Origin of the sequence: Nonomuraea sp. NPDC049486 (assembly GCF_040676925.1) — a bacterium.
GTDB lineage: Bacteria > Actinomycetota > Actinomycetes > Streptosporangiales > Streptosporangiaceae > Nonomuraea > Nonomuraea ferruginea.
This window is the reverse complement of sequence record NZ_JBFAPV010000023.1, coordinates 1-55255: the sequence shown is the minus strand read 5'-3', so window position 1 is coordinate 55255 and position 55255 is coordinate 1. Positions and strand designations below refer to the sequence as shown.

54 protein-coding genes (1 of these 54 cut by a window edge) are annotated in these 55255 nt (G+C 71.6%); 23 read left to right on the top strand and 31 right to left on the bottom strand.

Annotated features, from left to right (window positions below):
• Together AB0K05_RS40975 and AB0K05_RS40970 are read left to right on the top strand one after the other, a co-directional pair.
• On the top strand, positions 1-784 hold the 3' portion of the coding sequence (locus AB0K05_RS40975; RefSeq protein ID WP_364236733.1) for a glycosylase. It extends 692 nt beyond the left edge of the window; the window shows 784 of its 1476 coding nt (coding positions 693-1476); its start codon lies off the left edge, out of view; it ends in the stop codon at positions 782-784.
• Positions 681-1115 (top strand): hypothetical protein, encoded by a 435-nt coding sequence (locus tag AB0K05_RS40970; protein ID WP_333485725.1) that lies wholly within the window; start codon positions 681-683, stop codon positions 1113-1115. Before AB0K05_RS40975 ends, AB0K05_RS40970 begins: the two co-directional genes overlap by 104 nt.
• Positions 1116-1237: 122 nt before the next feature.
• Here AB0K05_RS40970 and AB0K05_RS40965 read toward each other — a convergent pair whose 3' ends face one another.
• From AB0K05_RS40965 to AB0K05_RS40950, 4 genes are all read right to left on the bottom strand, one after another.
• Positions 1238-2146 (bottom strand): LysR substrate-binding domain-containing protein, encoded by a 909-nt coding sequence (locus tag AB0K05_RS40965; RefSeq protein ID WP_271278008.1) that lies wholly within the window; start codon positions 2144-2146, stop codon positions 1238-1240.
• Between the two features lie 163 nt (positions 2147-2309).
• Positions 2310-3296: a fatty acid desaturase gene (locus tag AB0K05_RS40960; protein WP_364236730.1), complete on the bottom strand. Its 987-nt coding sequence runs from the start codon at positions 3294-3296 to the stop codon at positions 2310-2312.
• Between the two features lie 15 nt (positions 3297-3311).
• A complete protein-coding gene (locus AB0K05_RS40955) occupies positions 3312-3584 on the bottom strand; it encodes a UBP-type zinc finger domain-containing protein (protein ID WP_271278007.1) in 273 nt (90 codons plus the stop codon).
• 289 nt (positions 3585-3873) lie between these two features.
• Positions 3874-4743 carry an LLM class flavin-dependent oxidoreductase gene (locus tag AB0K05_RS40950; protein WP_219548053.1) on the bottom strand — a complete coding sequence of 290 codons (870 nt, stop codon included), beginning with the start codon at positions 4741-4743 and terminating at the stop codon, positions 3874-3876.
• A gap of 85 nt (positions 4744-4828) precedes the next feature.
• Here AB0K05_RS40950 and AB0K05_RS40945 point away from each other — a divergent pair, with 85 nt between their 5' ends.
• Entirely contained in the window at positions 4829-5317 is a 489-nt protein-coding gene (locus AB0K05_RS40945; RefSeq protein WP_219548055.1) for an SRPBCC domain-containing protein, read from the top strand.
• Here the strand turns inward: AB0K05_RS40945 and AB0K05_RS40940 are convergent.
• From AB0K05_RS40940 to AB0K05_RS40910, 7 genes are all read right to left on the bottom strand, one after another.
• Positions 5302-5673, bottom strand: a complete 372-nt coding sequence (locus AB0K05_RS40940) for a metalloregulator ArsR/SmtB family transcription factor (protein WP_148031019.1) — start codon at positions 5671-5673, stop codon at positions 5302-5304. The two genes, AB0K05_RS40945 and AB0K05_RS40940, sit on opposite strands and share 16 nt — an antisense overlap.
• Positions 5674-5826: 153 nt before the next feature.
• On the bottom strand, positions 5827-7026 hold the full coding sequence (locus AB0K05_RS40935; protein WP_364236725.1) for a cytochrome P450: 1200 nt from the start codon (positions 7024-7026) through the stop codon (positions 5827-5829).
• Positions 7026-8087, bottom strand: a complete 1062-nt coding sequence (locus AB0K05_RS40930) for a methyltransferase (protein WP_364236722.1) — start codon at positions 8085-8087, stop codon at positions 7026-7028. Before AB0K05_RS40930 ends, AB0K05_RS40935 begins: the two co-directional genes overlap by 1 nt.
• Before the next feature lie 40 nt (positions 8088-8127).
• Entirely contained in the window at positions 8128-9123 is a 996-nt protein-coding gene (locus AB0K05_RS40925) for a Rieske (2Fe-2S) protein (protein ID WP_364236719.1), read from the bottom strand.
• Between the two features lie 87 nt (positions 9124-9210).
• Positions 9211-10011: an AraC family transcriptional regulator gene (locus AB0K05_RS40920; RefSeq protein WP_148031015.1), complete on the bottom strand. Its 801-nt coding sequence runs from the start codon at positions 10009-10011 to the stop codon at positions 9211-9213.
• A gap of 106 nt (positions 10012-10117) precedes the next feature.
• Positions 10118-10600 (bottom strand): ester cyclase, encoded by a 483-nt coding sequence (locus AB0K05_RS40915; protein WP_364236715.1) that lies wholly within the window; start codon positions 10598-10600, stop codon positions 10118-10120.
• Positions 10601-10613: 13 nt separating this feature from the next.
• Complete coding sequence (locus AB0K05_RS40910; RefSeq protein WP_219548063.1) at positions 10614-11057, bottom strand: ester cyclase; 444 nt, start codon at positions 11055-11057, stop codon at positions 10614-10616.
• Positions 11058-11217: 160 nt separating this feature from the next.
• Here AB0K05_RS40910 and AB0K05_RS40905 point away from each other — a divergent pair, with 160 nt between their 5' ends.
• A complete protein-coding gene (locus tag AB0K05_RS40905) occupies positions 11218-12222 on the top strand; it encodes a Rieske 2Fe-2S domain-containing protein (RefSeq protein WP_364236711.1) in 1005 nt (334 codons plus the stop codon).
• A 22-nt stretch (positions 12223-12244) separates the two neighbouring features.
• Here the strand turns inward: AB0K05_RS40905 and AB0K05_RS40900 are convergent, their stop codons facing one another.
• The 3 genes from AB0K05_RS40900 to AB0K05_RS40890 all read right to left on the bottom strand — a co-directional run bounded on the left by AB0K05_RS40900 (position 12245) and on the right by AB0K05_RS40890 (position 14916).
• The gene (locus tag AB0K05_RS40900; RefSeq protein WP_271277989.1) at positions 12245-12817 is read right to left on the bottom strand and encodes a DUF5655 domain-containing protein; all 573 of its coding nucleotides are present in this window, start codon (positions 12815-12817) and stop codon (positions 12245-12247) included.
• A 31-nt stretch (positions 12818-12848) separates the two neighbouring features.
• Positions 12849-14441, bottom strand: a complete 1593-nt coding sequence (locus tag AB0K05_RS40895) for an MFS transporter (protein ID WP_345482673.1) — start codon at positions 14439-14441, stop codon at positions 12849-12851.
• A gap of 103 nt (positions 14442-14544) precedes the next feature.
• Complete coding sequence (locus tag AB0K05_RS40890) at positions 14545-14916, bottom strand: VOC family protein (RefSeq protein ID WP_187281106.1); 372 nt, start codon at positions 14914-14916, stop codon at positions 14545-14547.
• A gap of 133 nt (positions 14917-15049) precedes the next feature.
• Here AB0K05_RS40890 and AB0K05_RS40885 point away from each other — a divergent pair, with 133 nt between their 5' ends.
• Positions 15050-16258: an FAD-dependent monooxygenase gene (locus AB0K05_RS40885; RefSeq protein WP_364236706.1), complete on the top strand. Its 1209-nt coding sequence runs from the start codon at positions 15050-15052 to the stop codon at positions 16256-16258.
• Position 16259: 1 nt separating this feature from the next.
• On the opposite strand, the gene AB0K05_RS40880 is transcribed toward AB0K05_RS40885, so the two are convergent.
• The 8 genes from AB0K05_RS40880 to AB0K05_RS40845 form a co-directional block, all read right to left on the bottom strand.
• Positions 16260-16844 (bottom strand): hypothetical protein, encoded by a 585-nt coding sequence (locus AB0K05_RS40880; RefSeq protein WP_364236704.1) that lies wholly within the window; start codon positions 16842-16844, stop codon positions 16260-16262.
• Between the two features lie 27 nt (positions 16845-16871).
• Positions 16872-18311 carry an alpha/beta fold hydrolase gene (locus tag AB0K05_RS40875; protein WP_364236702.1) on the bottom strand — a complete coding sequence of 480 codons (1440 nt, stop codon included), beginning with the start codon at positions 18309-18311 and terminating at the stop codon, positions 16872-16874.
• Positions 18308-19732 (bottom strand): alpha/beta fold hydrolase, encoded by a 1425-nt coding sequence (locus AB0K05_RS40870; protein WP_364236699.1) that lies wholly within the window; start codon positions 19730-19732, stop codon positions 18308-18310. Before AB0K05_RS40870 ends, AB0K05_RS40875 begins: the two co-directional genes overlap by 4 nt.
• Positions 19729-20820: a class I SAM-dependent methyltransferase gene (locus AB0K05_RS40865; RefSeq protein WP_364236696.1), complete on the bottom strand. Its 1092-nt coding sequence runs from the start codon at positions 20818-20820 to the stop codon at positions 19729-19731. The genes AB0K05_RS40870 and AB0K05_RS40865 overlap by 4 nt, the downstream gene beginning before the upstream one ends.
• Positions 20821-20986: 166 nt before the next feature.
• Positions 20987-22246 (bottom strand): cytochrome P450, encoded by a 1260-nt coding sequence (locus AB0K05_RS40860; protein ID WP_148031004.1) that lies wholly within the window; start codon positions 22244-22246, stop codon positions 20987-20989.
• A 51-nt stretch (positions 22247-22297) separates the two neighbouring features.
• Positions 22298-23314, bottom strand: coding sequence for an SRPBCC domain-containing protein (locus AB0K05_RS40855; protein WP_219548081.1), 1017 nt, complete (start codon positions 23312-23314; stop codon positions 22298-22300).
• Positions 23315-23351: 37 nt separating this feature from the next.
• Complete coding sequence (locus AB0K05_RS40850; protein ID WP_148031002.1) at positions 23352-23996, bottom strand: DUF6073 family protein; 645 nt, start codon at positions 23994-23996, stop codon at positions 23352-23354.
• A gap of 43 nt (positions 23997-24039) precedes the next feature.
• A complete protein-coding gene (locus AB0K05_RS40845) occupies positions 24040-25311 on the bottom strand; it encodes a HEAT repeat domain-containing protein (protein ID WP_219548083.1) in 1272 nt (423 codons plus the stop codon).
• Positions 25312-25643: 332 nt separating this feature from the next.
• On the opposite strand from AB0K05_RS40845, the gene AB0K05_RS40840 reads away from it, so the two are divergent.
• The gene (locus AB0K05_RS40840) at positions 25644-26831 is read left to right on the top strand and encodes a KR domain-containing protein (protein WP_364236690.1); all 1188 of its coding nucleotides are present in this window, start codon (positions 25644-25646) and stop codon (positions 26829-26831) included.
• Positions 26828-27643, top strand: coding sequence for a hypothetical protein (locus AB0K05_RS40835; RefSeq protein ID WP_148030999.1), 816 nt, complete (start codon positions 26828-26830; stop codon positions 27641-27643). The genes AB0K05_RS40840 and AB0K05_RS40835 overlap by 4 nt, the downstream gene beginning before the upstream one ends.
• Before the next feature lie 13 nt (positions 27644-27656).
• Here the strand turns inward: AB0K05_RS40835 and AB0K05_RS40830 are convergent, their stop codons facing one another.
• Entirely contained in the window at positions 27657-30038 is a 2382-nt protein-coding gene (locus AB0K05_RS40830; RefSeq protein WP_364236686.1) for an AarF/UbiB family protein, read from the bottom strand.
• A gap of 148 nt (positions 30039-30186) precedes the next feature.
• On the opposite strand from AB0K05_RS40830, the gene AB0K05_RS40825 reads away from it, so the two are divergent.
• The 3 genes from AB0K05_RS40825 to AB0K05_RS40815 all read left to right on the top strand — a co-directional run bounded on the left by AB0K05_RS40825 (position 30187) and on the right by AB0K05_RS40815 (position 32606).
• The gene (locus tag AB0K05_RS40825) at positions 30187-30639 is read left to right on the top strand and encodes an SRPBCC domain-containing protein (protein ID WP_364236683.1); all 453 of its coding nucleotides are present in this window, start codon (positions 30187-30189) and stop codon (positions 30637-30639) included.
• Entirely contained in the window at positions 30636-31835 is a 1200-nt protein-coding gene (locus tag AB0K05_RS40820; RefSeq protein ID WP_364236680.1) for an AarF/UbiB family protein, read from the top strand. The genes AB0K05_RS40825 and AB0K05_RS40820 overlap by 4 nt, the downstream gene beginning before the upstream one ends.
• Positions 31836-31910: 75 nt before the next feature.
• Positions 31911-32606 (top strand): winged helix-turn-helix transcriptional regulator, encoded by a 696-nt coding sequence (locus tag AB0K05_RS40815; protein WP_271278823.1) that lies wholly within the window; start codon positions 31911-31913, stop codon positions 32604-32606.
• Here AB0K05_RS40815 and AB0K05_RS40810 read toward each other — a convergent pair.
• The 4 genes from AB0K05_RS40810 to AB0K05_RS40795 form a co-directional block, all read right to left on the bottom strand.
• Positions 32548-33177, bottom strand: coding sequence for a TetR/AcrR family transcriptional regulator (locus tag AB0K05_RS40810; protein WP_187281103.1), 630 nt, complete (start codon positions 33175-33177; stop codon positions 32548-32550). The genes AB0K05_RS40815 and AB0K05_RS40810 overlap by 59 nt on opposite strands.
• A 52-nt stretch (positions 33178-33229) precedes the next feature.
• Entirely contained in the window at positions 33230-34162 is a 933-nt protein-coding gene (locus AB0K05_RS40805) for a hypothetical protein (RefSeq protein ID WP_148030993.1), read from the bottom strand.
• Positions 34163-34342: 180 nt separating this feature from the next.
• Complete coding sequence (locus AB0K05_RS40800) at positions 34343-34723, bottom strand: VOC family protein (protein ID WP_271278822.1); 381 nt, start codon at positions 34721-34723, stop codon at positions 34343-34345.
• Between the two features lie 19 nt (positions 34724-34742).
• Entirely contained in the window at positions 34743-35954 is a 1212-nt protein-coding gene (locus AB0K05_RS40795) for a cytochrome P450 (protein WP_271278821.1), read from the bottom strand.
• Between the two features lie 128 nt (positions 35955-36082).
• Here AB0K05_RS40795 and AB0K05_RS40790 point away from each other — a divergent pair, with 128 nt between their 5' ends.
• Positions 36083-36706, top strand: a complete 624-nt coding sequence (locus tag AB0K05_RS40790) for a hypothetical protein (protein WP_148030990.1) — start codon at positions 36083-36085, stop codon at positions 36704-36706.
• Complete coding sequence (locus tag AB0K05_RS40785) at positions 36703-37962, top strand: AarF/UbiB family protein (protein WP_271278820.1); 1260 nt, start codon at positions 36703-36705, stop codon at positions 37960-37962. The genes AB0K05_RS40790 and AB0K05_RS40785 overlap by 4 nt, the downstream gene beginning before the upstream one ends.
• A gap of 8 nt (positions 37963-37970) precedes the next feature.
• Here the strand turns inward: AB0K05_RS40785 and AB0K05_RS40780 are convergent, their stop codons facing one another.
• Complete coding sequence (locus AB0K05_RS40780) at positions 37971-38381, bottom strand: SRPBCC domain-containing protein (protein WP_148030988.1); 411 nt, start codon at positions 38379-38381, stop codon at positions 37971-37973.
• A gap of 445 nt (positions 38382-38826) precedes the next feature.
• Here AB0K05_RS40780 and AB0K05_RS40775 point away from each other — a divergent pair, with 445 nt between their 5' ends.
• The 8 genes from AB0K05_RS40775 to AB0K05_RS40740 are packed head-to-tail and all read left to right on the top strand — an operon-like array spanning position 38827 to position 49906.
• Entirely contained in the window at positions 38827-39723 is an 897-nt protein-coding gene (locus AB0K05_RS40775; RefSeq protein WP_271278819.1) for a DUF1702 family protein, read from the top strand.
• A complete protein-coding gene (locus AB0K05_RS40770; protein ID WP_364236672.1) occupies positions 39723-41627 on the top strand; it encodes a VCBS repeat-containing protein in 1905 nt (634 codons plus the stop codon). The genes AB0K05_RS40775 and AB0K05_RS40770 overlap by 1 nt, the downstream gene beginning before the upstream one ends.
• Entirely contained in the window at positions 41624-42544 is a 921-nt protein-coding gene (locus AB0K05_RS40765) for an enediyne biosynthesis protein UnbU (RefSeq protein WP_364236669.1), read from the top strand. Before AB0K05_RS40770 ends, AB0K05_RS40765 begins: the two co-directional genes overlap by 4 nt.
• Positions 42545-42549: 5 nt before the next feature.
• Positions 42550-47757, top strand: a complete 5208-nt coding sequence (locus AB0K05_RS40760) for a type I polyketide synthase (RefSeq protein ID WP_271278817.1) — start codon at positions 42550-42552, stop codon at positions 47755-47757.
• Positions 47754-48194 carry an acyl-CoA thioesterase gene (locus AB0K05_RS40755; protein WP_148030983.1) on the top strand — a complete coding sequence of 147 codons (441 nt, stop codon included), beginning with the start codon at positions 47754-47756 and terminating at the stop codon, positions 48192-48194. The genes AB0K05_RS40760 and AB0K05_RS40755 overlap by 4 nt, the downstream gene beginning before the upstream one ends.
• Positions 48195-48206: 12 nt before the next feature.
• Positions 48207-48818, top strand: coding sequence for an NAD(P)-binding domain-containing protein (locus AB0K05_RS40750; RefSeq protein ID WP_271278816.1), 612 nt, complete (start codon positions 48207-48209; stop codon positions 48816-48818).
• A gap of 45 nt (positions 48819-48863) precedes the next feature.
• On the top strand, positions 48864-49406 hold the full coding sequence (locus AB0K05_RS40745; protein WP_148030981.1) for a hypothetical protein: 543 nt from the start codon (positions 48864-48866) through the stop codon (positions 49404-49406).
• Positions 49403-49906 carry a hypothetical protein gene (locus AB0K05_RS40740; RefSeq protein ID WP_364236664.1) on the top strand — a complete coding sequence of 168 codons (504 nt, stop codon included), beginning with the start codon at positions 49403-49405 and terminating at the stop codon, positions 49904-49906. Before AB0K05_RS40745 ends, AB0K05_RS40740 begins: the two co-directional genes overlap by 4 nt.
• On the opposite strand, the gene AB0K05_RS40735 is transcribed toward AB0K05_RS40740, so the two are convergent.
• Both AB0K05_RS40735 and AB0K05_RS40730 read right to left on the bottom strand, forming a co-directional pair.
• Positions 49862-50884: an LLM class flavin-dependent oxidoreductase gene (locus AB0K05_RS40735; protein ID WP_364236661.1), complete on the bottom strand. Its 1023-nt coding sequence runs from the start codon at positions 50882-50884 to the stop codon at positions 49862-49864. The genes AB0K05_RS40740 and AB0K05_RS40735 overlap by 45 nt on opposite strands.
• A gap of 50 nt (positions 50885-50934) precedes the next feature.
• A complete protein-coding gene (locus AB0K05_RS40730; protein ID WP_364236658.1) occupies positions 50935-51063 on the bottom strand; it encodes a hypothetical protein in 129 nt (42 codons plus the stop codon).
• Between the two features lie 279 nt (positions 51064-51342).
• Between AB0K05_RS40730 and AB0K05_RS40725 the strand changes: the two genes are divergently transcribed.
• Positions 51343-51762, top strand: coding sequence for a helix-turn-helix transcriptional regulator (locus AB0K05_RS40725; protein ID WP_364236656.1), 420 nt, complete (start codon positions 51343-51345; stop codon positions 51760-51762).
• Positions 51763-51974: 212 nt separating this feature from the next.
• Here the strand turns inward: AB0K05_RS40725 and AB0K05_RS40720 are convergent, their stop codons facing one another.
• Entirely contained in the window at positions 51975-53381 is a 1407-nt protein-coding gene (locus tag AB0K05_RS40720; protein ID WP_364236653.1) for an MFS transporter, read from the bottom strand.
• 89 nt (positions 53382-53470) lie between these two features.
• Here AB0K05_RS40720 and AB0K05_RS40715 point away from each other — a divergent pair, with 89 nt between their 5' ends.
• Complete coding sequence (locus AB0K05_RS40715) at positions 53471-54064, top strand: TetR/AcrR family transcriptional regulator (RefSeq protein ID WP_219548116.1); 594 nt, start codon at positions 53471-53473, stop codon at positions 54062-54064.
• Positions 54065-54235: 171 nt separating this feature from the next.
• Positions 54236-55135 (top strand): SDR family NAD(P)-dependent oxidoreductase, encoded by a 900-nt coding sequence (locus tag AB0K05_RS40710; protein ID WP_219548117.1) that lies wholly within the window; start codon positions 54236-54238, stop codon positions 55133-55135.
• Positions 55136-55255 lie beyond the last annotated feature (120 nt).

The window sequence follows — 55255 nt, the reverse complement described above, 5'->3', positions numbered from 1 at the left end:
CACTCGTACCACCACCCAGCGGACCGTGGAGGAGATGCGCCGCGCGACGCGCCCCGACTCCGCCGTGGCTTTCCCCGCCGATCTCCCCCTCCACCGGCGGGTGCTCTGGCCGGGGACCGCGGCCGAGAGCAACGGCATGGAGGACGCCAGGTTCGTCCAGGTCGTCGGCGATGACGGCCGGCCGTCGTATCGCGCGACCTACACCGCGTACGACGGGCGGCACATCCGTTCCCACCTGATCGAAAGCGATGATCTGCGGCATTTCACATTCACCCCCATGCGCGGCCCCGCCGCCGTCAACAAGGGCATGGCGTTGTTCCCGCGATCGGTCGGGGAGCGCAGCCTGGCGCTGTGCCGTTCGGACGGCGAGACCATCGGTCTCACGACCCTCGACGGGCACAACAGATGGCAACGGCCGGTACCTCTGTACGTACCCCGCCGCGGCTGGGAACTGATCCAGGTGGGCAACTGCGGATCCCCCATCGAGACCGGGTTCGGCTGGCTCGTTCTGATGCATGGCGTCGGCCCCATGCGCGACTACGCCATGGGCGCCTTCCTGCTCGACTCCGACGAGCCGCATCGGGTCATCGCCGAGCTCCCCGGCGCGCTTCTCGCCTCCGCCGACGGCGAACGTGACGGCTACGTGCCCAACGTCGTATATTCCTGCGGCGGCCTGCTGCATGACGACGCCGTGTGGCTGGCCTACGGAGCGAGCGACACGCGCATCGGATTCGCTCGCGTGCCGGTCGCCTCTCTCATCGGGGCGATGCGTCCACCGCGCTGACACGTTCGGCCGGTGGCTGAATAGGGGGCGATCGACGCGCCGGCATCCTCAAGCCGATGCCGGCCCGCGGCGAGCCGCAGACGCCCACCACGCCGTCTCGATCACCGACGGCGCGCTGATGGCCGGCCGCGGCTACGACCCGGTCATGGGCGCCCGGCCGCTGCGCCGTACGATCCAGCGCGAGCTGGAAGACTCGGCTCCTCTACGGCGAGCTCCGTCCGGCCGATCGTCAAGGTCTCCGTCGACGGCCTCGGGCTGGTCTTCACCAGCGAGGACGCCCCCAGCGACCTGCGTCAGGACGCGGCGGCGCCCGTGTGAGACTCGCGCCTGAAGCCCCGCCGCGATCATCCCGCTGATCGCCGCACTGACGAAGGCCATCAAGGTCGCGCAAGAACCCTGCCGGCATCAGCAGTCACTTCCGTAGGCGCGCGGGCTCTCTCCGCCGGGCTCAGGTCACATGGCGGGGCTGACCGGTTCGAGCCAGCCGAGCCGCTCGGCCAGGTGCTGGGCGCTGTCGATGACGGTGGCGATGTGCGGGGACGGGTTGTCCTGATGCCACAGCAGTGACCAGGGGTAGTGCGTGGTGGGTTCCGTCAGGGGCCGCCAGGTGGTGCCCGGCCGGTTGGAGGTGCGGAACGAGGAGGGGACGCAGTGCAGGCAGCGGTGCTGCAGGACGAGGTCGGCGGCGGCGCGGCTGCTCTGCACGGTGCCCTCGTAGATGGTGGGCGCGAACCCGGCCGAGCGGCACAGCGTGATGACGAACCGGTTGAGCTCAGGGGTCTGTGATTCCTCGCCGACCAGCAGGGGTTCGTCGGCGAGGGCGGCGACGGGGACACCGTCGAGCTCGGCGAAGCGATGGCCGTCGGGCACCAGCACGCCGAGCGGGTCGAGCCTGATCAGCTTGGAGGTCACCTCGGCCGGGACCTGCGAGGCGTGTCCGATGCCGATGTCGAGACGGCCGTCGGACAGTTGTCGGTACTGCTCGGGGGTGCCGGCCTCGACCTGGTGGATCGTGAGGTCGGGATGGGTGTGCTGGAGCTCGCGCAGGACCTGCGGCATGGTGTCGTAGCCGGCGTCGATGATGCCGGCGCGCAGCGTGGGCGCCGGCGTGACGGCGTTGCGCGCGGCGTGCCCGGCCCGGCCCACGTGATCGAGGATCTGGCGCGCCTCGACGAGGAAGGCCGCGCCCGCCGGGGTCAGGTCGACGTGGTGGGTGCTGCGGTCCAGGAGGCGCACGCCGAGCTCGCGTTCCAGCCGCTGGATCTGCTGGCTCAGCGCGGACTGCACGATGTGCTCGCGCGCGGCGGCCCGGCCGAAATGCAGCTCTTCGGCCAGTGTCACGAAATAGCGCAGCTGACGCATCTCCACGCCGGCCACCCCTTCCGTCCGGACGGCGCCCATGCGGGGCCGTCTCTCCCACTCTAGGCTCCACGTGATGGTGCGGAACCCTGTGAGGAGTGCCGGAGCGATCGAGGGATGCCCGTGACCGGTGGCGAAGCCGACGCGCCCTTAGGACATTCATCGATCATCGGCCGTGTGACGGCCGGCCGACGCGACGGCGTTCAGTGCGCTCGTGATCGGGCCAGTGCACGTTGCTCGCCCAGCCGAGCCGCTCGAACAGGCCGATCACGGTGGCGGAGGGGTCGATCTGGCCACGATCGAGGCCGTGGCGGGCGCAGCTTGGCTCGCTGTGGTGGCCGTTGTGCCAGCTTTCGCCGAAGGACAGCAGCGCCAGCGGCCACAGGTTGGAGGAGCGGTCGTGGCGGCGGGTCTTGAAGGGCCTGGCGCCGATGACGTGGCACAGGGAGTTGACGCTCCAGGTGACGTGCTGGAGCAGCGCGACGCGGATGAGGCCGGCCCACAGGAAAGCGGTCAGGGCACCGTACAGGGTGCCGGTGATCGCCCATCCCGCCAGGAACGGCAGCGCCAGCGACAGCGCGCACAGCGCGGGAAAGGCGCGGGCCACCCGTCGCATGGCCAGATCGGCCAGCAGGTCCGGGGCGTACCGCTCGGCCGGGGTCCGGTCCTCGGCGAACAGCCAGCCCAGGTGGGCGTGGGCAAGCCCCCGAAGCTGCCCGCGCAGGCCCGAGCCGTACCGGTAAGGGGAGTGCGGGTCCCCCGGCCGGTCGGTGAAGGCGTGATGGCGGCGATGCACCGCCACCCAGTCGATCACGTTCCCCTGAAAGCCCATCGACCCGGCGACCGCCAGCACCACCCGCAGCCGCGGCGAGGCGATGAAGGAGGCATGGGTGAGCAACCGATGGAACCCGACCGTTACGCCTAGGCCGGTCAGCATGTACAGGACCGCGGCCAGCAGCAGATCGGTGAGCGTGACCCCCTGCCCCCATGCCAGGAAGATCGCGACGGCCAGCGCGACGAACGGCAGGACCACGATCGCCGCCGTGAGGCCGATATGTACCCACCCGGCCGGAACATGCTCTTTCGCCTCGGGGAACGGCGAGGTGCCGTCGTAGTCCTGACGGCATCCCGCCGCCTGCTCGGAAATCGTCATGATCTCTCGTCTCGTTCATACGTTTCGGCGGTGCACGTAGCACCAACGCCAGGTCGAGCTCGGTTCCAGGGCGGCGACGACCGGGTGGTCGGTCTCCTGGTAGTGGGCCTTGGCGTGGCCGCCCCGCGAGTCGTCGGAACAGGCGACCCATCCGCAGCTCAGGCACACCAGCAACCATGTCCAGGACTGTCCGAGTGCCAGGCACGCCCGGCACTCGGGTGGACCGTGCTCCACGACCGGACACCGATCGATGTGCTCGCAGCGCGGGATCTGGCCGTTCAGGCCCATGCGGCCGGGCGTGCTCGTTTCTCGTGCGTCCAGGGTCATGACGACCCCCTCACGATGACAGCGACGCAAGCTGCGCCGTCTGGTCTGTGACCAGTCAACGCGGTCGGCGAACCGATGGAAACGCGCAATCCCAGCTAGCCTCATCAGCTACGGCGATAGCGAGTCCCGGCCCGGTCAGCGTCCGATCTTGGAGACGGCGCCCGAACGCCGGGTCTGCCGCGCTACCCCTTGGCACGTACGAAACACGGATATCCGGCGATGTCCACCGCCGCCCGCCGCCGCCCGGCCGTCAGGTGAGAGCCGCGCCGTAGCGGTCGACGAGACCGGCCAGCCGGGCGACCTGTCCGGCCTCGGGCGACCAGCAGTAGAGGATGACCTCGTCCGCCCCGAGTTCCTCGAAGCCGCGCAGCGCCGTGCGGATCTGGTCCTCCGTGGTGAGCATGCCCTCGACCATCCAGTGGGAGGCCCCCACGATCGCGTAGCACTCGCTGATCGCCGCCTTGGCCGTGGCCACGGTCTCCGCCGAGCCGAAGGCCACGTTGAGCTGGCCGACGTTGCGCGGGCGCCCGGCCCGACCGGCCTGGGACCACTCCTTGTCCACGGCGCGGAAGAGGTCGCCGGCCCACGGCGGAGGAGCGGCGCACAGCAGCCCGTGGCCGAACCGGGCCACCCTGGCCAGCGCGGCCGGCGCGAACGCGCCGAAAAGGATCTCCGGGCCTCCGGGGGTCAGCGGCGCGGGCCCCACCGGCCCGAGCCCGCCCGCCGTGCGCTCGCCGGCCCACAACTGGCGCATCTCGGACAGCTGGTCGTCGAGCCGTCGTCCTCGCCCCTTGAGCGGCATTCCGGCCGCGGCGAAGTCATCGGTCCGGCTGCCGACCCCCATTCCCAGCGTGAACCTGCCCTGTGCGAGCCGATCGAGGGTGGCCACCTGCTTGGCCAGCAGGGCGGTGTCACGCAGCGGGCCGATCAGCACTTCGGTCTGGACGCGGATGCGGCGGGTGACGGCGGCGATGGCCGCCAGCATCACCAGCGGCTCGGGGTTGCGCCAGATGAAGCGGTCGAGCAGTCCCAGCGTGCTGAACGGTCCCGCGTCCGCCTGCCGGGCCCAGTCGAGCAGGAGGTCCGGTTCGTCACCCGGCAACCCTATTCCGATCTTCATCGGTGTCTCCTTCGCAAGTGCGCCTTCTTATCTGCGGCGATAGACTCGCTCTGGTTCTTCAGTCGCTGATCGAGAGCTGACACACATGACGGACGACCCCCGCGCGATCAGGCTGGACGAGTTCGTGCCCTACCCTCCCGACCGCGTGTGGCGGGCGTTCGTGGAGCCCCGGCTGGTGACGAAATGGCTGGGGCCGGAGGATTTCCAGCCGGTCGTCGGCCACCGGTTCACCATCGTGACGCAGGCCGTGCCGACGACGAAGTTCGACGGCGTGATCCACTGCCAGGTGCTGGCCATCGAGCCCGAGCGGATGCTGCGCATCAGCTGGGACGACCACGGCCCGAGCGGAGCGCGGTGCACGGCGACCTGGCGGCTGGTCGCCGAGGGCCACGGCACCCGCCTGTTCTTCGACCACGAGGGCTTCGACCCGGACGACGAGCTGCAGCAGCGAGCGCGCCGGATCATGGGCGGCGGCTGGCGCTCGTGGTTGTTCAGCCGGTTGGAGACGGTCCTCGCCGGCGACACCGCCGGGCAGGACGCGACCGGCGAAGGGCTCCCCTACCGCCCCCGCTGATCGGCCTCCTCCTCCACCACCGTGTCGCGCAGGAGCCTCAGCCGGTCCTGCCAGTAGACCTCGTACGGGTGCAGCCAGTTGGAGATCTCCTCCAGAGGCGCCCGGCACAGCGAGTAGTGGCGTTCCCTGCCCACTCTCCGCTCGGTCACCAGGCCGGCGTCGCGCAGCACCTTCAGGTGCTCCGACACACTCGGGCGGGCCATGTCGAAGTGCGCCGCGAGGTTGTTGACCGAATGCGGCCCGGCGAGCAGGAGCTGGAGTATGCGGCGCCTGACCGGGTTGGCCAGCGCCGGGAACACGTCGTCGAGCAGGGTGGGGACGCCGTCTGGCGTCGTCGTCTTCCCGCTCCGCGGCATGATGAGCAACCCTTGATCGCACTGTCGCCGGCGGCCCGGTATGCGCCGACCCGCCTACATTATCAGTAGGCGCTATCCTACCTGTCAATGCGGCCGGCGGGAGCGAGGACACGACGGGCGCGCCGGGCCAGGCGAATCCTCCCGCCGGACCGCTCACCACGTCACCGGGAGCGCCTCGGGCCCTCGCACCAGCCGGTCGGCTTTCCAGACGATCTCCTCGGGCTCGACGGCGAGCCGCAGGCCCGGGACCCTGCGCAGCAGACCGCCGACGGCCGCCTCGATCTCCATCTTCGCCAGCGCCGCGCCCATGCACCGGTGCGGGCCGAACCCGAACGTCAGGTGCGGCTCCCGCTCGGCCTCGGCGTCGATCTCGTCCGGCTCGGTGAAGACCTCCGGGTCCCGGTTGGCCGCCGACAGCTGGGTGTACACGGCCTCGCCCTTGGCGATGAGGGTTCCGCCGACGACGACGTCCTCGGTGGCGACGCGGGCGAATCCGCCAGGGCTCTCCAGCGGGACGAAGCGCAGCAGCTCCTCGACGAGGCGGGGCAGCGGCGGACCATCGCCCCGCGCCAGCTCGGCGTAGAGGCCGTCGCGGAGCATGACGAACATCATGTCGGCGATCTCGTTGACGGTCGTCTCGTGACCGACCACGAGCAGGGTGACGCCGAACGTGATCAGCTCCTCCTCGCTCATCACCGCCTCGACGTCCCGCGCCCGTACCATGACGCTGAACAGGTCGGCCGCCGGCGCGACGCGGCGCTGCCCGACCAGCCACCGCAGGTATTCGGTGAGGCTCAGGAACGCCGCCTGGATCTCGTCCGGGGTGAACGCCGTGACCGACATGACGATGTCCGACCAGTCGCGGAACTTCTCCCGGTCGGCGAAAGGAACGCCCAGGATCTCGCAGATCACCGAAACGGGCAGCGGCAGCGCGAGATCCCGCACGAGGTCCGCGGGCGGCCCCTGCCCGGTCATCCGGTCGAGCAGGCCGTCGACCTGCTCGTCGATCCACGGCCGCAGCTTCTCCACCCTGCGGGGGGTGAACGCGCGGGCGGCCACCTGGCGGACCCGCGTGTGGTCGGGCGGGTCCATGCTCATGATCATGCCGGGGTTCTGGACGATGTGCGGCTGCAGCCGGGGCAGGTCCATCGTCAGGGTGACCGCACGGCTGAACCTCGGGTCGGAGAGCACGAACTTGGTGTCCTCGTACCCGGTGACCAGCCACGCGTCCCCGCCGAAGGGCATGCGGACGCGGGCGACGCGCTCGGATTCCTGCAGCTTGCGGTACTTCCCGTCCAGCTCCAGCCCGGTGGTGGGGCCGAGCGGGAATCGGTGCACGGTGCGCTCGTCCATCACGCGCTCCCGGCGGGCGTCGTCCCGGCCGGGGCCAGTTCCAGGATGGCCAGGCCGAAGGAGGTCGGGTGCGAGCCGGTGATGGTCAGCCCGGCCCGCGCGGCGAGCTCGTCGTACTGCGGGCGGCTGCGTTCCTTTCCTCCGCAGAACAGCAGCATCATCATGTCCAGCCGGGCCAGGCTCCGCTGGTCGCCCGCGCCGCCGACGACCGTCTCGACGACCAGGAGGCGGCCGGTGGGCCCGAGGGCTTCGGCGCCGCGCCGCAGCACCCGCACCACCTGGTCGTCGGGCCAGTTGTGCAGCACGTTCATCAGGACATAGGTGTCGGCGCCTGCGGGCCACGGGCCGAAGAAGTCCCCCTCGGCGAAGGCGATGCGGCCGGCGACCGGCGAGCCGGCCAGGTGGGCCCGTGCCGTGGCGACGCCCGCCGGCGTGTCGAACACCGTTCCGCGGGCTTGCGGGGAGATCTTCAGGATGGCCTGCAGCAGCAGCCCATGGCCGCCGCCCACGTCCACCACGTCTCCGCGGGTCCGCCAGTCGACGGCCGCGATGACGCTGTCCAGGGATATGCGGGTCTTGTGGGCCATCGCCTGCTCGAACGACGCCGCCAGCGGCGGGTGCTGGGCGAGGTCCGCCCAGACGTCCCGGCCGAAGATCCGCTCGTACACCGGCTCGCCGGTCCTGATCGCCTCCATCATGAGGGTGGGCGTCTGGTCGAGCCGGCACATCGCGCTGTCCATGCGCCACCAGTCGCGCATGCTGACGGGGCTGTCCTCCGTCATCAGCTCCGACAGCCGCGTCGGGCGGTACAGCTCGGAAGCCGCGTCGTACTCGAAGACACCCAGGGACGCGAGGTAGCGCAGCAGGCGGCGCACCGCTTCCTGATCCACCCTCTCGCCCGCGGCCTCGAGTCCTTTGAGTATCGCGTCAGCAGGGGCGCCGCCGGGCGCGACCAGGTCGGCCAGGCGCAGCGTCGCCGCCACGCGGACGGCCCAGGGCGCGACCGTGTCGGTCAGGGCCAGCATGGTGCCGAACGCGTCGTCGGCCTGGATGTCGGGCATGGCATCGGACACCTTTACTCCGTTCGGGAGCGCGCGGCGGTCAGTTGAGGAACTCGCGTGCCGGATTGGCACGGGGATAGGTGCGCATGTAGTCCAGGAACATCGCCAGGGTCTTGTCACGGGCGGTGAGCAGGCCGGGCTGGAAGTGGATGGTGTCGAAGATGTCGGAGTCATCGGAGTAGAACTGCATCTGCGCCTTGAACACCCGCTGCAGCGCTTCTTCCGCGGCTTCCTCAGTCTCCGACCCGTCCTTGCGGATCCCGTACACGAAGAACGAGTCCGTCCGGCCGGGAGCGGGCAGGCTGGGCGAGGTCATCCAGAAGTACCAGCGCCCGTTGAGCAACCCTGTCTGCAGGAACAGGTTGGGGCCGTGGATGTCGATCCGGACGTCGTACGCGGTGCCGTCGGGCAGCGAGCCCACGAGGTCGTAGCCGTGGCTGTGCTCGGTGCGCCGCACGGTGTCGGCGGGCGGCACCTTCAGGTCGAAGCCGTGCGGCAGGGACAGGTGCTGCAGGTCGAGGGTGTGGGCCGAGACCATCCAGGGCTCCATGGCCAGGTGCCCGAAGCGTCCGCGCCGGGCCCGGATCTCCTCCTCGGGGCAGGGCAGCCCGGGGATCCGGAAGATCGGGTCGGTGCCGTTGAAGGCCCACACGACGCCGAACCTCTCCTCGGTGGGGAACCTGAACAGCCGCGCGCCCTCGGGCACCGCGTCGCCGCTGCCGGTCCGGCGGCACACCCCCTGCTCGTCGTAGGTCCAGCCGTGGAAGCGGCATCTCAGCAGCCCGCCGGCGGCCGTCCCCACGCTGAGGTCGGCCCCGAGGTGCATGCAGTACGCGGACAGCACCGACGGCCGCCCTGACCGGTCGCGGAACGCCACCACGCGCCCGCCCAGGAACTCCGCGCCGACGACCGCGCCCGGCGTCAGATCCTCGGCCATGCAGATGGGATACCAGCTCTGTGTGTAGAGTCCGTCGTCGCCTTCGTGGGGAAGGTGCGGGCTCGTCGGCCGGGGCACCGGGGCGTCGAGACTGGTCACGGTCACCTCCGCTGGGGGAATAACGCGGTGGCCCAAACGCTAGGTCAGGCCGGTCGCCGGTACTTCTTCGAGCCTGCGCAACGGCCGTCAGGTGCCGACCGTCGAGTCCAGCAGGCTTTCCTGCGCCGCCAGCAGCGGGGAGACGAAGACGATGGGGGGATCGCTCGGCCGGCGCGGGCGCAGGTCGATGACGATGCTGCTCTGGGTCACGTGCCCGCCTCTGACCTGTATGTGCCCGTACGAGCCGACCAGGCAGAGGCCGGGCACGTCGCTGGTCATCAGGTCCTCGACGTCGACGTCCGGCGGGAAGCTCATCGCCAGGGCCATGTAGGAGCCGTCGGGTCCGACCGCCAGATCGGCCTCGCTGGTGCCCCGCGCCATGGCGCAGGCCGCCGGCCAGCCCTGGGGGATGCCGGACTCGAAGAGCCCGATCAGCGCGAAGTCGCCCGGCCGCAGGTTGTTGAGCCGCACCCGGAGCGTCCGGGCCGGCTCCGGCTCCGGTGGCGGGGGCGCCGCGGCGTCGAGCACCGCTTCCCAGGACTGGTCGGCCATCTCGCTGATCAGCCGCCGGAACTTGCGCGGGGACACCCCGACGTGCCGCGCGAACTGGTGGGAGAACGTGCCGAGGCTCGTGTACCCCACCTGCATGCAGATCGTGGTGATGTCCAGGTTCGTGACGGCGAGCAGCCGTTTCGCCTCGGCGATCCGCAGCGCCGCCAGGAACCGCGCGGGGGTGGTGGCGGTGATGCCGCGGAACACGCGCAGGAAGTGGAACGGGCTGAAGCACGCGGTCTGCGCCAGGTCGTCGAGCGAGTGGGTGCGTGACAGGTCACGCCGGATCTTGCTGAGGACCTGTTCGACGGCCCGGAGCCGATGATCGTCTGACATGCCGGGCTTGTCCGTTGCGCTGCTTCCGCGGATCCGCACGCTTACCTCCAGCTCCCAGTAGCATCCGCTGACGGGGTCGGGGTTGTCCACGCCGCCCGGCCGTCGTTCAGGCCGGCCTGGAGGGCTCCGGCCACATCGACGCCCAGCCGCCCTGGGCGCCGTGCGTCTCCCGCAGCAGATCCGGGATCTTGGCGACGTCGAAGACCCCCCAGTGCTCCACGATCTGCCCGCCGTCGAAGCGGAACGTGTTCGATCCGCCGATCGCGAAGGACCGGCCCGTGGCCGGGATGCCCATGAACTCGCCGGTGTGCGCGAAATGCAGCTCGATGGCCTGGGACAGGAACTCCCCCTCGCACACCGAGACCAAGACCTCCACCTTGGTCGTGGTCAGGGCGTCGGCGGCCTGGCCGAACCGGTGCGCGACGCCGTCGCGGCCGGGCGGATCCCACGGAGGCGCGAAGTGGTCCACGAACTCCGGGGCCAGCACCTCCTCTATCGCCGACAGATCCCTGGAGAAGAGGACGGCCCCGCGGAAACGCCGGACGACCTCTTCCCGTTCGGCCTTGACTGTCGCCAGTTCGTCGTTCACACGCCCTCCCAGGTCATGCGGTCGCCTCCAGCAGCTCGCCGTCGATGAGCCCGAGTTGCTCCAGGAGATGGACGGTGTCGGCGACCCCCCAGTGCTCGACCACCTTGCCGCCGACGATGCGCAGCTGGCCCATCAGGGCGCAGCGGACGGACCGGCCGGTGGGTTCGATGTTCAGATAAGGGCCGGAATGGGTGGCCGAGACCGTGAGCCGGGTGCTGACGAGGTCACGCTCGGCGATCATCTCCTCGACGTGGATGTGGATGTCCGGGAACGCGGCGATGAAACGCTGCATCTCGCCGCCCACCTCACTGGCGGGCATGGCCCCGTCCCGCCCGTGGTGCACCATGTCGGGCGACCAGTACTGCATCATCTGCGAGACGTCGCGGACGTTCCACGCGTCGACGAGCTTCCCCACGACGGCCTTGTTCGCGGCGAGCTGGTCCGTATCGACGTGCACGGTTCCTCCCAGTCGGATGACACCTCCTTAGGCAAACACATCGACGTATGCCGGGTTTCTTCGAGATTGTCGTTCTGACGGGCTCGATTGACCCCGCCGTCAGGCGGCGGTGAGACTGAACGCGATTCAGCTCCCCCCGCCAGGAAGGTCGGAACCCGTCATGACGATCACGGACGACGTACGACACCGGCCCCGCTCCGAGCCGATCCCCTCCGAGGGCGAGGACGGGTTGTTCACCCAGACCTGGCACCCGGTGTGCCTGAGCGACGCCCTGCCCGAGACCGGGGGCATCGTGGGCGCCGACCTGCTGGGCGGCAGGGTGGTGGCCGTGCGCTGGCCCTCCGGTGAGGTGGCGGTGTTCAGCTCCTACTGCGTCCACCTGGGCGCCGACCTCGCGGTGGGCAGCCTTGAGAGCGACGCCATCCGCTGCGCCTTCCACGGCTGGCGGTACGGGATGGACGGGCGGTGCGTCTCCGCCGGCGGCACCCCGGTCGATCCGCGGGCGCGGCTGTTCCGCTTCCCCACGGTCGAGGCCCACGGCATCGTGTGGGCGTTCAACGGGTCCGCGCCGCTGTTCGAGCTGCCCCGTGCGGACCCGCCCGTGCCCGGGGCGCGCGTCGCGACCCGGGCCATGGCCTTCGACCAGCAGCTCGCGGTGGATCCGTGGGTGGTCGCGGCCCAGACCATGGATCTGCAGCACTTCGCGCTCCCGCACGAGGGGAAGTTCGTCGAGGACCCCAACGAGTCGGTCACCTGGGACGAGTTCTCCGTCGGCTACCGCTACCACGCGCTGATGCCGGGCGGCGAGGAGTACCGCGTGTGGGCGTCTATCCACGGCAGCAACATCTTCTGGCAGCAGGGCACGCTCGACGGCCGCTGGTTCTACTGGATCACCGGCATGGCGGCGCCCCGGGCGCGGACGACCGCCTCGTTCTTCAGCTGGGGCACCCACGTGCTGCCCGGCGAGCCCGAGGAGAAGGCCGAGGAGTTCCTCACGAAGGCGCAGGCCTTCATGTTCAACCTGCTGGCGGAGGACGCGCCGGTGCTGATGACGATTCACTACACGCCCGGGTTGCTGACCCGCGGCGACGCCGCGCTCGCCGACTTCTTCGCGTACCTGCGCAGGTATCCGCGGGCCAACCCGGCTCGGCACTATCTGCGGTGACCCGGCGTGCCGGGGCCGGGAATCAGGCGTTCTGCTCGTACGCCTGCCGCAACAGCGCCCTGACCTCGTCGTCGACCTGTTCGACGGCGGTCAGGCCGAGCTTGTGGGTGGACTGGCCCGGCGCCGTGGCCTGCTTGAGCCGCTGGTCCGCCGGCGGGTCGGTGAAGCGCAGGCCGAGATCCATCCGGCTGGCGGTGGCCGGCTGGATGGCGGCGAACTGCCGCTTGCGGTTCACCGCGACGAAGCCGGCGCGCACCTCCAGGGTCACGTCACCGCCGAGCCCGGTGGCCGCTTCCACCAGCGCTTCGTAGATCGGCTTCAGCGCCTGCCTGGATCCGTCGTACTGCGCGGCGAGATGATCGTCGGCGGTGGGCTCGGACCAGCCGGCTTCCTTGGCCGCGGCTGTGGCGACCGCCTCCTGCTGCGGTTTGGTCAGCCCGTGCTCGGACTTCAGCCACTGCCGCACGGCGCGCTGGTCGAGCGGGTCGAGTCCGGACTCGCCTACCGAGGCGACCCACTCCTCAAGCGACTTGCCGGTCTTGTCGGGTAGAGAGGCCGCCACGCGGACCAGCATCTCCGCTCCTGAGAGCGCCATGGCCAGGTTTCCTTTCACTGGATTGCGGAAGTCAGCCCCAGGCTCCGCCCGGGTCCTGCTCGGGCGCCCGCACGCGGCTCGCGACCACGGCGGCCACCACCATCAGGACGGCGCCCACGATCAGCGCGGTGTTCAGGCCGCTGGTGAAGCTCTGCCCCACCGCCATCTCGATCCGGGCGCCGACCTCGGGTGTCACCCCGCCGACCTGCGGCAGAACGCCCTGGGCCGCCACCGAGGTCTGCTCCACCGCCTTGCCGGCGGCGTCCTGCGGGACCCCGGCCGCCGTGAGGCGCCCGGGAAGGTCGGCGGCGACGCGCAGGCTGATGACGGTGCCGATGATGGCCGTGCCGAGAACCGCGCCCAGCATGAGCGCGGTCTGCTGCATGCCCGACGCCGTCCCCGCGAGGTTGGCGGGGCTGTGCCCGAGGATCACCCCGACGGCCACCGGCACGATCGCGCCGATCCCGACGCCCATCAGCCCCAGCGACGGGCCGAGCAGCGCGTACGAGGAATCGGCCTGCAGCAGCGCGATCCCCACCGAGCCGAGGGCGACCAGGACGGCGCCGAGCATCATCGGCACGCGCGGGCCCCGGTCGCTGCTCAGCTTGCCGCCGACCGCGGCGCCGACGCCGAACAGGACCGTCTGCGGGAGCAGCAGCAATCCGGCGGTCAACGGCGCGTGGCCCTGCACCTGTTCCAGGTAGAGGCCGAAGTAGAAGTAGCTGCCGAAGGCGACGAAGGCGGCCATCGCGATGACCACGACGGCGGCCGAGAGCGACGTGGAGTGGAACAGGCGCAACGGCAGCACCGCGTTCGCCGAGGTCTGCTGCCGCCACAGGAACAGCCCGCCGAACAGCGCGAAGGCCACGAAGAGCAGCCCGGTGAACAGGTCGAGGCCGTCCACGGGGATGCGGACGATCCCCCACACCAGCGCCAGCAGCGCACCCGACAGCAGGATCACGCCCGGGATGTCGATCGGTGCGACGAGCCGCCGCTCGCGCCCCTTGTCGATCAGCAGCAGGCCGGCGATCACCACGACCACGCAGATCGGCACATTGAGGAAGAAGATCCCCCGCCAGCCGAACTGACCGACCACCAGGCCCCCGACGAAGGGGCCCGCCGCCATGGCCAGCGCGCCGAACCCGGCCCAGATCCCGATGGCGGTCTTCATGCGATCGTACGGGAACAGGTTCCGGATGATCGCCAGGGAGTTGGGCGCGAGCACCGCGCCGAACAGGCCCTGCGCGACGCGGGCGGCGATGAGCACTTCCACGGAGCCGGCGAGTCCGGCCGCGACGGAGCTGGCGGCGAAGCCGACCATGCCGACGAGGAAGGTGTTGCGGTGGCCGAACCGGTCACCGATCTTCCCGGCCGTGATCAGGAAGACGACCACCGCGAACATGTAGCCGTTGCTGACCCATTGGAGCTGGGTGAGCCGGGTGCCGAGTTCGACGGCGATCATCGGGTTCCCGATCGCCATCACGGTGGAGTCCAGCGCCTCCATCATGGCTCCGAGAGAGACCAGCACCAGGGTGATCCACATCCGGGTCGAGACGGTGCCTGCGGGCGCGTGGTCGTCCGCATCGGATGGTGACCACGTTTCGTCGCGGGGTGGTTGCGTCATGGTTTCTCCCACCTCAGTACGCCCTTCGGGCGAGGCGCGTACCGGGCGCTAGACGATGGGCGGGCCACCACGCGGGCCGGGCCGCGCGGTGGTGACGGTCGGGTCAGGCGCCGCCGCCGTCGGTGATGATGAACGTGTTGCCGTCAGGGTCGGTGATCGTCGCCTGCTTGCCCCAGGGCGTCGGGGTGGGGTCGTCGATGGAGAGACCGGCCCCGCGGAGGGCGGCCACGGCCTCGTCGGTGTTCTTGGTCTCGAGCATGGCGTTCTGGACCTGCGGCGTGTTCGGGATCCAGTTGCACAGCACCAGCGTGGTCTGCCCGCCCTTGGGCGCCACCTCGATCCAGCGCAGGTTGTCGCCCATCGGCATGGGCTGCTCGGTGCGGACCTCGAAGCCGAGTTTGTCGACGTAGAAGGCCTTGGCGGCGTCCTGGTCGGTGACGGGAACGGTGAGTTTCTGAAGATGCGTGATTTCCATGCGGCAATCGTAGGTAGGGAAGATCCTACCCGTCAAGGGTCGGCTGCTTCCTACGCGTCGGCGTCGCGCGCCCGGTACGAGGGGCCGCAATGTGGGAGAAAAGTCGCGCCCTCCTGTCGGGCATGCTCGGAGGATGGACGCGACGAGACGAGGCCGGATCCTCGTGGCGGGCGGCGGCATCGCCGGGCTGGCCCTGGGCATCGCGCTGCGCCACCGCGGGCTGGACGCGGTCGTCCTGGAGCGTTCGGCCGAACCCGAGCGGGCCGGCGGCGGGCTGGTGCTGGCCCCCAACGCCGTCAAGGCGCTGGCCGCGATCGCGCCCGATCTCGCCCGTCGCGTCCGGGAGGCGGGCCACCCCGCGGGCGCCCGCGGTTCGGCCCCGCACCGCAGCGCGTTCCTCGACCATCGCGGGCGGGTGCTCGGGTGGGTGTCGTTCGACGGGTACGAGGACCGCTGGGGCATGCCCTCGGTCACCGTCCTGCGCGCCGACCTGCACCGGCTGCTCCGCGACGAGGCTCAGGCGGCCGGGGCGGAACTCATCGAGGGCCGCGCCGCCACCCGTTACCTCCACGGTGACTCGGGCGTCGGACTGGTCACCGGCACCGAGGAGGTCCTGAGCGGGGACGTCCTCGTCGGCGCGGACGGCATCCACTCGGCCGTCCGCGCCCAGTTGCTGGGCGACGGCCCACCGCGCTACCGGGGGTTCACCGCGGTGAGAGGCATCGGGCCGGCGCCCGCCGCGTACCCGGACGGCTTCATCGCCTACGGGCGGGGCCTGGTCCTGTTCACCGCGGCCATCGGCGGCGGCGAACTCTACTGGGTCGCGTCCATGACCGCCCCGCGCGGCGTCATGCCGTCCCTGCCGGTCGCCGAGGCCCTGTCCCGGGTGCACGAGCGCGTCGGCGGCTGGCACCCGGACCTGCGGAAGGTGACGACCTCGGCGGACCCGGCCGGGTGTGTGGCGCACGACGTCTTCGACCGCCCGCCACCGCGCACGTGGGCCCGGGGCCGCGTCGTGCTCGCCGGTGACGCCGCGCATCCCATGGTCTACACCCTCGGTCAGGGTGCCGGGATGGCCCTGGAGGACGCCGTCGTGCTGGCCGGCGTGCTGGCCGGCGGCGTCTCGACGACCGCGGCGGTCGAGGCGGCGCTGCGTCGCTACGCGGCGGAACGAGGGCCGCGGGTGCGCAAGGTCGTGCGCCAGTCGCGGATGCTGGGCCGCGTCGCGCACGTGCGATCGCCGCTGCTGGCCGTCATCCGCGACGCGATGCTGAGGGCGATGACCCGGGGAGGCGATGCCGGCGGGCAGAGCTCCGACCTGTTCGGGTGGGCGCCCCCGTGACCTATCGCCGCCGGTCCGCCAGGTAGGCCGCGCCGCGCGGAGAGATCCGGTAGCCGGTGCCCAGGCTGACGGTGAGCCCGAGGTTCTTGAGCTTCCGCACGTCCAGCTTGAACTGGGCGGCATCGCGGCCCAGCTCTTCGGCCAGGTCGCCGGCCCGTACGGCGGGCCGGCGGCTGATGATCTCCAGGGTCACCGCCGTCCACGGGCCGTTCTTGCTCGCCCGGTCCAGCCGGGCCAGCCTGGCCTCGACGTCCTCCAGGTCCGCCGCGGTGAGCTCGCCGGAGGCGGCGAGCTCGTCACGGGGATCCGGCTCGTCGACGAACCGGATGCGGAGCCGGTACACGGGGTCACCGGGGCGCCCGCGAAGGTCGCCGACCACGGCGGCGGCGGACGGGTAGCCGGCCGCCGCCGCGTCGGCGTCCGTGATCTGCTCGGGGGTCACGACGTCGACCGCGTCGACCGCCACCTGCCCCAGCGCGGTGCGGTACACGTTGCCCGCGGTCGCCTGCCGCTGCCGCCAGCGGCGGAACAGGACGGTGATGGCGCCGCGCCGGATGCCGTCGTGCCGTTCCTTCTCGATCAGCATGAGAGGAAGGCTACTTCCCGGCGCCGGTCAGCCCCGGCCGGACGCAGCCGGTTCCAGGAGCCGGTCCGGGTTGGGGCAGACGTGGTCGGGGCCCGGCGTGCTCCCCGTCAGCAGGAAGTCGCAGACCAGCTCGTTCAGTCCGGTGTTGCCGTAGAACGGGAAGACCCGGTGGTGCGCCGTGTCCGCCACGGTCACGAAAGTCGAGCGCTCCCCCAGCACCTCGTGCATCCGCCGGGCGGCCGCCCAGGGAGTGGACATGTCCTCGTCGGCCGCCACCAGCAGGTAGCTGCCGCCGCCGGACTCCGTGCCGAGCCGGGTGGCGGGCTCCGCCGGCGGGACGGGCCAGAACGCCGGCGCCTTGATCCCGTTGAGCGCCGCGCCGGTCCAGGGGAACTCCCCGGCCGCCTTCAGCATGTCCTGCTCGTAGAGCGCCGGGCTGCGGGGCCAGAGCGCGTCGCCGGCCAGGATCGCCAGCTGGGCGACCGTGCCGCTCTCCTCCTTCGGCTCGCCGAACATCCGGGCGAGGAACTCCATGCTGCTCGCGTCCAGGTCCGCCTGGGTGAGCAGGTGGCGGAGGATGTCGGCGAGGACGGGATAGGCCTTCTCGCTGTTGAGTATCCCGACGGGGATCAGCCTGGCCAGGGTGCGGTCGAGGGGGAACCCCATCAGCGTGACGGGCTCCCCCCGGTCCACCGCGGCGAGGACGGAGTCGTAGGCGGCCCGGACCTCGGGGCCGGCGGTGCCGAGCCGGTAGGTGGCGTGCTGGGTGGCGGCCCACCTGCACCACCGGTTCAGCGCCCGTTCGCCGTTCGCCGGGAAGTCGGTGAACAGCCCGCGCCACACCCAGTCGGGGCTGCAGATCGCGTCCAGCACCGCGCGGTTCAGGTGCGCGCCGAACATCTCGCCGTAGACGGCGCCGAGATAGGTCCCGTACGAGTACCCCAGGTAGTCGATCCGGTCCGCGCCCAGCACACCGCGGATGACGTCCATGTCACGGCAGATGTTGCGGGAGTTGGCGTGGGCGAGCAGGTCGAGCGTCCCGGCCGAGCACTTGGCGGCCACCGTGGCCTGGTAGCGCATCTCGGCGTCGAAGGACTCGGGCTGGTGGAAGACCCAGAAGCGTTCCTCGGGTTCGAGGTCGCAGAAGACGGGGGTGCTGGCGCCCATGAACCGGTGGTCGAACCCCACGACGTCGAACGCCTCGGTCAGCCGTTCGGGGAGGCTGCCGAGCAGCGCCGCCAGGAGGGCCAGGCCGCTGTTGCCCAGGTCGTCGCCCGGGCCGACGAGAAGCACCCCCTGGCGGCGGCCCGTCGCACTGTGCCTGGCGATGCCGATCTCGATGTCGCGTTCCCCCGGCCGCCGGTAGTCGAGGGGCACCCGCAGCACCGCCCGGCGGGCGCCGCCCAGCGCGGGGTCCGGCTCGCCCCATGCGACCTGCTGCCGGTAATAGGACGCCGGCTGGTTCATCGACGGGCCTCCCCATCCTCGTAGGAGTCGTCGCCCACGACGACGTCGGCCTCCGGCAGCCGCCCGGTCATCAGGAACTCCTGTGCCACCGCGTCCACCCGGGGGTCGCCGGCGAAGGGGAAGATCCGGTGTTCGATCACGTCCCGCAGCATGACCAGCCGGGACCGGTCGCCCAGCAGGCCGCGCAGCCGTCTCGCCCCGGCGTCGGAGGTGAACATGTCACGCTCCGCCTGGATCAGGAGCACGCCACCCGTCTCGCGGGGGCCGAACACGGTCGGCGGCTCCAGCGGCTGGACCGGCCAGAAGGCGCCGGCCTTGACGCCGAGCAGCGCCCGGTCCATGAACCCGGACGCGTCCTGAACGGCCGCCTCGTACTCCTCCAGCGCCCGCGGCCAGGCCGCGTCCCCGCACAGGATCGCCAGTTGCGCGGCGGCGGTGCTCGCGTCGCGGGGCACCGCGAACATCGAGCCGATGAGCTGCTGGGTGCCCGGCTGGAGTGGCGCGCCGGACCTCGCCGACCGGATGACGTCCTCCAGGGCCGGATGTGAGCGCCGCGAGCTGAGCAGCATCATGGTCAGCACCCGCAGGAACTGCTCGTCCAGCGGCACAGGCACCCCAGGCAGCGTGACCCCCGCCGCCCCCGCCTTGCGGAGGACCTCGTCGAAGGCGTCGCGCACCTGCTGCGGGGTGTCACCGAGGGGACCCTGCGGGCGCGCGGTCGCCGCGCACCAGTGCCGCAGCGTGGCCTCGCAGTTGCGCGCGAAGTTCGTGAACAGGCCCTGCCACACCCAGTCGGGGCTGAGGACGCTGTCGAGGATCACCCGGTCGGCGCGGTCGCCGAACAGCTCGCAGTAGACGGCGGCGACGTAGGAGCCGTAGTTGTGCCCGAGCAGGCAGACGCGCTCCTCGCCGAGGGCACGCCGGACGACGTCGATATCCCGGGCGATGGCGCGGGTGGTGATGTGCGGCAGCACGTCGACGGAGTGGCCGGCGGCCTTGGCGGCGAGCTCGGCCTGGAACCGGACCTCTTCGGCGAACGACTCCGACTCGTGGAACACCCAGAAGATCTCGCGCTGGTCCAGCCCCCACCGCAGCGGCGCGCTCTCGCCGCTGAAGCGGTGGTCGAACCCGATCACGTCGAAGACGGCGGCGACGGACGGCGCCAGCGCCGCCCTCACCTGCGTGGCCATCGCGATGCCGGAGCTGCCCGGGTCGTCGGGGGTGACGACCAGGACGCCCCGCCGGGCTCCGGGCCCGGCGGCGGGGTAGCGGACCAGGGCCAGGTCGATCGCCGGCCCATCCGGGTCGCGGTGGTCGACGGGTACGGGCACACGGGCCCGCTGTGAGCCGTCGCCCGCCTCGGACCAGCGGATCGGCGCGGGCGGTGCGGGGACGTCGCCGGCCGTACGGGCTCCGCTCATGACGCCTTCCTGATCTCGTAGAGGACGTTGAAGGGGGTGGGGGCGGCGATCCGCCGGGGAGCCGTCAGGCCGGCGTCGGCGCACAGGCGGGTGAGCACCGGCTGCGGGAGCCCCAGCATGCCCGCCACCACCGGCCCCGTCCGGGAGAGCGGCACCGAGTACAGGGTGCTGGTGCCGTAGAGGAAGGCGGCGACGTCCCCCACGTTCTCGTGCGGGTCGGTCGAGCAGTCCGTCTCCAGCAGCAGGAAGACGCCGGTCTCCGTCAGCGCGCGGGCCACGTCGCGCAGGACGTCGCCGGGGTCGGCCGCGAGGTGGAGCGAGTCGAAGGCCATGATCAGCTCGTACGGTCCGGACAGGCCGTCCGCGAACCCCGTCACCCGGGTGAGCGTCACCCGGTCCGCGACGCCGTACTCGGCGATCTCGCCGCGGGCCCGCTCGACGTTGAGTTCGTGCCGGTCGACCCCCGTGCAGCGCGAGGCCGGGAAGCGCCGGGCGAGCAGGGCGAGCGCGGTGCCCGACCCGCAGGCCAAGTGGGCGACCTCGGCGCCGGCCGCCAGTTTCTCCTCCAGGCCGGGGACGAGCGGCAGCCACTGGTCGAGCAGCATCGCTTCGAGCCACTTGGCGCTCATCCGCCAGGTGGCCTGGTACATCGCCGGCGGATAGTCGCCCGGCGTCAGCCCCTCGCCGCTGCGGAAGCAGCCCGCCACCCGCTCGACCATCGCGGCCAGAGGAGGGACCAGGCGGGCGATCCCGCCAACGTAGAAGGGAGAGCCGGGGTCGGCCAGGAGCGCCGTGTACGCGGGCGGGAGGCGGAACTCCTCGCCGGAGCGGTCCAGCTCCAGATAGCCGGCCGCGGCCAGCGTACGCGCCCATTCGCGCACGTAACGGGCGTCGGCGCCGGCCTGCTTCGCGATGTCGTCCGCGCTGTGGCCTTCGCCGTCGGCCAGCGCCGCGAACAGGCCCAGCTGGTCCCCGACGGCGCACGACAGCACCACCATGGCGCGGCTCAGATCCGTCATGAACCGCGCGCCGGCCGCCATGGCCTCTTCGATGTCGGATGTACGGTCGAAAACGCCGGGATCGCCCATGTGCGCCACCTGTCGTCGTTTCCTGTCCAGTTCCGTCAGCGTAGGCATCGGCTCAGCCGGGCGGCTTCTTCCAGATTGCGGCCGCGGGCCGAGGCGATGAACGGGCGGAAAGGGAAACCGGCACGCCGGGATCGGCGTGCCGGTTCGGGCCCGGACCGTCGGGAGGCTAGGCGGTCTCGCGCCGGGTGAACCAGACCGGCAGCTCGGCGAGGCCGCGGAGCACACCGGTCTCGCGGTACTCCAGCTTCTCGACCGGGCAGGCGAGGGTGATGTCGGAGAACTCGTTCAGCAACGACGTGAACGCGATCTCGGTCTCCAGCCGGGACAGCGGCGCCCCGATGCAGTAGTGGATGCCGTAGCCGAACCCCAGGTGGTTGCGGTCGCCGCGGCTCACGTCGAGCCGCTCGCCGTCCTCGAACCTGCTCTCGTCGCGGTTGGCCGCGGCGTTGGCGACCGTCACCAGCCCGCCGGCCGGGATCGTGACGTCGCCGATCGTGACGGGCTCGGTGGCCACGCGCAGCATCGCGCGCTCCACGGGGCCGTCGTAGCGGGCCAGCTCCTCGACCGCCGACGTCATCAGGGACGGGTCCCGGCGCAGTCGCTCGATCTCGCCCGGGTGCTGCAGCAACGCCAGCATGCCGTTGCCGATCAGGTTCACGGTGGTCTTGTAGCCCGCGATCAGGAGCAGGCCCGCCGTGGACACGACCTCCTTCTCGCTGAACGTGTTGCCCGAGTCCGACGCCACGACCAGCGCGCTGAGCAGGTCGGGCTGCTCCTCCTCGCGCCCCGAGCCGGGCTTGAGCTCGGCGCGCTTGCGGGCGACCAGGTCGACGAAGTAGTCGCGCAGCAGCCGGTTGGCCTCGTACGGGCGGATCCGCTCGCCCGTGACGTAGGTGGGGGTGAGGGCCGCGAGCACCCAGTTGGTGAAGCTCACGGCGTCCTGGTACGGCACGCCCAGCAGCGTGCAGATGACCTTGATCGGCATCGGCGCCGCGAACTCGCGCATGAAGTCGACCTGCTTGGAGGTGTCGATCCCGGCGAGCAGCTCATCGGTGATCTGCTGGATGCCCGGGCGGAGCCGCTCCACCCGCTCGGCGGTGAACGCCTTGTTGGCCAGCTGGCGGAGCCGGGTGTGCTCGGGCGGGTCGGCGTTGAGCATGTGCGGCTCGGAGTCCTCTTCGCCCTCGTCGTAGAGTTCCGTCTGCCGCATGACCTCCCACATGTTCCGGGGATCGCGGGAGAGCCGCCGGTCCGCGAGCGCGGCCCGCGCCTCCTCGTACCGGGTGATCACCCAGTGCTCGATGCCGCGCGGCTCCTTGACGAGCTGGACGGGTCCCTCCTCCCGCATGCTCGCGTAGATCGGGAAGGGGTTGTTGCGAAGATGCGGCTGGTACAGCGGGTGAACCTCGTCCTCGGCGTGTCCCATGTCGCCGGTCCTTCCGTTGTGTGTTCGTGCGATGACTTGCGCGGGCTCACGTCATCCGGGGATGCCGTCCGGCATGTCCGGTGGCGCGGACGCGCGCCGGATGAGAGTGCCGAGACGGTCGAAGGCCGAAGCCCAGAACCGCGTGAGCAGGGTGCGGTCGTGCGGGGCGGTCTCCGTCGAGCCGAACATCTCCCAGCCGTAGTGGAAGACCTGCAGCAGGCTGCCGCCCAGGTGCGCCGGCTCGATCCACAGATGGCCGGAGAGGTGATCCGGCCATCCGCCGCGGTCGAGCCTGAAGTTCAGGCTCGGCAGGTAGGACGGGAACCGCTGCCCGGCCTCCAGGTGCTCGGTGACCGTCAGCACGCAGCTTCCGCTGGCGTCGCCGATCACGAACGCCATCGGGTCGTCGACGTTCAGCGAGCCGGAGGTGCGTCCCGTCCAGTACTGCAGCGCCGGGACGGCGGTGAGCGCCGCCCACGCCTCGTAGGCCGGCAGGGGCAGCTCGGTCTGGACGTACGGCCCCATGCGCCGCCAGGTCCAGCGCACGTCCCGTCCGGTCTGCACGTGGTCGGAGAGCTGGTCGAGGATGCCCGGCCAGCCGGTGCCGTTCCAGCTCCGCCAGTCCGACGGCCCGTTCGAGCTGATCTCCGTGACGGTCACGGTGGTGGCCGCGCCCATGGCGGTGAGCTGCCACGTCACGCGGGTGGCCGGGCCCACGCCGACCCAGCGCCAGCGATAGCTCAGCGTGGCCGTGTGACCGTCCGGGCCGGGCGGCCGCACCTCGTCGGTGTGGCACCAGAAGAACTCGCCGTCGCGGAAGTCGAGCATGCTCCGCTCGCCCTCGCGCGCCCAGGACTCACCCGTGCGCGCCAGCCAGAGCCCGATCCGCCCGGGATCGGCCAGCGCCGTCCACACCGCGTCCAGGTCTGCCGGTACGGTCACCGTCGTGATCAGCCTTTCCCACCGGTCGTGGGCGACCGGCTGGGCCGTCGCGCGGAAGGGAGGGAAGGGTGACGGCTCGGTCAGCGGAACGGTGAGCTCGTCGGGCAGTGGTGAGACAGTGGTCATGGCGTCCTCGGCTCGTTCAGAGGTGCTGGGAAACCGGTCAGGCGATCTTCTCCGGGGCCAGGTAGCCGCCCATGTTGAAGCGCAGGCTGGTCAGGTAGCCGACCGGCTCGGCGTCGGGGTTCTTGAGGTCGTGCAGCGGCAGCATCCGGTAGATCTGGCCCTTGCCCGGGGCGCCCGCCGGCGGGATCGAGCGGACGTCGTCGATCGTCAGGATGACGGGTTCCTTGTTGAACAGCGTCTTGCCCAGCTTGGGGATGTCGAACAGGCATCCGACGGCCATCCGGCACGCCTTGGCCGAAGGGCCCTCTCCCGCGTAGGGATCGAAGGGGTTGCGGATCTGGCCGGCGGACAGGCAGGTCGGGTTGAGGGTGACGGTGATGGTCCCCAGTTCCTCCGACGTGCCGGTCATCTTCATCTCGATGAGGTTGGTGTACACCTCGGCGTCGGCCCACTCGTTCTCCGTGGGCTCGGACCGGACCACCCGTACGTAACCGTCGAACTCGACGTCGAACTCGCCGACTCCAGGGATGGCGAAGGTGTCCCAGGAGTGGATGCCGAGGTTGTCGATGCCGGCCTCGGGCGTGGCCCAGCGGACGACCTGCGTGCCCTCGTACAGGTTGGGCACCCCGTCCGTCTGGACCGGCCGGCCGTAGACGGTGGTCTTCTCGGGATTGGTGATCATGGCTTTTCCTTTCAGGGGGTGTGTGATCGGCCTGTGGCCGGGATCAGAGGCCCACGGCGCGGTAGTCGCAGCAGGTGCGCCCGGGCTCGTCGGCGATGCCGTCCTGGTTGCTGTCGATCTCGCCGTCGACGGTGCTGTAGACGTCCCTGGAGTTGAGGTCGATGCGGCCGTCGCCGTCCCAGTCGTTCAGCTTCCCCTTGAAGGTGCCGAGGATGAACACGTTGGTCAGGTCCCTGACCTCGGGGTCGTGCATGGTCGACAGGATGCCGTTGCCCGGCTGCAGGATCTCCTCGAGTGACTTGCCGGCGACGCTCTCGACGTTCGTGTAGCCCCAGCCCTGGAACCGGCCCCGGACGTACCTGATGGCGTCCTCGCCGCGGACCTTCAGCGTGGGGTCGAGGTGCCAGGTGCCGTAGCGGGCGAAGCCGATGCGGGTGTCGTGGGTGCCCTGCGAGGGGTCGTCCGCGCGGCCGGACTTGAAGAACGTCCGCGGGACCTGCGACTCGAAGAAGAAGTTGCCGCGGTCGCGCCTGCTGCGCTCGGTGAAGCCGCGGAACAGGTAGTTGTCCATGTGCGGTGAGCCGTCGACGTGCAGGCCGCTGATGGTCTTGGCCATCAGCAGCTGCTTCTCGCGGGTCGCGACGTTCGGGCACGCGTGCGCCTGGCCGTAGACGCGCGCCAGGCCGAGCGGGCCCAGCGAGACCTTGCCCCAGTGCTGGTTGGTGCCGTCGAGGCGGACGTAGAGGTCGCAGTGGATGAGCAGGTAGATCGTCTCGTCGAAGGTCCTGCCCTCGGTGAAGACGCCGCCGCGGCCGTCGAACGCGGGGTCGCCGGTGGTGAGCTCGCTGGCGAACAGCTTCGACCACTCGGCGATCTCCGGGTCGGAGTCCTTCGCGAAGCGGCGCAGCGCGGCGATGGCGTGCGGGCCGCCGAGCTTCTCCATGGCCCAGAGGGTGTCCCAGCGGACCTCGCGGTTCTTGTCGTGCCGGATGACCTCGGCGAGCAGCTCGAACGCGTCGGGCAGGTCCCGGTCGGCGTACTCGAAGACGGCCTGCTCGCGCATGACCGGGTCGGGGTGGTGCAGCGCGTCGTGCTGGAGCTCCTCGTCGGTCCGGTTGTCGACCCGGACGGCGGCCCTGTTCAGGGCGTAGCCGAAATCGCTGCACCAGGCGGCCGGGTCGCCGGCCACGAAGCGCGGGTCCATGCTGAGCGTGGTGCGGTAGGCGAAGTTGAGCGCGTCCCGCTGCTCGTCGCGGAGCGACTCGAGCGGCGGAGCCTCGACCGGAAGCGATGACTCAGGACCGGGGTTACCCACTGATTCCGGGGACTTATTGCATAGATCGATTGCCATCTGTTGCCTCCGAAGGGCGAAGTTGTGGCTACAGCAGTCACGCTAGGAGGGAGCGGATGACAAAACTTCTCCCACGTTGCCTACCGAGGCCGGGCACGGTGTTCGCGCCTGGCAGGAGAAAAAGTGATCGGATACTGTCGGCGTGACCTCAGAAAGCCGATCAGCCGGTCGAGGTGATCCATGGAAGGGTCGCGATGGGCAATCTGATCGCACCGAACACGGATTTGACGTTCGTCCCCGGCCCCTGCCCGCCACGGCCGTGCGCGCTCCCGGAAACGCGGCATTCCGGATCACGTGTGCACGCGGACGACGACGGGATCCTCGTCGAACTCGGCGCTCGCTGGCGCCCGGGTGACGCCGCTCTGCTCCTCGGCGGGATCAGGCGAGCCGCGGAGCGCGGCCTGCCGCTCACGCTCGCCCACCGCGGCGCCGGCGGCGGCGGCCTGCTCCGGGCGGCGTCGCGCGAGTGGCCGCACCTGCGTCACCGCGAGATCGTGCGCGACGGCCGGGAGTCCTTCCGTACGCGTCCGCCACGGTGGATGCGGTACCGCCTGCCCGCGCCCACCGGTCGCGGCGGCGAGCCCGCCGGGGTGGCGATCAGCGGCGGGCTCGGCGGGATCGGCCTGGCCCTGGCCGCGCGGCTGGCCGCCGCGGGGCACCCGCTGTGGCTGCTCGACCGGCGCCCGGCGGGCGGCCTGCCGGCGGCCGACCGGCGGCGGCTCGCCGCCACGATCGCGCGCACCAGCGTGGTCGTCGATCAGGCGGACGTCACCGCGGCCGTTCCCGCGGCCCCCTTCCCGATCACGCACCTGGTGCACGCCGCGGGGGAGCTGGATCTGGCGCCGCTGGCCGACCTGTCCGCCGACGACCTGGAACGGCTGGCGGGCGGCAAGGCCACGGCCCTGCGCACCCTGGTGGAGGCCCTGGTGCCCGCCGGGCTGCGGTCGGTGGTGGCGTTCGGCTCGACCGAGTCCCGCCACCCGCACCGGCTGTTCGGCGGGTACGCGCTGGCCAACGAGCTGCTGCGGCGGGAGGCGGCGCGGCTGCGGGAGGAACGTCCGGAGGTGCGCGTCGTCACGGCCGAGTGGTCGCTCTGGTCGGCGGTGGGGATGGGGGCGGCCAGCGCCGGGATGGCGGGCCGGGCGGGGTTCGCGGTCGTGCCGCCGGAGTGGGGCGTCCAGGTCACCGAGAGACTCCTGGACCGGCGGCGGCCGATGCCCGGCGAGATCGTGCTCGGCGGGCCCCAGCCCACGCCCGAGCGTCCGGTGGCGGCGATCTCCGGGATCGGCGGCAGCTCCCTCGTGGTGGACGACGCGTCGGTGCGGCGCCTGGTGAGGCTCTGCCTCCCGGGCGGGACCGCGCGGCATCGGGAGGTCGGTCCGCGGGATCGGATCGTCCGTGCCCAGGTCGCGGACGACACCGTCTACACCTGGGGTTCCGGCCACCGTGACTGGAACACCCGCGCGCCGGGGAGGCAGAGGTGAACGGTTCGGTCGTCGAGCACTCCGTCCGGCTGCCGTGCGACGCCGCGGCCGCGTGGCGGATGATCGTGGACGCCCGGCGCGCCCAGGCCTGGTGGGGGCGGCTGGAGGCGGACATCACCCACGTCGCCCAGGAGCTGACCGTCGCGACGGGCACGTCCTCGGTGTACCGCCTCTGGGTCGAGACGATCCTCCCGGAGCGGGTCCTCGCGTTCACCAGCGCCTATCTCGGGGTCAGCCCCGTCACCGCCGTCCGGTTCGACGTCCTCGGGTCCGGGCCGGTGCTGCTGCGCGTCAGTGAGACGCTGGAGTCGGCGGACCCGGCGACCGTCCACCAGGCCAGGCGGCTGTGGCAGCACCGGCTCGATCGCCTGGCGGCGTCGCTGCCGGGCGCTCCCCCGGCCCCCGGCGAGACGGACGACGGACTCGCCGACATCACCGAGCGCAGGACGCTCGACAGGCCGGGCTGGCGCCCGCTGCACCGGGCCGTCCTGAGCGAGTGGCTGCCGCTCTCCGGTCCCGCGTGGCCGCCGCGCTGGTTCTACGTGATCGACTCCGAGGGGCCCCGGCCATTTCCCGTCGTCCGCTGGCGCACGCACTTCGACGACCTGGTCGCGCTCGGGATCGAAGCCGTGCCCGGGTGCCCGCCCACCGAGGCCGAGGTGGCTGTCACGGCCACCGCGACCGCGCTGGAGCTGCGGGTGCGGCACACGGGATGGGCGGCGCTGGACCTGGACGCCGAGACGCGGGAGGTGCTGCGGGACCGGTTCCTGGCCACCTGGCGGCACACCCTCCAGCGGGCGGTCCACGCCTGAGCCCGCCCCGGGCTCACCGGACTCCGGTGGCCGCGGGGATCTGCAGGCCGGGCCACCAGCGCCGGAGCGTCCCCTCCACGATCATCAGGGACATCAGGGGGAACGCGAAGTCGGCCGGCGGGTGGACGCCGTAGCTGTTCTGGTGCTCGAAGACGCGGGGGCCGAAGTCGGTCATGTCGAACCGCCCTCCCGGCTCCGTCGTCGCCCGTACGAGCCCGGCGATCTCGCGGGCGAACGCGCGCCTGCGCGCCGGGGTGTGCCCGGCGGGCGGTCCCGTGGGGAAGGCCGAGTCGTACATGATCTCCCCGCACCGCTGCCCGTTGCGGAGCGCCAGGTTGATGAAGAAGTCCCGGAGTGCGTCCCGGACCCTCCCCGGCATCTCCACGCAGTAGCCGGCGTCCAGGATCACGACGGTGCCGTCCGGCCGGATGTAGATGTTGCCCGGATGGAGGTCGCAGTGGACGAAGCCGTCCTTGAAGATCATCGAGCCGACGGCTTCGAGCACCCGCGACGCGACGCGGTCGCGCCCGGCCAGGTCGGCGGCCGGAACGTCGTCGGCGAGTCCCGGGACGAGGTCGGTCACCAGGGCCACGGGGCAGGTGTAGTCCTCGTGCACCCGCGGCACGATGATCTCCTCGTACCGGGCCAGGTTCGCGGCGAGCCGGCGCAGGTGGCCGGCCTCGCGGAAGAAGTCGATCTGGCCGTAGAGCGCCCGGGACATGTAGCCGACGAGGTCGGCCATGGGCGCGCCGCCCGCCGCGGGCAGCTTCTCGGCCACCCGGGTGAGCGCGGTCAGCAGGGTGAGGTCGGTCGACATCGACTCCGCGACGCCCTCCCGCTGCAGCTTGACGGCCAGCAGGCGGCCGTCCGGGTCGATGGCCTCGTACACGCAGGCGATGCTGCCGCTGCCGACGCAGCGATCCGTCACGTTGAGCCGGCTCAGCCGCGGCTCCTGACGCGTGGCGAGGGCCAGTTGACGGCCGAACTCCGCGGCGCCCATCGGGGTGACGTCGTCGTGCAGGGCGGCCAGCTGCTCGGTGACGTGGGCGGGGAACAGGTCGGCGCGGCTGGCCAGCATCTGCCCGAACTTGACGTAGGTGGGGCCCATGCGTTCGACATGCCGTACGAGCCGCCTGGTGCCGCGCGTCTGCGCCCGTGTCCTGCCGCGGAGCAGCCGGTCGACCAGCCACGCCGACACCACGTGCGGCGCCGCGGCGCCCACCCGGCCGGTCAGCCGCACCGCGCGGCCGGCCAGGCGGAGCCCGCGCACGCGCGGCAGGTGGTCCGGGCCGGCCGCGCTCTCCCGCGCGGGCTCGCCCGGTCCGGCATCGCCGGGCGCCCGGTCGGCCGTCCTGCCGAACGCGTGCGCCGCCACCATCGGGTGCACGGCGGGCAGCGTCGTGACCGGCGACAGCCCGGCCTCGGCGGCGGCGGCGACCAGGGTCTCGGGCGTCAGCCCCAGGGTGCCCAGCGGCCGGCCGCCCCGCGCGGCGGTGGCCGGGACGCAGTACAGCACGCTGGTCGCCAGCAGCATCGCCGCCGCCGGTCCGGTCAGCGGCGGAGATTCCACGACCAGCAGGGTGCCGCCGGGGCGCAGGGCGGAGGCCGCGGCGCGCAGCATGCCGGACAGGTCGCTCACGTCGTGGAGCACGCTAAGGGCGAGTATCAGGTCGTATCCGCCGCTCAGCGCCGTCGTGGCGTCCAGGTGGCACAGCGAGACGCGTCCGGTCAGGCCGCGCGCCGCCAGCCGGGCGTTGCCCGCGCTGGTCAGCCGTTCGTCGAGGTCGAAGCCCTGCGCCGTGATCCGGGGGAAGGCCGTCGCCAGGGTCTCCAGCGTCTCACCGGACGCGCAGCCGATCTCCGCCACCCTGCCGCCGGCCCGCAGGGTGTCGGTGAGCCCGGGGACGGCGGGCAACCAGATGTCCGGAAGGATGACCCCGGTCCACTGGGCGCTCATCCGCTGCATCGCCTCGGCGAGCTCCTGCGGATAGCTCGTGTCGTCGAGGGCTCCCCCGGTGTGGTATGCCTCGGCGATCGCGGGGACGCACCGGGTCAGCGCGCCGAACAACGCCACCCCCGGCTGCACGTCCATCGTCCCGCCGATGAACGGCCGGACCTCGGGCGACCACGCGTAGCCCGCCTCGTCGTGGGAGACCAGCCCGGCGGCGGCCAGGCCGCGCAGCCACTCCTCGGCGAGGCGCGCGTCGCCGCCGGTGGCCCGGGCGAGCCCGGCCGCCTGAGCGGGGCCGGCGGCCAGCGCGGCGCTCAGCCCGGTCCGCGAGCCGAATTCCAGCATCGTGGCGACCATCGCGGTGGCCACGACGGCCATCGGCCGCGGCAGCTCCGGCCCGTCGCCGATCTCGTGTCGGGTCGTCCCGGCAATTCTCTCACCCATGGAAAGACACCCTTTTGGCACGACAGCAAATGTACGAATTATAGTCAGGCCTTTCCGGGGCGGCTTCTTCGAAATTGCGGTGTGCTTTCCTGCGGAATTCGGCGACCGGCCCGTTCCGCCGATGATTTACGCGTGCTAACGTGACGCCATGTCCGTGGACAGAGATTCGTCCGCCGTTTCCATCCACCGGCATTTCGACTGCGCTTTCCCCGAGTTATGGCTGTCGGTGACCGCGCCCGAGTCGATCTCCGCCTGGTTCACGCCGTGCGCCCGGGGCTCCGACGGACGCTACCGGCTGCGGTTCACGGAGGACTCCGGCGAGTCCTATGTCAAACACGCGACGGTGCTCCGCTACCGGCGCGGGGAGGACGCGGGCGAGTATCGGTTCCTGCTGGAGGACCCGGGTCATCACGACAGCGTGGTGGAGGTGAGCGTCAGCGGGGCGCCGGGCGGCGCGGTCCTGACGCTGCGGCACCTCGATCCTCCCGCGGAGCTGGCCGACGGGTACGCCCGCGGCTGGGCCGACTACCTGGACTCCCTGGAGCGGCACCTGGCGGCCTCCCGCCAGGACGCGATCCGGCGTCCGGAGGGCGGGAGATGAGCTCCGCGGCCCGGTCGGCCGTGCGGATCGCGCAGGTCGCCGTCGTGGTGTGCGCCACGGCGGCGTCGCTGGCCTGGGCCGTGGTGCGGCACGGCCGGCGGGAGGGGACGCTCAGGAGGGCGGGCGCCGTGGTGAGCGCGGCCCTGTGGCGGCTGGGCCCGGCGTTCATCAAGGTCGGGCAGATGCTGTCGAGCCGCAGGGACATCCTCCCCGCCGCGTTCTGCGAGGAGCTGGAGGAGGGCCTGGCGCGCGGGCGGGCCGGCGCCGGCGGGGCGGACGTGGAGATCGGATCCGTGGCCACCGTGGAGCGGCGCCTGGTGAACGGCGCCGACGTGGCGGTGAAGACGGTCCACCCCACGGCCGCCGAACAGCTGCGGATCGATCTCGGCCTCATCACCGCCATGGCCCGGGTCGCGGGCGTCCTGCTCCGGCGCTCGGGGCCCACGCTGGAACGGGTCGTGCACGAGATGTGCGAGTCGGTCCGCGGGCAGACCGACCTGGTGGCGGAGGCGGCCACCCTCAGCCGGCTCGAAGACCTCGAACTCGTCCTGCCGGTGGTCTTCCCCCGGGTGCTCCCCGGGCAGAGCGGGCCGGACGTGCTGACGATGACGTGGATACCGGGGCAGGCCGGCGGCCGGCGGTTCCGCGATCCCCGGCGCACCGCCAAGCGGCTCGTCCTGACGGTGTACGAGATGCTCTTCATCACCGGCGTCGTCCACTGCGATCTGCACCCGGGCAACTGGTGGGAGCTGCCCGACGGCCGGCTGGCGATCGTCGACGCCGGGTTCACCTACGAGCTGGACGAGGAGATGCGGACGCATTTCACCGAGTTCTTCCTCGGGATGTCCAGCGGGAACGCCGAGATCTGCGCCACGCACGCGCTGGCCGCCGCGGCCCGTCCGGTGCCGCCCGAGGCCGAGAAGGCGTTCCGCCGCGACATGGAGGGCCTCATCGGCTCCGTCACGGGGCTGACGGCGGGGGCCTTCTCCCTGGCGGGGTTCGCCGCCCGCTTCTTCGCCGTCCAGCGGCGGCACCAGGCGTTCTCACGGGCCGAGTTCATCTTTCCTCTCATGGCCCTCCTGGCCATAGAAGGGCAGGTCAAGCAGCTGGATCCGGGAATCAACTTCCAATCTCTGGCGGGCCCCGTCGTGTTGCGCTCCATCGTCGCGCGGGCCCGCGCCGAGCGCGTCCGCTGAGCCCTGCCACGCGCTCACCTCGCCGGCGACGGCTTCCCGAGGCATCGCCGGAGCATCGCTATACACTTTCTTAGTATGGTGAACGAGTCGGTGGCCCGCGCCGGCGAACGCAGACGTTACGGGCAATACTGCGGTCTGGCCGCTTGCCTCGACGTGATCGGCGAGCGATGGACCCTGCTGATCATCCGAGAGCTCCTCGTCGGCCCTCAGCGATACAACGAGCTGCTTCACAATCTTCCAGGCATCGGCACCAACCTCCTCGCCGAGCGGCTCCGCTGGCTGACCCGCCAGGGCGTCGTCCGGCAGCATCCGCGGCTGAGCGGCAGGGGGCACACCTACGAGCTGACGGCCTTCGGTGAGGAGCTCCGCGAGCCGGTGCTCGGCCTGGCCCGGTGGGGGCTGAACGTCCCCCACTCCTTCAGCGCGGAAGACGAGGTGCGGCCGCAGTGGGGGGTCCTGGCCGTCGAGGCGCTGATCAGGAAGGACCAGATCCCCGACGTCGACGAGTCCTACGAGTTCCTCGTCGACGACCAGGTGTTCCACATCGCGGTGCGGGGCCGGCAGATCTCGGTCGTCCAGCAGGGCGCCGAGGACGCGGTCCTGCGGGTCTCGACCGACGCCAAGACGTTCGTGGACATCGGTTCCGGCCGGCTCTCGCCCTTCGAGGCCGTGGTGACCAGACGGCTGAGCCTGGAGGGCGACCAGGAAGCCCTCACCCGCTGTTCCCGTCTGCTGGGGCTGCTTCCCGGCCCCCGCCCGACCGCGATCTGAGCGTCTCCAGGTACGCGTCTATGTCCGCGGCCAGCGGGGGAAGGTCGACCGCCGGATTCGGCGACCGGGCGAGCAGCATGCCGCCTTCGCAGATCAGCGAGAAGACGAGCTGCGCGCGAGCGGCCACCGTCTCCGGCGCTCCCCCGCCGGCCAGGCGCAGACCGGCCAGCAGGACCCGCAGGGTGTGGCCGTGCTCCAGCTCCCGCACGGCCTCCCAGCCCATCAACGACGGGGCGTCGAGCAGCACGATCTGCCGGAAACCCGGATCCAGGCAGTGCTCCAGGAAGGTGCGGACGCCGTTGTGCAGGGCTTCCCACGGGTCGTCCTCCTCGGCGGCGGCGTACTCCAGTCTTGCCGCGATCTTCTGCTGCTCGCGGATGAAGACGGCGCGGAACAGCTCGATCTTGCTACCGAAATGGTGGTAGACGGCGCCCTTGGTGACCCCCGCCGCCGCGGAGATCGTGTCGATCGAGGTCGCGGCATAGCCGTTGCCGCCGAACAGCTCGTGCGCGGCGCCGACCAGCCGGGCCGTCGTCACGTCCGAGCGCTCGGCCTGCGTTCGCCTGGCCATGCTTCTCCTCATCAGCTCCGGTTACCGGCCCGCCCGTCGTCCGGGCGGCCCGTCACCAGGGGATCACCGGGTACCAGGGGATGAGCTCGCGTCTGGCCAGCAGCCGTACGTCCCAGTACAGGAAGGTGAAGACCCCGACGACGATGAAGGCCGCTCCCGTGATGAGGGCGAGCCGGCCGGGCCGGGCGGCGAACCAGCCCTGCACCCGGCCGCCCATGACCACCGCGAGCAGGACGAAGAGCACCGTGAGGATCACGATGTTCCCCACGGACTGCAGCATGAACGCCAGCGCCCCGTAGAGCGGGTTGTGGCTCTCGGCGGCGTCCCGGAACAGCTGCCGGAACAGTCCGTACGGCCGTCCGATGAGGAAGCCGCCGATGAGCGCTCCCATGACCACCATGGGCGCGTTGGGGAAGCGCCGGGTGAGCCGGGCGAGCGGGTCGCGCACGATGCCGAGCGCGGCCAGCCCGAGCCAGACGAACGCCAGCCCGATCACGCCGAACGCCACCATCGACTGGACGCTCCTGGCCGACAGCTCCCCCGGGAGGGTGGGGGCGGTCGAGAACTGCGGCATGGCGGTCCCGACGATCCCGACCACGGCTCCGTACACGCCGGAGACCGTGAGCATGCCCACGGTCAGCCACGCGAGGGGCTTGAAGACGGCCCCCACGCGGTCGGACAGCGAGCGCGGCTGTCCGACGATCGGGCAGAGCGCGCCGAGGACGGCGATGTTGCAGGCGGTGAAGGTGCCGCCCAGCCCGGTGGCGAAGGCGAAGACGATGCCGGGCAGGATGCCGTCGAGGACCGTGGCCTCCGGCTCCTGGCCGAGCACGGTGCCGGCGACGTTCTCCCCGATGACCGAGTCGACGAACTCCGCTGACCAGACGACGGTGAGCAGGAATCCGATCAGCGAGCTGATCAGGACGGCCCGCCAGGGATGGCGGATCCCGGCCCGCTCGGCGGGGCGCTGTTCGGTGAGTGCCATGTGGGTCTCCTCTTCGTACCGGCGCGACCGGCGCGCCGGTCGGATCATGGACGTTCGAGGTGCTGGACACGGCTGCGCCGCAGGTGCTGCCTGCTGCCGCGCGGCGCGGCGAAACCCCGGGACCCGCATGGGCAGCGGCCGATCACGGTTCCCGGGAGGTGGAGCGGTGTGCGGCAGGGCTCAGCGGCCGGCCCAGAGGCCCACGTGGTTGCCTTCCGGGTCGCGGAAGACAGCGCAGTGGCCGTGGTTCCCGCCGATGTCCATCTTCGGCCGGTCCACCTTGCCGCCGGCCTTCAGGACGGCGTCGAGCGTGCCGTCGATGTCGTCCACGAGCAGGTAGACGACGGTGGACTCGCCGGTGGGCGGGGTCCGGCGCGCCGACTGGGCGAGCCCTCCGACGGGCGGGCCGCCCGCCCCGGTGACGATCATGGAGTACGCGCCCAGAGGGAACTCGGGGATCTCCTCGTAGGTCCAGCCGAACACTTCCGTGTAGAACGTACGCATTCGTCCTATGTCGTTGACGTGGATCTCGAACCAGGCGACCGCGTCTGACAGGGACACGTGACTCCTCCTCGGCTGGCTAGGGTGTGGCGGCGAACGTGATCGGCAGGCTGACCACCCCGCGGAACATCGTGCTGCGCCGGTAGACGAGCTCACCGGTGGGAACGGCCTGCCGCAGCTCGGCCAGACCGGCGAGCTGCCCCAGTGCCGCCTTCAGCTCCATGCGGGCGAGCAGGGCCCCGAGGCAGAAGCGCATGCCGGCGCCGAAGGACATGGGCGGTCGCTCCGAGCGGCGGATGTCGAACCTGTCCGGATCCGTGAACTGCGCCGGGTCGCGGTTCGCCGCCCCCGCGAGGGCGACGACGAAGGCGCCCTCGGGCAGCTTCGTGCCGGAGAGGTCGAGGTCCGCCGAGATCTGCCGGCTGTTGGACTGGACCGACGAGTCGTAGCGCAGGCACTCCTCGACGGCGCCCGCCAGCCGGTCCGGTTCGGCGCGCAGCAGTTCCAGCTGCCGAGGATGGCGCAGGAAGGCGAGGACGCCGTTGCCTATCTGGTTGGTCACGGTGTCGTGGCCGGCGAAGACCAGCGCCACGGCCGTGCCGATCAGGGCGTTGGTGGTGATGGGCCGCTGCCCGCCGGTGGCCTCGATCATGGCGCTGATGAGGTCGTCCCCCGGGCTCCTGCGCCGTTCGGCGATCAGCTCGGTGAGGTACTCGGCGAACTGTCCCATGGCGGCCTGGCCCCGGGCGATCTCCTCCGGACTGGCCAGGAGGTCCAGTGTGGGGGCGATGTCGACCGACCAGGCGCGCAGCGCGTCACGGTCGCGGGCCGGCATGCCGAGCAGCGTGGAGATCGTGGCGAGCGCGAGCGGGTAGGCGAAGTCGTCGACCAGGTCCATCTCGCCCCGCCTCCGCAGCGGCCGGAGCAGGTCGCGTGCGGTCTGCTCGATCTCCGCGCCCATCCTCCGGATCAGCCGGGGAGTGAACGCCGGGCCGATCAGGGAGCGGAGCCGCTCGTGGTCGGGGTCGTCCTGGAAGAAGATCGTGTGGCGCAGCACCTCGCTGAGCGGACCGGGGCCGACCAGCGAGGCCCAGAAGTCGCGGATGCCGGCCCGGCCGAACCGGGCCTCGCCCAGGACGGTGCGGACGTCGTCGTACCGGGTGACGTACCAGATGCCGTTCGCGCCGCGATGGACCGGATCGTGGCGCAGCAGCCAGGCGTAGTAGGGGTACGGATCGCGCAGGACCGCGGGGTCCACGGGATCGAACCCGGCGCCGATGGGGACCGTCATCCGGACCGCCCTCCCTCCGTAGCTTTAAACAGCTATACCAAATGTCCCGATATAGGTCTAGATCTGACCATTGTTCGAGGTGAATAGCTATGGTTTATTGAAGTGAAGCCGAAAGCGAGGTGGCGAGAATGTCCGTCGACGCCCGGCCGGCCCGGTTCGATCGTGCCGACCCGCTGATCATCCCGGGCAGCACGCATCACGTGGGGCTGGCCATACGAGGCGAGCTGAAGCTCTTCTTCGCCGACGGGGAGACCCTCGACTGCGACGACGTGCAGGGCATGAGCGCGGTCCGAAGCTCGGACACGGTCACCACGACCCCGGACGGGCGGCCGACCGTCGAGGTGACCAGGCTCATGACCCACTTCCACTCCAACGTGACCGGGCTGCTGATCCAGCAGAACCCCAGCCGGCTCAACCTGGGCCGGCTGACCGGGATCGCGCCAGGTGGGCCGGAGCGGCTGCTGCCCGCCGACGTCACCTTCGACCAGTACCTGATCCTCGCGCTGCGCGGCCGACTCCACATCAACATCGACCCGCTGGTGATGGAGGCCAAGGAGATCACCGTGTTCCCGCCGATCGGCACCACGTTCCTGTCGCAGGGGGCCACGCTCTTCTACGACGTGGCGGACCTGCCCGGCGGGATCGCCCAGCGGGAGCCGGGGAACGCGACCCCCAGCCTGGCGCTGGCCTCCCAGAGCGTCTGCGGCAGCCACCTCACCCACTACATCGACATGCCTTCCGCGGATGGATGAGGGCGCCGCCACGTGACCTGCTGCCGCTGGTCGTCCGGGCGGCGCGGATCGGCGGGATCCTGGGGCTGGCCCTCCTGCGGGCGGTCACCGACGTGCGCGGGCTTTTGTCCGGGGTCCCGCCGGCGGCGATCGCCGGGGATCGGCTGGCCTGGGCCTGCGAGCGTCTCGGGCCGGCGTTCGTCAAGATCGGCCAACTGCTGAGCACCAGGGTCGACGTGATCCCTCCGGCGGCGTGCCGGGCGCTGGCCCGGCTACGGGACCGCCTCACCCCGCTCCCGGTCGCGGAGGCGGCTCCGGCCCTGCCCGCCGGTCTCGCCGGGCGCCTCGCGGAGCCGCTCACACCGGTCGCGGCCGGCGCGGTGGCGTGCGTCTACCGCGCCAGGCTGGAGGACGGCCGGCGGATCGCCGTCAAGGTGCGCAGGCCGGGCGTCGACCGGGTGATCGCCCGCGATCTGGCCCTGTTCGGGCTCGGCGCCCGGCTGCTCCAGCGGCTGCCGGGGCTGCGGGGCGCGCCGTTCGCGGCCGTGGTCGACCAGCTGGGCGACGCGCTGACGGGGCAGCTCGACTTCCTCGCCGAGGCGGCGGCGTTGCGCAGGCTCCGGGCCGACCTCCGGCACCATCGGGCCGTCCGGGTGCCGGAGGTGCTGACCGAGTTCTGCCGCCGGGACGTGCTGGTGATGGAGTACATGCCGGGCCTCGACCGGTCCGGCCGGGGACCGGGCAGGCGGGTGGCCGTGGTGAACGCGCTGCGGGCGATCTACCACATGCTGTTCATCGACGGGTTCGTCCACTGCGACCTGCATCCGGGCAATCTGCACCCGATGCCGGACGGCTCGGTGGTGATCGTCGACGCGGGGTTCCATCGGCAGCTGGCCGACTCGGACCGGCTCGCGTTCGCGGCGTTCTTCTACCGCATGAGCCGGGGGGAAGGGGCGGAGTGCGCCTCGATCGTCCTGTCCACGGTGCTCGGCGGCGCCGCCGGCCACGACGCCTCGGGGTTCCGCGCCGACATGGAGGAGCTGGTGCGCAGCAGCACCGGCGCGCGGATCGCGGAGTTCGATCTGGTGGGTTTCGCCGTACGGCTCTTCGCCATCCAGCGCAGGCACGGCTATTACGCCGATCCGCACTTCGTGTTCCCGCTCCTGTCGCTGATCGTCATGGAGGGGACGTTGCGCGAAGCGTGTCCGGAGGTGGATTTCCAGATGGAGGCGCTGCCCTTCGTGCTGCGCGGGCTCATGCGGCCGGGCGGGGCGTAGGGGGTCGCTCACCCCTCCGCCGCGGCGACCTCCGCGAGCCGGGGCAGAACCGTGCCCTGCCAGCCCTTGCCCATCCGCTCGAACGCCGCGCGGTCGCGCTTGTCGTCGAGGTCGAAGCCCGAATGTTCGAGAAGCAGGCGGGTGCCCTTGCCCTCGACGACCAGACGCCAGGTGAGGGTCCAGGTGGTGTTGAAGGTGTAGACGAGCCGCTCGTACGGCTCCGCCTCCAGCACCTCGCACGGCACCGAGCCCCAGCCGGGCATCTGCAGGTGGAACCGGTGGCCGACGACCGCGCTGACGTCGCCGGGCGCCCACCAGCGGGCCAGCAGTTCGGGTTTGGTCAGCGCGTCCCACACCTTGGCAGGCGGCGCGGGGATGAACTGGTCGACCGAGATGGACGCGTGGCGGGTGTCGGGCACGGTGCTCCTTGTGCATCGGAGAGCGACCCACCAGATCCTAGGACATCGAAGACACCCTCACCATCAGTGACACAGCTTGAACAGGATGTGCCTCTGTCTCATCAGTGACAATCGCCGAGCCCTTTCGTCGTGCGGCTCTGAACCTGGAGACAGTTGAGCCACTTCGCCCTACTCGGAAACGTGGGCAATTGACTATGACTGGTCGCATTACGGACAGCCGATTATCAAAGTCAACTACGCTCCTATCCGCCGGACCTGGCGCCCGACATGCCAGGTCATCTACCGACATCAGCATTTATAGTTCAAGATTCACATGCCAACCGTACGTGAATTCATGAATCTTCAATTGTCTGGATTTTGGCGTATCTGCCGACCCTTGACCCTTCGCTTGAAAATTGCTTAGTGTCTCCCCCGGAAGGTCATCCAGATCAGACGGGGGACAGCCATGGCGCTCACCCGGCTATTTCGCCTGCCCGAACGCAGACTGACGGGGTTCGTACCAAACTCCAGCCCGGCGAAAAGGCAACTCCTGGAGATTGTCGCCGCCTTTGGAGAAGGGTATAACCGGGCGCTCGACAAAGTTCCCGATGTCACCGATTTACCGCGTCATCTGCACGGATTCGCGATCGAGGGCGCGGCCATGAGCTGCACTCTGCTGGACACGATCACTTTCAGGGGAAACCGCCTGCGCGCCCTCATGGAGAACACCGGAGGCCGGTACACCCACCTGATCCATGTCGGCGCCGGTTGGGCTCTGGCACGCCTGCGCCGCACCCGGTGGCCGGGCCTGGGCGACGAGATGCTCCGCTGGCTGGCCTGGGACGGCTGGGGGTTTCACCAGGCGTACTTCATGCCCCGCAAGGTCTTCCACAACCACTGGATCGAGGTGGGGGCGCGCGGCGCCACCCGCCCGATCAGAGACCAGGGAACGGGCCGTGCCCTATGGTTCTACACCGGCTCCGACCCCGAGCTGATCGCCCGGCTCATCGGCACGTATCCGCCGCACCGCAGGAGCGATCTGTGGGCGGGCATCGGCCTGGCCGCCGCCTACACCGGCGTGTCCGGCGGGACGGACGACCTGCTCGCCGTCGGCGCGGGCCACCGGGAGCATCTGGCCCAGGGCGCCGCCTTCGCGGCCAAGGCGCACGTGCTCAGCGGGCACGTCCCGCCCGGGTCGGCGAAAGCCGTCGAGACGCTGACCGGGGTCACACCCGACGTGGCCGCCGGGTGGACGGATCAGGCTCTCGCCCGGACACCCCGGCCCGGCTCCCCCGCGGACTACGAACTCTGGCGCGCCGGGATCCGGAAGACCTTCCACCAACACACCGAGGGTGTCCTGTGATGATCAATTGGTCGGCCCACGCGGTCAAGATCGGCGCCTTCCTCACGATGCTCGCCACAGGCTGGGCTGCCGCGCTGCCCGGCGACCTCCCCGCCGAGGTGGAGCGGGCCGCCGCCGCGTTCTCCTTCGCCCGGCAGCCGCTCAACGCCGCCGACGGCGGTCGCGGCGTGCGCGAGGTCGCCCCCGCCTACCAGGACATCCGGCACTGGATCTCCTCGGTCGGGGCCGCGGTCGCGCTCTCCGACCTGGACGGCAACTCCCGCTCCGACGACGTGTGCCTGGTCGATCCGAGAACCGACACCGTCACGCTCCAGCCGGCTCCCCAGACGCAGGACCGGTATCCGCCGATCTCCCTGGTCCCTTCGGGCCTGCCCTACGACCCGACGATGGCGCCGATGGGCTGCGTGCCCGCGGACTACGACGACGACGGGGCCACCGACGTCCTGGTCTACTACTGGGGCCGCTCCCCCGTGCTGTTCCTGCGCGGCGACGGGCCGCTCACCGGCCCGGCCGCGTTCACCCCGCGGGAACTGGTCCAGCCCTTCCAGGTGTGGAACACCAACGCCCTGTCGCTGGCCGACGTGGACGGCGACGGCCGCACGGACCTGATCGTCGGCAACTACTTCCCCGACGGCGCGCGCGTCCTGGACCCGGCCGCCCGCTCCGGGCCCGAGCTGCGGATGCAGGCGTCCATGTCGAACGCCACCAACGGCGGCTCGAACCGTGTCCTGCTGTCGCGCGGCGGCGGGACGTACGCCGAGGCCGCCGGCGCCTTCGAGCAGGAGGTGGCGGACGGCTGGACCCTGGCGATCGGCGCCCAGGACCTCGACGGCGACGGGCTGCCGGAGCTCTACATCGCCAACGACTTCGCCCCCGACCACCTGCTGCGCAACCGGTCCCGTCCCGGCGAGGTCTCCTTCGAGGTCACGCGAGGACCCCGCCACGTCACCACCCCGAAGTCCAAGGTGCTGGGCCAGGACTCCTTCAAGGGCATGGGCGTCGCCTTCGCGGACCTGAACGGCGACGAGTTCTCCGACATCCTGGTCAGCAACATCACCCAGGAGTACGGCCTGCTGGAGAGCAACTTCGCGTGGGTCAGCGGCCGGGGACGCGTCTTCGACGACGCGGGCACCGCCTTCTACACCGACGAGAGCGAGGCGCTCGGGCTGTCGCGCAGCGGCTGGGGCTGGGACATCAAGGCCGGCGACTTCGACGGTGACGGCGTCAACGAGATCCTCCAGGCCACCGGATTCCTGCGCGGCACGGTCAACCGCTGGGCGGATCTGCAGGAACTCGCCATGACCAACGACGACCTCCTGGCGAACCCCGCCATGTGGCCCGATTTCCATCCGGACGCCGACATCTCCGGGGACAACGTCAACCCCTTCTTCGTCCGCCTCCCCGGCGGGCGCTACGCCGACGTCAGCCAGGCCGTCGGCGTGGCGGATCCGGGCGCGTCGCGCGGCATCGCCACGGCGGACGTCGACCATGACGGCCGGCTGGACTTCGCCGTCGCCAACCAATGGCGGCAGAGCCACTTCTATCGCAACACCGGACCGGGACGCCCGCCCTTCCTGGGACTTCAGCTGATGCGCCCGGCGGGCGGCTGCTCCAGCAACGCCGAAGCCCTCTCCCCCGCCATCGGCGCGACCGTCCGGCTGGCTTCGGGCGCCCAGGGCACGCGCACCGGCCAGGTCTACCCCGCGAACGGACACGCCGGCGTCGCCGCCGCGGAGCTGATGTTCGCGCTCCGCGCGGGCACCACGTCCGTGCCGGTCGAGGTGAGCTGGCGCGACACCTGCGGCCGGGCCCGTACCGCCGCCGTCGACCTCGCGCCCGGCTGGCATCGCCTCCGCCTCGGCGACGACCGCTCGATCACCCCTGTCACGGAGGGAACACCATGACCTCTGCCCAGCGCGATCCGAGAACGGCGGCGCTTCGCAGATTCGCCCTGTCCATCACCGTGTTCAACCTCCTCGGGCACCTCTGGCTCGGCTTCGAGCAGGCGTACATCACCCCGATCGTGGCCGTGGCGTTCGCCTACGCGCTCGACCTCGCGCTGGAGACCGCGGAGGCGAGCGCCGAGAAGCGGACGCCCAAGTACCGGAAAGAAGGCCTGCTGGACTTCCTCCTGCCCGCCCACATCTCCGGTCTGGCCTGCGCCATGCTGCTGTACGTCAACGACCGGCTCTGGCCGGTGCTGTTCGCCGTGGCCGTCGCCATCGGCGGCAAGTACATCGTCCGGGTGCGCGTCGCCGGGAAGAAGCGGCACATACTCAACCCGTCGAACGCCGGCATCGCGATCACCCTGCTGGTGTTCCCCTGGGTCGGCATCGCGCCGCCGTACCACTTCACCGAGTGGGTCAGCGGTCCGATCGACTGGATCATCCCCGCCTTCATCCTCGTCGCCGGGACCATGCTCAACGCCAAGCTCACGGGGAAGATGCCGCTCATCCTGGGCTGGGCCGGGGCGTTCCTCGCCCAGGCCGTGATCCGCACGTGGGTCGACGGCACGGCGACGACGAGCGCGCTGGTGGTCATGACGGGCGTCGCCTTCATCCTGTTCACCAACTACATGATCACCGATCCCGGGACGACACCGGTCAAGCCGCGTAACCAGGTCGTCTTCGGAGCGTCCACGGCGGTCGTCTACGGCCTGCTCGTGCACTTCCACATCGTGTACGGCCTGTTCTTCGCGCTGGTCATCGTGTGCGTCGCCCGGGGCGTGCTGCTCGCGGCGCTGTCCGCCCGCGAGGCGCGCCTCCAGCAGAGCGCCGTGCCGGTCCCCGCCACCTCGGTGGCCGTCCCCAGTTCCAGGTGACCGCCATGACAGACGTCGCCATCGTCGGCATGGGCTGCCGCTATCCCGACGCGACCGGCCCGGACCGCCTGTGGGAGCTGGTCATGGCCCGCAGGCGGGCGTTCCGGCCCATCCCCGCGACCCGGCTGAACCTCGCCGACTACGACACCGGCGACCCCGACTCGACCTATGTCCGGTACGCGGCGCTCCTGGAGGGCTGGTCGTTCGACCGGGCCCGGCACCGCATCCCGGGAACCACCTACCGTGTCACCGATCCGGCGCACTGGCTGGCCCTGGACGTGGCCGCCGACACCCTCGCGGCGGCGGGCTTCGCCGACGCGTCCGGACTCGACCGCGACAGGGTCGGCGTGGTCCTGGGCAACACGCTGACCGGCGAGTTCACCAGGGCAACCGCCATGCGGCTGCGATGGCCGTACGTGCGCCGCGTCCTGCAGGAGGCCATGGCCGGCGAGGACCTCGGCGAGTCCGTCCGCGACCAGCTCGTCAAGCGGGCCGAGGAGCTGTTCAAGGCGCCGTTCCCCGAGCCCACGGACGAGAGCCTCGCCGGAGCGCTGTCCAACACCATCGCCGGGCGCGTGTGCAATCACTTCGACCTGCACGGCGGGGGTTTCACCGTGGACGGCGCGTGCGCCTCGTCGCTGCTCGCGGTGATCCACGCCTGCGTGGCCCTGACCACCGGGGATCTGGACTTCGCCCTCGCCGGAGGCGTGGACCTGAGCCTCGACCCGTTCGAGCTGGTCGGGTTCGCCAGGACCGGGGCCCTCGCCCGTACGGACATGCGGGTCTACGACGCCTCTCCCACCGGCTTCTGGCCGGGCGAGGGGTGCGGCATGGTCGCGCTGATGCGTGCCGAGGACGCGCTGGCGCTGGGGCGGCGGCCGCTCGCCCTGATCCGCGGATGGGGGGTGTCCTCCGACGGGCGCGGCGGGATCAGCAGGCCCGAACCCGGCGGGCAGCTGCTCGCCCTGCGGCGCGCCTACGAACGCGCCGGGTTCGGCGCGGACACGGTCGGCTACTTCGAGGGGCACGGCACCGGGACGGCGGTCGGCGACCACGCCGAGCTCCAGGCCATGCGGGCCGTGCGCGGACAGGGCCGCCGCCCGGCTTTCGTCGGGTCGATCAAGGCCAACATCGGGCACACCAAGGCGGCGGCCGGCGTGGCCGGACTGATCAAGGCGACGCTGGCCGTGCACCATCAGATCGTCCCGCCGACCACCGGTTCGCACACGCCGCACGAACTCCTCGGGGACGGGCTCACCGTCGCGGAGGGGCCCGTCCCCTGGCCCTCGGCCCCCGTACGGGCAGCGGTCAGCGCGATGGGGTTCGGCGGGATCAACACCCATCTGGTGGTGGAAAGGGCGGGATCGGCCCGTCGAACCCGGTTGTCCGCCGTACAGGAGCGGATGGCGCGCACACCGACGGACACGGAGGTCTTCGCCGTGACGGCGGACAGCACCGCCGCGCTCACCGGGAAGCTCCGGCACGTCGCCCGGCTGGCGGAGACCCTGTCCTTCTCCGAACTCACCGACCTGGCCGCCCGGCTGGCCGGCGAGCCGCAGGGGAGCCACCGGGTCGCCTTCACGGCCCACCATCCTGGCCAGCTCGCCCGCCGGGCCGAGCGGGCCGCCGCCCTGGCGGGCCGCGCCGCCGCCGAGTCCGGCGTCTTCAGCGGGGTGGGCCCGCCCGGGAAGGTCGGCCTGCTGTTCACCGGCCAAGGCGGACCGGCCCGCGGCGACGCCGGCGCCCTGGGCAGGCTGTACGACGGGGCGCGGGCGTACTTCACCGGGGAAGAAGGCATCGACACGGCGATCGTGCAACCGGCCGTCTTCCGGGCCTCCATGGCCGCGCTGCGGTGGCTGGACAGCCTCGGGGTGGCCGCCGTCGCCGCGCTCGGCCACAGCGTCGGCGAGATAGCGGCGCTGACCTGGTCCGGGGCCATCGACGAGGAAGCCGCGCTGGAACTGGTGACCGAGCGCGGCCGGATCATGGGCGAGGTGGGCGCGCCAGGCACCGGCATGGCCTCCGTCTCCGCCCCCGCGAGCCGGGCCGCCGCCCTGATCGAAGGGCTGGACCTGGTCGTCGCGGCCGACAACGGCGCCTCCACGGTCGTCGCCGGGCCGTGGACCGAGGTCGAGACCCTGGTGCGGCGGGCCGGCGCGGACGGCGTCACGGCGACGCGACTGGAGGTGAGCCACGCCTTCCACTCCCCCGCCGTGCGGCAGGCCGTCGCGCCGTTCACCATCTGCCTGGACAAGGCGCCGTTCACCGTGCCGGTGGGACCGGTCTACTCGACGGTCACCGGCACGGAGCTGAGCGCGGGCACCGATCTGCGCCGGCACCTGGCCGCCCAGATCACCGATCCGGTGCGGTTCCGTGAGGCGCTGGATCTGCTCGCCGCCGAGTGCGACCTGCTGGTCGAAGCCGGTCCTGGACATTCGCTGGCGACCCTGGCCACCGCCCACCTCGGCGGCTCGCCTCCGGCCGTCTCCGTTGACGCCGGCGCGGCCGGCGCGCGGGGCCCGCTGGAGACCGCCGCCGCCCTGTTCGCGGCAGGCGCGACCGACTCGTTGCGCACCCTGTTCGACCAGCGCTTCCACCGGCCCTTCGAGCTGGACCGGGAGCCCGTGTTCCTGACGAATCCCTGCGAGACGGCGCCGGAGCCCGCCCCGTCCGCCGCGCCGGAACGGCCGCGGCCGGAAGGCGGCGGCGTGGCCGAGATCGTGCGCGAGCTGGTCGGGGCCGCCCTGGAGCTGGAGCCTGACGCGATCGCGGACGACGACCACCTCCTGGCCGACCTGCACATGAACTCTCTGCAGGTCGTCCAGCTCGCCGCCGAGTCGGCGTCGGCTTGCGGGAAGGCGCTGCCGCCGGTCCTGCCCTCGATCGCCGAGGCCACGGTCGGTGACCTGATCGCCGCCGTCGAGGCGTTCCCCCGGGCCGAGGAGCACACGCTGGACCTGCCCGACTGGTTCCGCCTGTTCACCGAGCACCAGGAGCCCGTCCAGCCGCCCGAGCCGGAAGGCGCGCTGCGCGCGCATGTCCCCGCCGTGCCCACGGACGCCGACCTGGCCGCCTTGGTCGCCACGGCGCGCCGGGCGATCGCCGGTGGGCTGCCCCTCGTCGTCACCGACGAGGCCGACTGCGCCTCCGGGTTCGTCGCCGCCCTGCGCCAGGAGCATCCGGACGCCGACGTCCATTGGCTCGGCGTGGACCGCGCGGGCCGGACCTACGAGGTCCGGCACTCGCCCATGGCCCGCCCGCGCAGCGATCCACCGCTGCGGCGGGACGACGTGGTCGTCATCACCGGCGGAGGCAAGGGGATCGGGCTGGAAGCCGGGCTCACCCTCGCGAAGGCGTACGGGGTCCGGCTGGCGCTGATCGGCCGGTCGGATCCCGGCACGGACCCCGAACTGGCCGGCGGCCTGGAGAGGTTGCGGGCCGCCGGGGTGGTGGCCGCCTACCGCAGGGCGGACGTCACCGACGCCGCCGCTGTCACGCGGGCCATGGCGGAGCTGTCCGAGCTCGGCCCGATCGCCGGGGTGGTGCACGCCAGCGGGATCAACCGGCCCGCCCTCTTCGGCGAGCTCACGGACGAGGACTTCGCCGAGCACGCCCGTACGAAATGTGCCGGTCTGGAGAACGTGCTCGCCGCCGTCGATCTCGGCGGGCTGCGGCTCCTCCTCGCGTACGGGTCCGTGATCGGGCGGTTCGGGCTGGCCGGCGAGACGCACTACGCCCTGGCTAACGGACGGCTCCAGGCCATGGTGCGCGCCCTCGCGCCCCGGCTGCCCGACGGCTGCGTCAGCGCGACGCTGGCCTGGACCGTGTGGTCCGGGGCGGGGATGGCCGAACGGCTCGGCGTGGTCGACCACCTCGCCGGCGCCGGGATCGGCACCCTGCCCGCGGAACGGGGCGCCGAGCTGCTGCTGGACGCCATAGCGGCAGGTCCGGCCGGGGAGACCGTCGTCATCAGCGGCCGGCTTCCCCAGCTCGACCGCGCGCAGGTCACCCCGCCGCGGCATCCGCTCCTGCACCGCCTGCTCAGGTTCGTCCCGGGGGTCGAGCTGGCGGCCGAATGCGAGCTGGACGCGTCGCGCGCGTTCCTGGCGGACCACCAGCTCCACGGGGTGCGGCTGCTGCCCGCCGTCTGCGCTCTGGAGGCCATGGCCCAGGCCGCGGAGATGCTCGGCACTCCGGCTCGCACGATCACGGACGCCCGGTTCGAACGACCGGTCATCGTGCCCGCCGACGGGACGCGGACCATCCGGATCCACGCCCTGCGCCACCCCGACGGCAGCGTGGCGGTCACCGTCCGCAGCGCGGAGACCGACTTCTCCGCCGACCACTTCGCCGGGCGGGTCGTCCCCGGGCCGGCCGATCCCCCGGACGTCGAGGTCCCCGCCGGTGACCCGCCCGGCCACGAACCGGCCGAGCTGTACGGATCGCTGTTCTTCCACGGGCCGGCGTTCCGGCGCCTGACCCGTTTCGAGTCCCTCTTCCCCACCGGCTGCCGGGCGCTGCTGTCCGGGGCCGGCGAGGACCTGGGGCTGGGCGAGCCGGTCCTGGGGGACGCCGCCCTGCACGACGCGGCCATCCACGTCCTGCAGGCGTGCGTGCCCCACCGGCGCCTCCTGCCGGTCGCGTGCGATCGCTTCCAGGTGCACGACGGCGCCCGGTCCGCCGACGTGGTCGTCGAGGCGGTCGAACGGGAGCACCAGGGCGTCGACTACACCTACGACGTCCTGGCCCGGTCCGTGGACGGGCGTCCCCTGTTCAGCTGGTCGGGGTTGCGGCTGCGCGACACCGGGCCGCTGCGCCTGGACGCCGTCCCGCCGCTGCTGACCGGCCCGTACCTCGAACGCGTGGTGGGGGACCTGTGCCCGGGGGCGGCCGCCGTGACCCAGGAGTGGGTGGAGCTGGACGGCCCGCCGCTCCCGCTGGGTCCCGAATGGACGGATCAGGCCGAGCAGCTGGCGCGCCTGACCGGCGAGTCCCGCACCTCTCTGAACTCGCGGCTGAGTGCGGTGCTCAAGTGTCTGCCCGAAGCCGGCCAGGCCAGGTCGCTCCAGGTCGAGGCCGCGTACGAGCACGGCTGGATCAAACTCAGCGGCCCCTCCGGGTCGGCCGTCCTGTCCGGCCTGCTCACCCTGAACGATTCCGGCGGCCCGCCACGACCCATGGTCGTCGCCGTGCTCACCCAGGAGAGGCGATGAATCCTTTCTACGAACACCGCCAGGTGGTGACCTTCGCGGACACCAACGTGGTCGGGAACGTGTACTTCACCCATTACTTCGAGTGGCAGGGCCGCTGCCGGGAACGGTTCCTCGCCGACCAGGCGCCGGAGGTCCTCCAGGAGCTCACCCGCGACCTCGCCCTGGTGACGGCCGACTGCGCGTGCGAGTTCTTCGCCGAGCTGTACGCGCTCGACGAGGTGTCGATCCGCATGTCGCTGGGCGGCATCGAGGCCAACCGGGTGACCATGGAGTTCCACTACTACCGGCTGGGCGCCGGTCCGGCTCTGCTCGTCGCCCGGGGACGGCAGACGATCGCGTGCATGCGCCGCGGCTCCGGCGGCGCCCTCCACCCGACGGAGATCCCCGGCCCGCTCAGGCGGGCGCTCGACCCTTACCGTCCCGTCCCGGCAGCCTAGGAGGACCGCCCCGTGGATCCGCGGATCGGCATCATCGGGTGCGGGCGGATGGGCACGGCCCTGGCCCGGCTCATCGACCTGCACCGGATACCGCTGCTGCTGGCCAACCGGACGCCCGGACGGGCCGCCGCGCTCGCCGCCGAGCTGTCGTGCGCGCGGGCCGTGCCGCCGCAGGAGGCCGCCGCCGAGTCCGATCTGACCATCCTGGCCACGCCCATCGACGCCACCTGCCGTGACGTGGCGCCCCAGCTGCGGCGGACGCGGTCCGTCATCGTCGACGTGTCCAACCCGTGCTTCGGTGAGCCGGCCGCGCCGCCCTACGCCTCGGCGGCGCAGCGGATCGCCGCGGCGCTGCCCGGTTGCGCCGTGGTGAAGGCGTTCAACTGCCTGTCGGCACGATGGATCAGCGCCTACATCCGCGCGCCCGGCCTGGTCACGATCCCCATCGCGGGCGACGACCCCGATGCCAAGCTGCTCGTCACCCGGTTCTGCAAGCAGCTGGGATTCGACATCGCCGACGCCGGGCCCCTGGCCAACAGCCGGTGCATCGAAAGCCTGACCGAGCTGCTGCTGTGCCTCGACGCCGACTCGATCGGCGTGAAGCTCGTGCCGGCCCTCCCCTGACCGCGGCCGCGCCGTCCCCCCACGAAACCGATCCCAGGAGTCGTCATGTCCGCTCCCGCCATCAGCCGTTCGACGCTCAACGAGCGACACCACAAGACGGCTCTCGGTGTCTTCCTCGTGATCGTCCTCGCGCACTGGGCGGAACACGTCGTCCAGGCGATCCAGATCTACGCGCTGGGCTGGCCGGTCCCCGAGGCGCGCGGACTGCTCGGGCTGCCGTTCCCCTGGCTCGTCACCTCGGAATGGATGCACTACGGCTACGCCCTGGTCATGCTCGTGGGGCTGATCCTGCTGCGCCCGGGCTTCACGGGCCGTTCCAGGACCTGGTGGACCGTCGCGCTGGCCATCCAGTTCTGGCATCACATCGAGCACCTGCTCCTGCTGATCCAGGCGCTGTCGGGGACGTACCTGGCCGGGCGGGCCGCGCCCACCAGCGTCATCCAGCTCGTGATCCCCCGCGTCGAGCTGCATCTGTTCTACAACGCCGTGGTCTTCGCGCCGATGGTGGTGGCCATGGTGCTGCACCGGCGTCCGCGCCTGGAAGAACGCGCCGTCATGCGGTGCGACTGCGCGCTCCAGCCCGCATGAGGTTCCGCCCCTCCCCGCCGATGGCCGTCGTCCTGCTGCTGGTCGCCGCGCTCGCGCTGTCCTGGACGCTGCCCGGGATCGGCCCGGCGCTACGGCTCGCCACCGGCCACGGCCTGCGGGGCACCTTCACCGCGCAGCGCCTGGACTGCCTGCGCCATCCCGGGCACGAGAGCTGCGCCTGGACCGGCGCGTTCCGCTCCCGCGACGGCCTCGTCCAGCGCACGGAGGTCACCCTCGCGGGCAGCGACCGGGGCACCCATCGAGCGGGCCAGCGGGTCGAGGCGGTCGACGTGGGGCTGACCAACCGCGTCTACGGTCCGGGCGGCTCCGCCGAATGGGTCTTCACCGTACTGCTGGCCCTGGCCGAGCTGGCGCTCCTGGCCTTCGCCCTCATGGCGATCGCCGGAGCGATCCGGCGCGGTGAAGGGACGCGTTCCCCCGCCGGGGCGTCGCCGTCAGCGCCAGCCGAGTGCGGGGGCGACGTGGGTCAGGACCGATGAGAGCAGGTGGGCGTTGTAGTCCACGCCGAGCTGGCTGGGCACCGTCAGCAGGAGCGTGTCGGCCGCGGCTATCGCCTCGTCGGCGGCCAGCTCCTTGACGAGCACGTCGGGCTCGGCGGCGTACGTGCGCCCGAAAACCGCCCTGGTGGTGGCGTCGATGAAGCCGACCTGGTCGGAGCTGGTGCGCTCGTGGCCGAAGTACGCGCGGTCGGTCTCGTTGACGATCGGCATGATCGAGCGGCTCACCGACACCCGCGGCTCGCCCTCGTGGCCGGCCTCCTTCCACGCCTCCCGGTAGGCCGCGATCTGCTCGGCCTGCTGCACGTGGAACGGCTTGCCGTTCTCGTCGTCCTTGAGCGTGGAGCTCATCAGGTGCATGCCGAGCCCGGCGGCCCACTTCGCGGTGGCGTTCGAGCCGGAACCCCACCAGACGCGCCGGCGCAGCCCTTCCGAGTGCGGTTCGAGGCGGAGCAGTCCGGGCGGGTTGGGGAACATCGGCCGCGGGTTCGGCTGGGCGAACCCCTCGCCCTCCAGCACCTTGAGGAAGACCTCCGCGTGCCTGCGCGCCATGTCCGCCTCGGTCTCGCCCTCGGCCGGCTCGTAGCCGAAGTAGCGCCAGCCGTCGATCACCTGCTCGGGCGATCCGCGGCTGATGCCGAGCTGGAGCCGCCCGCCCGCGATGAGGTCGGCAGCGCCGGCGTCCTCGGCCATGTAGAGGGCGTTCTCGTACCGCATGTCGATGACGCCCGTGCCGATCTCGATCCGGCCGGTCCGCGCGCCGACGGCCGCCAGCAGCGGGAACGGGCTCGCGAGCTGCCGGGCGAAGTGGTGGACGCGGAAGTAGGCGCCGTCGGCCCCGAGCTCCTCGGCGGCGACCGCGAGCTCGATCGACTGCAGCAGGGTGTCGGACGCGCTGCGCGCCTTGGAGTACGGCGAGGACGACCAGTGCCCGAAGCTCAGAAACCCGATCTTCTTCATACGCACTTCAACATTCCGCACGTCAAAGAGATTCCATCACCGCCCGGCGGTCAGTCGCCGTATTTCTTCACAGCCTCGTAGGACGCGTAGTAGCCCCGGCTGAACGTGGAGTCGTACCACCAGGCCCGCCCGCCGGCGCCGAACGCCATCAGCTGGTTGTACATCTGACGCTTCGGCATGAGCAGCATCGCCGTCCGGACGACGCTGTCGCGCTACGCCTCGGCCCTGGACCGGCTGACCGGCGGCTGGTCGGGCAGATCCCTCATCGCCGCCTACCTCTCGGCCCCCGACCAGGTCGAGGCCGCGGTGCGCTGCGCCCAGCCGGAGAGGGATCGCGCGACGTTCCACCGCTTCGACGCCTGGGCCGCCCAGACCGGCCGGCCCACCCCCGAAGCGCTCGCCCACCGCTGCCGGGCGCTCCTCATGCCTCCGGGCGCCAGGCCTGCTTCGAAGCCGCCTTGCGCGCTCATCACCGCGACCCGCAACCGTACGAACAGGCCAGGACCGAGCTCGTCTACGGCCAGTGGCTGCGCCGCACCCGCCGCAAGCGCGCGGCGCGCGAGTTGCTGGAAGCCTCCCGCGAACGTTTCGACCAGCTCGGGGCCCGTCCTTGGGCCCGCCGCGCCGCCGCCGAGCTCCGCGCCACCGGCGACCCGCGTCACGGCCGCGCGGCCGGGCACGTCCCCCGGAACCTGCTCACCGCCCAGGAACGCCGGATCGCCAGGCTCGCCTCGCGCGGCGTCCGCAACCGCGACATCGCCGCCCAGCTCTTCCTCAGCCCCCGCACGGTCGGCAACCACCTGTACAACGTGTTCCGCAAGCTCGGCATCACCTCCCGCCGCGACCTCGGCACCGCTCTCGGCCTCGACACGCCCTGACAGGCGCCGAACACGCCGACGCCCTCGCCGCGCAAGCCGGGTACGCACGGCGCCCTCGCCGCGCAAGCCGGGTACGCACGGCGCCCTCGCCGCGCAAGCCGGGTACGCACGGCGCCCTCGCGGCGCAAGCCGGGTACGCACCGGCGCCCTCGCGGCGCAGGCCGGGTGCGCGCCGAGCGGTCTTCCCGGCCTGATCCGCGTCATCACAGGGCCTAGTTCGGCGTGGAGGGGATGGGATCCCCTTGTCTCGACCGGCCGGGTGTCACCAGGGCGGCGACGACGACGCCGGCGCCCGCCGCGACGGCGGCCACGGTGAACCCGCCGGCGAAGCCGCTCAGCGTGGTTCCCGCCAGGCTCGCGGCGGCGACGCTGGAGACGACCGCGGCGCCGAGTGAGGCGCCGAACTCGTGGAAGGTGCTCACGATGCCGGACGCGATCCCGGCCTCATGGGGCGCCACCTGGCCGAGCGCGGTCGCCGAGGCGACGACGAACAGCGCGCCGGTGCCCGCGGCGGCGACGGAGACGCCGACCACGACGACGGCGGGATGCATCGACACGGCCGGTGCGGCCAGGCCGAGAGCCGCGACCGCCAGTCCGGCGACGGCCGGCGCGCGTCCGCCCCAGCGGCCGATCACGCGGCCGGTCAGGTTGGCCCCGAGCATCGTGGCCACCGCCACGGGGAGGAACAACAGGCCCGTGTGCAGCGCGCCGTATCCCTGCGCCTGCTGGAAATAGAAGGTGCCCAGGAAGAACACGGCGATCATCAGGGCCGTCGCCATCAGGATGAGGAACGCGCCCGCCGCCACGGGCCGCCGCGCGAGCAACCGGACGTCCATCAGGGGCGACCGCGCCCGCCGCTGCCACACGACGAACAGGACGTAACCCACCGCGGCGGCCAGGACGAGCCAGCCGGTGAACGACGTGAGCCAGCCCCGCTCGCCGGCGGCGATGAGAGCGTAGATCAGCGACGCGGTGGAGGCCGTCACCAGGATCGCGCCGAGGACGTCCAGCCGTGACCGTTCGGTTCCCCAGGTCGGCAGCCGCGGCACGAGGGCGGCGAGCACCGCGGCGATCACCAGCCCGATGGGCACGTTGACGTAGAAGACCCACGACCATCCGGGGCCCGCCGTGAGGAGGCCGCCGACCAGGACGCCGAGGGCGGCTCCGCCTCCGCCGAGCGCGGACCAGACGCCCAGGGCCTTGTTCCGCTCCTCGCCGTCGAACAGGGCCACCACCAGGGACAGCGCCGAGGGTGACAACAGGGCCGCGCCGACCCCCTGGGCGATGCGGCCGCCCACGAGCATGGCCGCGGATTCCGCCAGTCCGGTGACCAGCGACGCCGCGGTGAAGAGAAGAAGTCCGGTGAGCATGACGCGCTTGGCGCCCACCAGGTCCGAGATCCGCCCGCCGAGCAGCATGAGTCCGCCGAAGGTGAGCGTGTAGGCGCTGACGGTCCAGGTCAGCGCCTCGCGGGTGAGCCCGAGGTCGGTCTCGATGTGGGGCAGGGCGATGGCGACGACGGTGACGTCGAGGATCAGCATGAGCTGCGCCACGCCGAGAAGGCCGAGAACGCGCCAGCGCGCCGGGTGTGCGCCCGGCTGGGCGATCTGTTGGTTCATGAGGTCTCCATGGCAAGAACTCGTACTTCCATGTACGAGCTTTGCCCTGACTATAACTCGTATGTGTGCGTACGCGTTAGAGTGCCGACATGGCTGAGCCGTCCATACGCCCCAAGCGCCGCGCCGATGCCGAGCGCAGCATCGCCCGCATCGTGTCCGCGGCCCGCGCCCTGCTGAGCTCTGACCCCAACGCGAAGACGGACGACATCGCGAAGGCGGCGGGCGTGGGGCGGATGACCCTGTACGGGCACTTCGGCACCCGCGCCGAACTCGTCGAAGCGGCGCTCGTGGACGCGTTGAAGGCCGGTGACGAGACCCTGTCGGCCGTCGACCTGACGGGGAACGCCCGCGAGGCCATGACCCGCCTGCTGGCGTCGAGCTGGCAGATCGTGGCCGAGTCCGCGGCCCTGCTCGCCGCGGCCGAGGAGGTCCTCCCCGCGGGACGGATCAGGGAGCTGCACGAGCGACCGGTCCGGCGCATGACCGAGCTCGTCAGCCGCGGCCAGGACCAGGGCGTCTTCCGCGCCGACCTGCCCACCACCTGGCTGGTCAGCGTCGTCCAGTACATTCTGCACGGGGCGGCGACCGAAATACGAGCGGGACGCCTCGCCCCTCACGACGCCGCGGAAGTGGTGACGAAATCCGTGGAGTCGGTGCTGACCGGCCAGGCCGTCAAGAGATGAATTCGACCAGGCGAACAAAAGAAAGAAACAGCAGGTCAAAGGCAAGATTCCCGTCATTCACGAAAATCTCGTCCGCTCTATTCGTGACCTATGTCATTGCATTTATCGCCTCTAATGCTCCTATAATCGGAGACAAAGGCGGGATTCGATGAACAGCGCATGGAGAACGGCATGATGATTTCACCCGGCCCGTACGACGAGTTCGATCTGACGGGACACGCGTGCGTCGTCACCGGGGCCGCGCAGGGCATCGGCGCCGCCGAGGCGCGGCTGCTCGCGCGGCGTGGTGCGGCGGTGCTGTGCGCGGACCTGGCGGACACCGGGCCGTTGGTGGAGGAGATCCGCGACGAGGGCGGCATCGCCCTCTCCTGGCAGGGGGACCTCACCGAGCGGGGAGCGGCCGAGGACGTCCTGGCCGCCGCCGAGGGTTCCGGGCGGCCGGTCTCGGTTCTGGTCAACAACGCCGGCATCGTCCGTGACCGGATGGTCTTCAACCTGGACGACGCCGACTGGGACGCGGTGCTCGCGGTGAACCTGACCGCGCCCTTCCGGCTGTGCCGTGCCCTGGCCCGGCACTGGCGCGGGCAGCCGCGGCGCGCGGGACGGCGGATCATCAACACGAGCAGCGAGTCGGGGCTCTACGGCAACGCCGGGCAGAGCAACTACGCGGCGGCCAAGGCCGGTCTCGCCACGCTGACCTTGACCCTCGCCGCCGAGCTCTCCCGCTACGGGGTCCGCGTCAACGCGATCGCCCCCCGGGCACGCACCCCGATGAGCGAGGCCGCGTTCGGCACACTGCCCGGCGGCGCGCTGCCGCCCGACCGCGTCGCGGCCCTGGTCGCCTGGCTCGCCGGCCCGTCCGGCGAGGACGTCACCGGGCAGGTCTTCGTCGTCGCCGGGGACACCGTGCGGCGGATGCGCACCTGGTCGCCGGTGCGCGCGGCCCGGCAGCCGGAGGAGTGGTCGCCCGAGACGAGCAAGCGCTTCCTGGCGGAGCTCTTCGACGGCGACGCCACACGTCACGAGCCCGCTCCGATCAGCGCCCTGTTCACCGGCGAAGCCACCGGGTAGCGCCCCGGCGGACCGGCCGCCGAGATCGGCGATGGTTTGGCGGGCCTGGTGCGGCCCCACCTTTCGGCCGGGAACGGACAGTCGTCCTCTTCGCTTGGGATACCGCATCTTCTTGCCTGC

Bases quoted from the DNA above. Each gene is read 5' to 3' on its own strand.
- AB0K05_RS40970 (WP_333485725.1), top strand. From the start codon at position 681: ATGACGACGCCGTGTGGCTGGCCTACGGAGCGAGCGACACGCGCATCG.
- AB0K05_RS40965 (WP_271278008.1), bottom strand. From the start codon at position 2,146: ATGCGTCAGCTGCGCTATTTCGTGACACTGGCCGAAGAGCTGCATTTC.
- AB0K05_RS40960 (WP_364236730.1), bottom strand. From the start codon at position 3,296: ATGACGATTTCCGAGCAGGCGGCGGGATGCCGTCAGGACTACGACGGC.
- AB0K05_RS40955 (WP_271278007.1), bottom strand. From the start codon at position 3,584: ATGGGCCTGAACGGCCAGATCCCGCGCTGCGAGCACATCGATCGGTGT.
- AB0K05_RS40950 (WP_219548053.1), bottom strand. From the start codon at position 4,743: ATGAAGATCGGAATAGGGTTGCCGGGTGACGAACCGGACCTCCTGCTC.
- AB0K05_RS40945 (WP_219548055.1), top strand. From the start codon at position 4,829: ATGACGGACGACCCCCGCGCGATCAGGCTGGACGAGTTCGTGCCCTAC.
- AB0K05_RS40940 (WP_148031019.1), bottom strand. From the start codon at position 5,673: ATGCCGCGGAGCGGGAAGACGACGACGCCAGACGGCGTCCCCACCCTG.
- AB0K05_RS40935 (WP_364236725.1), bottom strand. From the start codon at position 7,026: ATGGACGAGCGCACCGTGCACCGATTCCCGCTCGGCCCCACCACCGGG.
- AB0K05_RS40930 (WP_364236722.1), bottom strand. From the start codon at position 8,087: ATGCCCGACATCCAGGCCGACGACGCGTTCGGCACCATGCTGGCCCTG.
- AB0K05_RS40920 (WP_148031015.1), bottom strand. From the start codon at position 10,011: ATGTCAGACGATCATCGGCTCCGGGCCGTCGAACAGGTCCTCAGCAAG.
- AB0K05_RS40905 (WP_364236711.1), top strand. From the start codon at position 11,218: ATGACGATCACGGACGACGTACGACACCGGCCCCGCTCCGAGCCGATC.
- AB0K05_RS40900 (WP_271277989.1), bottom strand. From the start codon at position 12,817: ATGGCGCTCTCAGGAGCGGAGATGCTGGTCCGCGTGGCGGCCTCTCTA.
- AB0K05_RS40895 (WP_345482673.1), bottom strand. From the start codon at position 14,441: ATGACGCAACCACCCCGCGACGAAACGTGGTCACCATCCGATGCGGAC.
- AB0K05_RS40890 (WP_187281106.1), bottom strand. From the start codon at position 14,916: ATGGAAATCACGCATCTTCAGAAACTCACCGTTCCCGTCACCGACCAG.
- AB0K05_RS40885 (WP_364236706.1), top strand. From the start codon at position 15,050: ATGGACGCGACGAGACGAGGCCGGATCCTCGTGGCGGGCGGCGGCATC.
- AB0K05_RS40880 (WP_364236704.1), bottom strand. From the start codon at position 16,844: ATGCTGATCGAGAAGGAACGGCACGACGGCATCCGGCGCGGCGCCATC.
- AB0K05_RS40875 (WP_364236702.1), bottom strand. From the start codon at position 18,311: ATGAACCAGCCGGCGTCCTATTACCGGCAGCAGGTCGCATGGGGCGAG.
- AB0K05_RS40870 (WP_364236699.1), bottom strand. From the start codon at position 19,732: ATGAGCGGAGCCCGTACGGCCGGCGACGTCCCCGCACCGCCCGCGCCG.
- AB0K05_RS40865 (WP_364236696.1), bottom strand. From the start codon at position 20,820: ATGGGCGATCCCGGCGTTTTCGACCGTACATCCGACATCGAAGAGGCC.
- AB0K05_RS40860 (WP_148031004.1), bottom strand. From the start codon at position 22,246: ATGGGACACGCCGAGGACGAGGTTCACCCGCTGTACCAGCCGCATCTT.
- AB0K05_RS40855 (WP_219548081.1), bottom strand. From the start codon at position 23,314: ATGACCACTGTCTCACCACTGCCCGACGAGCTCACCGTTCCGCTGACC.
- AB0K05_RS40850 (WP_148031002.1), bottom strand. From the start codon at position 23,996: ATGATCACCAATCCCGAGAAGACCACCGTCTACGGCCGGCCGGTCCAG.
- AB0K05_RS40830 (WP_364236686.1), bottom strand. From the start codon at position 30,038: ATGGGTGAGAGAATTGCCGGGACGACCCGACACGAGATCGGCGACGGG.
- AB0K05_RS40825 (WP_364236683.1), top strand. From the start codon at position 30,187: ATGTCCGTGGACAGAGATTCGTCCGCCGTTTCCATCCACCGGCATTTC.
- AB0K05_RS40820 (WP_364236680.1), top strand. From the start codon at position 30,636: ATGAGCTCCGCGGCCCGGTCGGCCGTGCGGATCGCGCAGGTCGCCGTC.
- AB0K05_RS40815 (WP_271278823.1), top strand. From the start codon at position 31,911: ATGGTGAACGAGTCGGTGGCCCGCGCCGGCGAACGCAGACGTTACGGG.
- AB0K05_RS40810 (WP_187281103.1), bottom strand. From the start codon at position 33,177: ATGGCCAGGCGAACGCAGGCCGAGCGCTCGGACGTGACGACGGCCCGG.
- AB0K05_RS40805 (WP_148030993.1), bottom strand. From the start codon at position 34,162: ATGGCACTCACCGAACAGCGCCCCGCCGAGCGGGCCGGGATCCGCCAT.
- AB0K05_RS40795 (WP_271278821.1), bottom strand. From the start codon at position 35,954: ATGACGGTCCCCATCGGCGCCGGGTTCGATCCCGTGGACCCCGCGGTC.
- AB0K05_RS40790 (WP_148030990.1), top strand. From the start codon at position 36,083: ATGTCCGTCGACGCCCGGCCGGCCCGGTTCGATCGTGCCGACCCGCTG.
- AB0K05_RS40785 (WP_271278820.1), top strand. From the start codon at position 36,703: ATGAGGGCGCCGCCACGTGACCTGCTGCCGCTGGTCGTCCGGGCGGCG.
- AB0K05_RS40775 (WP_271278819.1), top strand. From the start codon at position 38,827: ATGGCGCTCACCCGGCTATTTCGCCTGCCCGAACGCAGACTGACGGGG.
- AB0K05_RS40770 (WP_364236672.1), top strand. From the start codon at position 39,723: ATGATCAATTGGTCGGCCCACGCGGTCAAGATCGGCGCCTTCCTCACG.
- AB0K05_RS40765 (WP_364236669.1), top strand. From the start codon at position 41,624: ATGACCTCTGCCCAGCGCGATCCGAGAACGGCGGCGCTTCGCAGATTC.
- AB0K05_RS40760 (WP_271278817.1), top strand. From the start codon at position 42,550: ATGACAGACGTCGCCATCGTCGGCATGGGCTGCCGCTATCCCGACGCG.
- AB0K05_RS40755 (WP_148030983.1), top strand. From the start codon at position 47,754: ATGAATCCTTTCTACGAACACCGCCAGGTGGTGACCTTCGCGGACACC.
- AB0K05_RS40745 (WP_148030981.1), top strand. From the start codon at position 48,864: ATGTCCGCTCCCGCCATCAGCCGTTCGACGCTCAACGAGCGACACCAC.
- AB0K05_RS40740 (WP_364236664.1), top strand. From the start codon at position 49,403: ATGAGGTTCCGCCCCTCCCCGCCGATGGCCGTCGTCCTGCTGCTGGTC.
- AB0K05_RS40735 (WP_364236661.1), bottom strand. From the start codon at position 50,884: ATGAAGAAGATCGGGTTTCTGAGCTTCGGGCACTGGTCGTCCTCGCCG.
- AB0K05_RS40730 (WP_364236658.1), bottom strand. From the start codon at position 51,063: ATGCCGAAGCGTCAGATGTACAACCAGCTGATGGCGTTCGGCGCCGGC.
- AB0K05_RS40720 (WP_364236653.1), bottom strand. From the start codon at position 53,381: ATGAACCAACAGATCGCCCAGCCGGGCGCACACCCGGCGCGCTGGCGC.
- AB0K05_RS40715 (WP_219548116.1), top strand. From the start codon at position 53,471: ATGGCTGAGCCGTCCATACGCCCCAAGCGCCGCGCCGATGCCGAGCGC.
- AB0K05_RS40710 (WP_219548117.1), top strand. From the start codon at position 54,236: ATGATGATTTCACCCGGCCCGTACGACGAGTTCGATCTGACGGGACAC.